Here is a 57671-nt window from a genome sequence, read left to right as displayed (position 1 = left end):
AATGAACCGCTCGACGGGGCTGGGCGAACTCTTCGCCCGCGGCGACGAGGTCGGCGTGGGCGAGGTCGCGGCGCATATCGCCCAACTCGATGACGACGCACCGCCGGTCCCCGACATCCTCGCCTCCTTCGACGATCTCGTCGACGACGAGGTCAGCACCATCTCGCAGCTGATGACCCACGTGTTCGGCACGCTCGGCTTCCGCGGCAACACCGAGGCGTACTACGCCAAGTCCAACTCGTACCTCCACCGGGTACTGGATTCGAGGCTCGGCATCCCGATCTCTCTCAGCGTGGTCGCCATCGAGATCGGGGCCCGATGCGGGTTGGCCATCGAACCGATCGGGATGCCCGCCCACCTGCTGCTTGGGGCAGGGACGGGCGACAACCGTCGATGGTTCGACCCGATGGCCGGCGGCCGCGAACTCGACCTCGACGGTGTGCAGGCCCTGTTCCAGTCGCTCGTGCCCGACACACCGTTCGAGATGCGATTTCTCGATCCGATCGGCCCGCTCGATGTGGCGACCCGCATGCTCAACAACCTGCGTGGCATCGAGTTCCGCACGGGCGACCTTCGATCGCTCTCGAGCGTCGTCGCCGCCCAGATCGAGCTTCCCGACGTCGCCGTCGGCGCGCGGCTCGAGTTCGCCCAGCTCTTCGCCAGCCGCGGCCACTACGCCGCGGCAATCGATCAGCTCGAAGCGCTGACCAACCTCGATCCCGACCGACACTCCCAATACCGAGCGGCCATCACCCGGCTACGTGCCAACTTCAACTGACCCCGGCCGCCGCGGCCGCCGCCTGCACCTGAGCCCACGTCTCGTCGTCGACCGGAATGCGCTCCGCTCGGGCGATCCTGGCCCGCTGCTCGGGCTCGCCGGGCATCAGCACCTCGTCGACCCCCACTCGCGTTCGTCCTGAACGAAGCCACTCCACGGTCGCCTCGGTCTCGGCGAGCAGATGTTCGGCGCCACCGACGGCCTCGGGGTCGATGACGACCGTGACCATCGAGTTGTAGATCCGGCCAGGTCCGTCCTGCTCGCGCATCGTGAACCCGCCCAGCAGCGCAGCACCGACGAGTTCGCACATGATGGCGAGGCCTGACCCCTTGTGCTCGCCCATTGCCACGAGCGCGCCGCCGTGGTCGGGCCCGATGACCTCGCTCGGATCGTCACTCAGGTTGCCATTGGCATCGACCACCGTGTCGGCGGGAACACGCTCCCCCTTGTTGAGCGCCACCCGCGCCTTGCCGAGGGCGATGGTGCTGGTGGCCATGTCGAGCATCACGGCGGGACGCCCGTCGCGTCCAGGAATGCCGATACAGACCGGATTGGTGCCGAGTCGGGCCGAGGCGCCGCCGAAGGGGGCGACGATCGCGCCGTGGCCGGCGACGTTCACGAGGTGGAGCGACACCAGACCCGCCGCCGAGCACTGCTCGGCCCAGTGACCGATGCGGCCGATGTGGAACGAGTTGCGCAATCCGACGAGCGACACGCCGTGTTGCCTCGCCCGATCGATCCCGATCTCCATGGCCTCATAGCCCATCACCTGGCCGAACCCGGCACGTCCGTCGAGTGCAACGAGCGGGCCGGTGTCGTTGAGCACCTCGACGTGCTCGTTCACGTGGAGCTCTCCGGTCAGTGCGTGTGCGACGTAGAGCGGCAACATACCGATGCCGTGCGAGTCGTGGCCGGCGAGGTTGGCGCCGACCAGCTGGTCGGCCACGAGGGCGGCCTCGCGGTCGGCGCTCCCGAGCGCCGAGCAGGTCTGGGTGACGACGTCGTGGAGCTGGGCAGGAGTCAGATCGGGCATGCGCCGGACCCTAATTCACTCCGCAGTGTCGATCACGCGTGAGAAGAGCCGCTCGGCATGTGGCGGCACGCCGGAGAAGCGAAGGTCGAGGTCGGGACGCTTGCGAGCATCGGCTGCGAGTTCTGCCAGCTCGAACGCGGCGGTGAGGTCAAGCCGACCGATGCCGCCCAGTACGATCTCGACATCGTCGACGTCGGGGTGGTCGGCGATCACGGCGAGGATCTTCTCGCTGATCCGGTTGATCGAGCCGAACCACAGCACGCCGTGAGGCACGATACGGAGATGGTCGCCGGTTCGCTCGACCTCGATGTACACCTGTAGCTCGCGCCACAGGTGGATCCCCACCGACAGCGCGACGCCCACCAGGATCCCCCGCTCGATCCGGGGATCGAACGCCAGCGTGGCGACGAGGGTGACCGCCGCGGCCGCGGTCTGCGGGCGGCTCCACGACCACATGGCCGAGATGCGATCGAGGCGGAACAGGCTCATCACCGAGCTGATCACCACGGCGGCCAGCGCCGACTTCGGCATGCTCGACAAGACGTTCGAGAACGGCAGCAGCACGAGCATGGCGACACCGGTGATGAACCCCGACCAGCGGGTGGTCGCCCCCGCTCGGTAGTTCAACGACGATCGGCCGAACGAGCCGCCGACGGGATAGGAACCGATCGCCCCGGCGGCGAGGTTGGCGACACCTTGACTGACGAACTCGGCGTTGGCGCTCCAGCGCTGGCGCTGGGCGGCTGCGTACGTGCGAGCGATCGAGGATGGTTCCGCGAAGCCGATCAAGGCGATGACGATGGCCGGGACGATGAGATGGGCGGTCGAGTCGAACGGGAGCTCGTCGACGAGCGACACGCCAACGCTCGGGATGTCGCCGACGGTTGCGACGTCGAGGTCGAAGATCGCCGCGATGGCCCATGAGACCGCCACACCCAGCAACACGCTCGGGAAGATCTGATGCACCTTCCGCAGCGTGACGATGAGGACGAACGTGATCACCGCCAGCATGATCGAGGCCCAGTTCCAATCACCGGGGTGTGCCAACGTTGCGAGGGCCCGGCCGAGCACCCGCGACGAATCGCTCGAGTAGCCGGCCACGGTCGGCAGCTGTGAGCCCATGATCAAGAGGGCGGCGCCGGACGTGAAGCCCGTGAGCACCGGTTGGCTCACGAAGTAGGCGGCAATCCCCAGTCGGAGAGCGCCGAACACCACCCGGGCCACGCCGACCATCAACGCGAGCAGTGCACCGAGCAGCACGTAGTCGTCGGTCTGGGCGGCCGCGAGCGGCGTCAGTGCGCCGGCAACCAGGAGCGACGTGAGTGCCGTCGGTCCGGTCTGCAGGTAAGGCGACGACACGAAGAACGCGGCGAGAATTGCCGGCAGCGTGCCGGCGAGGAGGCCGATGTGGCCCGGCATTCCGGCAAGCTCGGCGTACGCCAAACCCTGCGGCACCAGTGCGAGCACGACGCTGAGGCCGGCAACGAGGTCACCGATCTGGGGTCGGGTGAGATCGAGTCGGCGCAGCACGTCACCGAGTGTGCCAGCCGACTGCCGCCGTTGCTGGCAACCTCCGGGCCACCGTCCAATCTCACCAAACCTCCGGGCCTCCGTACGCTCAGCAGCGCGGAACCCCGGAGCTTGCCTCAGAATGGACGCAGGCCCGGCAGTTCGGCCGCAGGTTGCCCGAGCGCTTGATGCCCGGTGGTCAGGGTTCGACGATGGCGAAGCCGGACTGGAAGACCTCGAGATGGCCGAAGACCGTGATCAGCGCCGCCGGGTCGCCGTCGAGCGTGGCCCGACCGGCGGTGACGGCGTCGACGAACGTCGTTTCGCCTCCCATGATCTCGGCCATCAGCGCCTTGGTGAGTGTGACGGTCACGGTGGCGTCAGGGCTATGGCGACCGGCGACGTAGTGCAGCGCCTGGTGTTCGAGTCCCAGCACCCAGTCCCGCTGCCCGCTGTCGGCGTCGATGTCGGTGAAGGTCCAGTTGATCTCCGCCCGCTCCCCTGCGACCAGCTCGTCCTGGAGCCGAATGGCGATGGCGTCGAACATCAGGTCGACGGTCAGGGCCTCGACCAGGCCGCGTCGCAGCGCCGGGCGAGCCGGCGGCGGACCGTTTCGGAGCTCTTGCGCTCCGGTCAGGTAAGCGTTGCGCCACGTGGCCGATTCTGATTGATAGCCGAGCTGCTCGAACGCATCAGCCTGCAGCTCCCGAGCCCGCTCGTTGGTCGGGTCGGCAAACACGAGGTGGTTGACCACCTCGGCCACCCATCGGTAGTCGCCCTCGTCGAACGCTCGCTGCGCATGATCGAGCAACGCATCGGCCCCTCCGGCCAACGCGACATAGCGGGTCCCCGCCGCCACCGGCGGGTGCTGCCACAGGTGCGTGGGGTTGCCGTCGTACCAACTCAGGTAGCGCTGGTAGACCGCCTTGACGTTGTGGACCAGCGAGCCGTAGTAGCCACGTGTGTGACCCTGAGCGACGAAGACCTCGGGCAGGGCAAGGTCTTCCGCGATCTCGAGCGGCGTCATGCCTCGATTGGCCCGTCGCATGGTCTGATCGTGGATCCAGCGGTACAGGTCGCGCTGCTTGCGGAGGAACCCATCGGTGTCGTCGTTGCCCCACCGGGGCCAGTGATGGCTGGCGAACATGAGCGTGGCCTCGCCGCCGAACAACTCGATCGCCTCGTTGATGTACTTCGACCAGGCCAGCGAATCACGGACCTGGGCACCCCGCAGCGGCACCAGGTTGTGCATGTTGTGCGAACAGTTCTCGGCCATGCACAGCCACCCCGCGTCGGGGAAGTAGAAGTTCATCTCGGCGGGCGCCTCGGACTCCGGAGTGTTCTGGAAGACGATCCGCACACCGTCGACCACGAGCTCCTGCCCAGTTTCGGTGATCTCCTCGGTCGGCGCGAGCAGTCCCGGGCTGGAAAGCGGCACGGCCTTGCCGAGGCCGGAGTCGACGTGTTGGCGGGGCCCGGCCGGCAGCGTCGCCCCGAACTGGTAGGCCGCCCGACGTGCCATCGCCGGACCGGCGACGACGTTCTCGAACACCGCCTCACGGAGAAAGTGCTGAGGGGCGATGATGCGAACCTCACCGTTCGCCACGGCGTCGGCACTGGTGACGCCGAGCACGCCGCCGAAGTGGTCGACGTGGCTGTGGGTGTAGATCACGGCGGTGACCGGCCGCTCGCCAAGCGTATCGTTCGCCAGCTGCAGGCACGCCCGAGCGGTGGCTTCGGTGGTCAGTGGATCGATCACGATCCACCCCACCTCTCCTGCGATGAACGAGATGTTGGACAGGTCGTAGCCACGGGCCTGCCACAGACCCGGCGCCACCTCGAACAAACCATGCGGAGCGTTGCGTTGAGCCTGGCGCCACAGGCTCGGATGGACGGAGTCGGGCACGTCGGAGGCCGTACGGATGAAGTCGTGGCGAGCGGTGTCCCACACGGTCTGGGTCGACCCACCGGGACCGGCCACCTCGATCGGGCCAGCGAGCTCGGCGATCAAGCCACGCACGGCGAGCTCGTCGTCGATCACCTCGAGATCGAGGGTTGCTGCCGCCTCGGCGAGCACCGCGAGCGTGGCGGCCGTCGGCTCCTTGGGGGCGGTGCGGCTGAAGGTTGGTGAGGTCGGGTTGCTGGTCACCTCAGCGAGTCTGGCGGCCGCCCCTTCGCTTGTCGAGCGAAACGGCGCCTCGCCGACCGGAAGGAGCCGAGCGTGTCACGACCGGCTGCCCCGCTCCCTCACGAGCGGCTGCCCCGCTCCCTCACGAGCGGCTGCCCCGCTCCCTCACGAGCGGCTGCTCCGCTGTGCCAGGTACGCCCGGCGAGCATCGGCGCACTCCGGGTCGCCGAACGCCGTCACCAGCCCATCAGCGTCGGACCAGCTGCGCATGGTGCCGACCATCTGGTCGGTCACGGCATTCACGTGGCGCTTGGTGCTGAACAGGGCATGCGACGCCTTGGAGGCGAGCTGGTCGGCGAGCGCCTCGACTTCGGCTTCGAGCTGATCGTCGGCCACCACTCGATTGAGGAAGCCAGCCGCCTTGGCTTCGGCCGGATCGAATGGCCGGCACGTGAGCACGAGCTCCTTGGTGAGCGCCGGTCCGATCTCTCGGACCAGGCGCGGGATGCCACCCCAAGCGAGCGGGATCCCGAGATCGACCTCGGGAATCGAGAACATCGCCGATTCCCCAGCAACGCGCAGATCACAGGCCGCCGCGAGCACGAGGCCTCCGCCGACACACCATCCCTGGATCGAGGCGATCGCCAGTGCCTGCATCGACTCGAGTGCCTCGGCCATCTTGCGCCCGTAGTCGGCAGCTTCTCGGGTGGTGATCTCCATCCGGCTGGAAAAGGTCGACAGGTCAGCTCCCGCAGAGAAGGCGCGCCCAGCGCCGCTGACGACCACCACCTTCACCTGTGACTGGCGATCGAACCACCGCGCCGCGATGGCGATCTCGTCGAGTGTGCGCCAACCGAGGGGGTTGAGCTTGTCCGGCACATCGAGCGTGAGCCGCCCGATGGCGCCGTCGACGCTCACCTTCACCGTGGACAGTTCGGGAGTGTCGGGTGTTGGTGCAGGTGAAGGGGCGTTGTCGGACACGGGGAAACCTTCCTCAGGGGTAATGTACGTACATTCGGATGATGTGGTGTAGAGTGGCAGACATGTGTAGACGAACCATGTGCAACAACTGCAAGAAGCCATCCTGGGCCGGATGCGGTGCCCATGTCGAGCAGGTGCTCGGCGATGTCGCCCCCGCCGACCGCTGCCAGTGCGACGCCGGTACCGGCGGACCGAAGTGGCTCCGCAAGATTCTCGGCGGCTGACCCAGCCTGCTCACCGGTGATGGGACCTGGTCGATACCGACCGGGACCCATCACCACCGCCAGTCGGCGAGTGTCAGTCGTCGTGGTCGGCCGACGCCGCCGGCAGGTCGTCCCACGCCGCCTTCGCGCCGCTGTGGCCGACCTCGATCACGAAGAAGATGGCACCGACGGCAGCCAGGACGCTCAGAGCCACCAGGGCTGAGGCCGCAGCCTTCGAGCGAGCCGCTGGCACTCGTTTCGAGAGTGGCTCGATCGCAACGGTGGCCGCCGACAGGGCGAACACGGCGAACGCCCAGGGAATCACGCTCTCACCCTCGTCGGTGTGCTCCTCGACGAGCCGGGTCTCCTCGACCCGCTCCTCAAGCTGTTCGCCGGACCCCTGCGCCAACCCAACCGACACCAGCGCCGTGAGGGCGAAGACCACGACCAGCGGACCATAGGGGCGTCGCCACGCCGGTCGCAGCGCGATCAGCACGAGCCCGAGCGCCGCAATCGGCAGCAGCACTACTGCGGCATGCACGAGCAGCGGATGTGCGGGAAGTCCAAAGATCTCGTTCAGTTCCATGTCGAGGGTCGCTTTCGTTGCGGGTGCGAGTGCAGGTCGGCCGATCGGCGACGTCAGTCGTCGTCGTCTCGTCCGTCGTGGTCATCGTGGTCGTCGGATTCGTCCTCCGACTCGTGGTCGGACGACTCCTGGTCGGTCGAGTCGTGGTCGGACGACGCATCTTGCGACCCCGCATCGTCGTGACTCGTGGCGGTCGCCTGGTGCTCGGCGGGAGCTAGCGAGGTCGTGGGCTGCGCAGTTGCTGACGGCTGCGTCGACGACGGGGCGGCACCGGTGCTCGAGCTCGGCGTGTTCGTCGCAGGCGTCGTGACTGGCCGATCGGCCGAGGAGTTGCTCGTCGACGGCGGCGGTGTGGTCACCGTCGAGGGCGAGGTGGATGACCGGAGCGGCTGCCCCTCGGGAGCGGCCACGGTGATCGACACCGGATCGGGACGAGGCGTGAGATCGGCGATGGTCAGCTGGCCGACCGGACCGCTGTCGGCGGAGCGCAAGATGCCGAGGTTCAGACCCACGGCGCTGCCGGCGGTTGCCACGATGCCGATGAGCGATGCCACCGCAACGACGACCGCTCGGATCTGCATGGACCGGCACCCTTCTCCGTTGCGGCTGAGACGCCACCCGGGCACGAACCTGCACGGTGGCCACGTGTCCCGACCGGCGGGCCACGCTCCTTCGGACTCTAGTGAGCAACCTCGAAACACCGGGCCAGCGAATGGCAAGGAATTGGTAAACAACCCCCACCCAGCTGCGACGCTGTCGCAGTGAAACTCCTCGTCGTGGAAGATGACCCCTCGATCGCCCAGCCACTCGGCGTGGCCCTTCGACGCGAGGGATTCGAGGTGCAACACGCCGCGACGGCGCGAGCCGCACTCGACGCCGGCGACGTCGACCTGGTGCTCCTCGATCTCGGACTGCCCGATCTCGACGGCCACGTTGTGTGTCGTGAACTGCGGAGTCGATCGAGCGTTCCGATCATCGTGGTCAGCGCTCGGGGCGACGAGATCGATCGGGTCACCCTTCTCGAACTCGGTGCCGACGACTACGTCGTGAAGCCCTTCGGTGCGCGTGAGCTCGTCGCGCGAATCCGGGCGGTCCTGCGTCGATCGGCTGCCGAGACAACACCGTCGCTCGAACCGGTCGACATCGGCGACCTACGCATCGATCGTCGCAGCCACCAGGTCACGCTCGACGGTGAGGCCGTTGCGCTCACACCGAAGGAGTACGACCTCCTCGACTGTCTGGCGGCCGATCCCGGCGCCGTCGTGACGCGTGAACAGATCATGGAACAGGTCTGGGACGAGAACTGGTGGGGGTCCACCAAGACCCTCGATGTCCACATCGCCTCGTTGCGCAAGAAGATCGGCGCCGAACGAGTGGTGACGATCCGTGGCGTCGGCTTCGCACTCGGGGTAGACCTCGTGGCGTGACCCGTCGTCTTCTTGCCAGCTATCTGTTGATCACGGCGCTGGTACTGGTCGTCTTGGAGGTCCCGCTGGGGCTCTTCTTCCAGCAGCGCCAGCTCGACCGGCTCACCGCCGACACCGAGCGCGACGCCACCGTGCTCATGACGGCATACGAGGACGACCTCGAACGTGATCAGCCGCTCGACCCCTTCCAGGCCCAGGTCTACGCGGAACGAACCGGTGTCCGTGTGGTGATCGTCGACGCCGAGGGCATCGCCGTGGTCGACACCGGCAACGAGATCGGCCGGGACTTCTCGACCCGCACCGAGTTCATTGCTGCGCTCCAGGGGGAACGAGCCACTGGCACCCGGCGGTCCGAGACGCTCGGCGCCGAGTTGCTCTACGTGGCGGTGCCCGTGGCGTCGGGCGGTGTGGTCCACGGCGCCCTGCGACTCACCATCGACACCCACGAGGTGACCGAGCAGATCCGCAAGTTCTGGTGGGGACTCTGCGGTATCGCCGCGTTGGTGCTGCTGATGGTCGTCGCCGTCGGGTGGGCCACCGCCCGCTCGATCAGTCGTCCGATCCTTCAGCTCCACGCGACCGCCGTCCGCTTCTCCAGCGGCGACTTGGCCCCTGCGCCACCGGTCCTTGGGGCACCACCCGAGATCGAACAGCTCGACGAGGCGATGTCGACCATGGCTCGGCGCCTCGATCGGCTGCTGCAGCAACAACGCTCGTTCGTTGCCGACGCCTCACACCAGCTGCGGACGCCGCTCACCGGGCTACGCCTTCGACTCGAGAACCTCGAGGCCACCACCTCCGACCCGGGCATGGCCGAGGAGCTCAACGCCACCATTGCCGAGACGGATCGCCTGAGCGCGCTCGTCAGCGACCTCCTGCAGTTGGCCACCGCCGAGCGTCCCTCCACGCCCGTCGACACCCCGCTCGGCGCACTGGCTGCCGAACGTGTCGACACCTGGACCGCGCTCGCCGAGCAATCGAACGTGACGCTGTCGCTCGTCGAGCCAGTCGGGCTGTCGAGCGCCGTCGCCTCACCCCATGTGCTCGCTGTTCCGGGAGCGGTGGAGCAGATCCTCGACAATCTCATCGACAACGCCATCCACGCCCTCGAAGCGCAGGACATCCCCGGCGCACAGATCGAGGTCTCCCTGACGGTGGACCCGACAACGGTCGCGTTGAGCGTGGCCGACAATGGGCCTGGCCTCGACGCCGACCAGCGCGACCATGCGGTGGAACGCTTCTGGCGCGGCGGCGACTCGGCGGACTCGAAGGGCAGCGGCCTCGGACTTGCCATCGTGAAGGGTCTCACGGATGCCTCTGGCGCCCACCTCCGGTTGGCGTCGAACGACGCCGGAGGCCTCACCGTGACCGTCGGCTTCCGGCGGACGACGCCGGAGCAGGAGCACCGGGTGCCGAACCTGGCCCGAGGTCCTCGGCGAGACGCCTCGAAGCGCTAGCCTCGGCGTCGTGAACGACTCTTCGAAGATCATCTATACCTACACCGACGAAGCCCCGGCGCTGGCCACCTACTCGCTGCTGCCGATCATCGAGGCCTTCGCCTCGGCTGCCGGCGTCGGCGTCGAAACCCGAGACATCTCGCTCGCCGGACGAGTCATCAGCTCGTTCCCCGAGCGCCTGACCGCCGACCAACAGCTTCCCGACGCGCTGGCCGAACTCGGCGAACTTGCGCTCACCCCCGAGGCCAACATCATCAAGTTGCCGAACATCTCGGCTTCCGACCCGCAGCTGAAGGCCACCATCGCCGAACTGCAGGCCAAGGGGTACGACCTACCCGACTATCCCGACGATCCGTCCACCGATGACGAACGCGACGCGAAGGCCCGCTACGACAAGGTCAAGGGCTCGGCGGTCAACCCGGTTCTTCGCCAGGGCAACTCCGACCGCCGGGCACCCAAGGCGGTCAAGGAGTACGCCCGCAAGAATCCGCACTCGATGGGCGCCTGGAGCGCCGACTCCGCCACCAACGTGGCCACCATGAGCAGCGGCGACTTCTTCTCGAACGAGCAGTCCGTCACCGTGCCCGCCGACGACACGTTCACGATCCGCCACATCGACACCGAGGGCAACGCCACCGTGCTCAAGGAGCAGCCGGTGATCGCCGGTGAGGTGGTCGATGCCACCGTCATGTCGAAGCAGGCACTCGTCGACTTCCTCGCGGTGCAGATCGACAGCGCCCGGGATGCCGGGGTGCTGTTCTCGCTGCACATGAAGGCCACGATGATGAAGGTCTCCGACCCGATCATCTTCGGCCACGCCGTGCGGGTGTTCTTCTCCGACGTCTTCGCCAAGCACGGCGAGGCCCTCGACTCGGTCGGGGCGAATCCGAACAACGGCCTCGGCAACGTACTGAAAGCCATCGAGGCGCTGCCGGCCGATCAGCGGGCCGCCATCGAGGCCGACATCGCCACGACCTACGAACGAGGCCCGGCCATTGCCATGGTCGATTCCGACCGTGGCATCACGAACCTCCATGTCCCATCCGACGTGATCATCGATGCGTCGATGCCGGCCATGATCCGCACGTCGGGGCAGATGTGGAACGCCGAGGGCAACCAGCAGGACACCTTGGCCGTCATCCCCGATTCGAGCTACGCCGGTGTCTACGCCGCCACCATCGCGTTCTGCAAGGAGCACGGTGCGTTCGATCCGTCCACGATGGGCTCGGTGCCGAACGTCGGCCTGATGGCGCAGAAGGCCGAGGAATACGGCTCGCACGACAAGACCTTCGAGATCGAATCGGCCGGAACCGTCGAGGTGGTCAACGCTGCCGGCGACGTCCTCATGACCCATCACGTCGATACCGGCGACATCTGGCGGATGTGTCAGGTGAAGGACGAACCGATCCGCGATTGGGTCCGCCTCGCCGTGTCGCGAGCCCGGGCCACCGGTGCGCCTGCGGTGTTCTGGCTCGACTCGGCGCGTGCCCACGACGCCCAGCTCATCGCCAAGGTCAACACCTACCTCGCCGACCACGACACGAGCGGCCTCCAGATCGAGATCATGGCGCCCGCCGATGCCACCACCTTCTCGCTCGAACGGATCCGTCAGGGCGAGGACACCATCTCGGTCACCGGCAACGTCTTGCGGGACTACCTCACCGACCTGTTCCCGATTCTCGAACTCGGCACGAGCGCCAAGATGCTGTCGATCGTCCCGCTGCTCGACGGCGGCGGCCTCTTCGAGACCGGCGCCGGTGGTTCGGCCCCGAAGCACGTTCAGCAGTTCGAGAAGGAGAACCACCTGCGCTGGGATTCGCTCGGTGAGTTCTTGGCCCTGGCGGTGTCGTTCGAGCACCTGGCGCAGACCACCGACAACGCTCGGGCCCAGATCCTTGCCGACACCCTCGACGCTGCAACTGGCACCCTGCTCGATACCGGCAAGTCGCCGTCTCGTCGGGTGAACGAGCTCGACAATCGCGGCAGCCACTTCTATATCGCCCTCTACTGGGCGCAGGAACTGGCCAAGCAAACCGCTGACCCGGCGTTGGCCGACGCATTCGCGCCGCTGGCCGAGGCGCTCGCCGGCAACGAAGACACCATTGTTGCCGAGCTCAACGAGGTCCAGGGCAAGCCCATGGACATCGGTGGTTACTACGCACCCGACCCGGCCTTGGCCGAGGCGGCGATGCGTCCGAGTGCCACGTTCAACTCGGCTCTGGAACTCCTCGGTTCCTGAGCAGCGGGCGTCAGCTCACCGAACGAGCGAGTGGTGGCTTCGGTCGATGTCGGCAAGCCAGCCGTAGACCGAAGCCACGGCCGCTCGGTTGCCGACGCCGTTGTGCAATGAGCACTGCCAGCCGAGTCCCTCGATGTAGCGGAGTCGGATGCCAAGTTCGGCGTCGGGTGACCATGCTGCGGCAAAGCGGCGCGCATTGCGGTGATCGAACACGGTGAGTCGCAGCGTCCCGCCGTCAGGCAGATCCACGAGACACAGATCTCGGGGGCCCTGGCTGGCGGTGCGGACGGCGAGCGGCTCCACGAAGTCGGAGCGACTGGTCATCACCAGGTGGCGAAGATCGAGCGATGCAAAAGACGTCGCCTCGCCCGGTAGCCGTTCGACGAGCGACCGCAGCGACTTGCGCTCCTGCCAGTTGGTGCTGCGCCAGAACGAATCCTCGGCGTCGCTCCTCGACCGTGACGGAAGCGGCGGTGCCACCTTCAGATAGGTGCCGCCAAGAGCCAACATCACGAAGAGCGCTACCCACATACGAGTTCTCCCAACCGTTGCACGGCGGTCTGCCGCCGCCTGTCCCTCGACGACGAGTGTTGCACGTCTCGCGACGCTTGTGTCGTCTCCCACATGATCGGCAGTTGGCGGCCGTCGATGACCTTTCATCTTTCTGGCACACCGGTGTGGCGCTCACCAGGCCCGAAGCACGACGAGCTGGCTACCTGCCCTCCGCGTTCGACCTGCGGTTGTGGCGTTCGCTCGCTACGGTGTCGGCGTGAGCGGAGAAGAGCGACCCTACGGATCCACCCCTGACACCAACGCGGCACTCAAACGAGTCCGAACCCGGCACTTCCAGCGGGCCAAGGAGCAGGGCATCAAGATCAGCGGACTGACCAGCTACGACTTCATGTCGGCGCAGATCTTCGACGCCGCCGGCATCGACTTCCTCCTCGTCGGCGACTCGGCCGGCAACACGGTCTTCGGCTACGACTCCACGATCCCCGTCACCATCGACGAGCTCATCCCGCTGTGCGCCGCCGTCGTGCGCGCCGTGAAGCGGGCGCTCGTCGTTGCCGACCTTCCGTTCGGTTCCTATGAGAACGGACCCGAAGAGGCGTTGCATTCGGCCATCCGCTTCATGAAGGAGACCGGATCCCACGCGGTGAAGCTCGAGGGCGGCCAGCGCAGTGCGAAGCAGATCAAGCGCATCGTCCGGGCCGGCATTCCCGTCATGGCCCACATCGGTTTCACGCCCCAGAGTGAGCACGGTCTCGGCGGCCACTTGATCCAGGGCCGCGGCGATGCCGCCGAGGCACTCCTCGCCGACGCCCACGCCGTCGAGGATGCCGGTGCGTTCGCCGTGGTTCTCGAAATGGTGCCATCGTCGGTGGCGGCCCAGGTCACCGCCGAACTCACGATCCCCACCATCAGCGTCGGCGCCGGACCCGAATGCGACGGCCAGCTGCTCGTCTGGACCGACTGGGCGGGATTCACTCAGGGCCGCATTCCGAAGTTCGTCAAGCAATACGCCCAGATCGGTGAGACCCTGCTCGAGGCAGCGAAGACCTACAAGGAAGAGGTCGAGGCCGGAATCTACCCCGCACCTGAACACGAGTACGCCGACAGCTGAGCTGCCACTCCCAGCGCGAAGGAGCCACCACCCGCATGACCATGTCCTCTCCCGGAGCCACCGACCTCCCCGCGCCGCAGTTCCGCAAGACCAAGCAGGGCAAGTGGGCCGTGATGGGGCCTGTCGCCACGCTGCAGGCCGCGCTCGACACCGACGGCAAGGTGAAGGTGCTGAAGAAATCAGGTGACTGGTCCGATTTCACCGTGGTGTCACTCGGTCGCCCGTTCGACGTCGACGGCGTGGCCATGGTCTACGGCTACGACGACGCCGGTGATCCCACTGCCGGAGGCGAGAACGCAGGCGGAACGACGACCACCGCCACCGCGGCGCCTCGTCGTGCCCCCCGGCAGGCCAACACGCCTCCGCCTCCTCCCCGCGACGAATACGAGCCACTCCCCGAGTATCAGGGCGGGCCGGAAGACGAGTGGCAGGGCGAGTTCTAGCATCCGCACCGGTGTCGACTCCGATGCCGCCAACCCAAGCGAGACCAACATGACCGACTCGCCGACGACCTTCACCGAGCTGATGGCGTTGGAACGACACGGCCCCGACACCTGGATCGGCCTCAGCGCCGAGTACTCCTGGGGCCGCATCTACGGCGGGCAGGTCGTGGCCCAGGCCCTGTGGGCGGCCTATCAGACGGTCGAGCCGGACTTCGGTGTCCACTCGCTCCACGCCTACTTCATCCGCGGGGGCGTGCTCGACGAGCCCGTCCGTCTCGAGGTCGATCGCCTACGCAACGGACGCAGCTTCTGCACCCGCGCCGTGGTCGCCCGTCAGTCCGGGGGTGCCATCCTGCACCTGTCGGCGTCGTTCCACGTGGTCGAAGACGCCCCCGAGATCCAGACCGCACGGATGCCGCTCGCCCCCGACCCCGAAGACGTCCGCCCCAAACCCGACGACTGGCCGTGGATCATGGAGCGTCGTCCGCTCGACAGCTATCCAGGTGCTGGCGCCTCCATGGGCTGGGTCCGCCTCACCGACCCACTGGCCGACGATCCCCGACTCCACGAGTGCGGACTGGCGCTCAGCTCCGACGCCATCCAGTTCGGAGCGGTCCGCAGCATCCATCCCGCTCAGCTCACCGCCGTCGAAGGCGAGGACCCGTTCATGGGAGCGAGCCTCGACCACGCGATGTGGTTCCACCGTCCGCTACGGGCCGACCAGTGGCACCTCTACCATTGGGATTGCCACGGCCTCACCGGCGCCAGGGGTATGACCGTCGGCAATCTCTTCGCCAGCGACGGCACCCACGTCGCCACCGTGGCGCAAGAGGTCCTGCTACGTGAGCGCACCAAGCCGCGGTAGGGTCAGCGCCATGCGCGCCATCGTGATCACCAAAGACGACGAGTACCGAGCCGAGCTCACCGAGGTCGACGAGGCCGACCTGCCCGAGGGTGATGTCACCGTCGCCGTCGAGTACTCGACGATGAACTACAAGGACAGCCTCGCGATCACTGGTGCCTCACCGGTCGTTCGCTCGTTCCCGATGGTGCCCGGCATCGACCTCGCCGGCACCGTCGAAGCAAGCGATCACGCCGACTACGCCGTCGGCGACAAGGTCGTGCTGAACGGTTGGGGCGCGGGCGAGACCCACTGGGGTGCCTACGCCGAGCGGGCTCGCCTCTCCGGCGACTGGCTGGTGCCGCTGCCAGACGGTTTCACCACCCGTCAGGCCATGATCATCGGCACGGCCGGCTACACCGCCATGTTGTGCGTGATGGCGCTCGAGGACCACGGCGTCACACCCGACCAGGGCGAGGTGCTCGTCACCGGCGCCGCCGGCGGCGTCGGCAGCGTCGCCATCGCCATCCTGTCCAAGCTCGGCTACGAGGTCGTCGCCTCCACCGGTCGCCTCGACGAAGCCGACTACCTCACCTCACTCGGGGCGGCGTCGACCATCGATCGCAACGAGCTCAGCGAACCGGGGCGTCCGCTCGGGCGGGAGCGCTGGGCCGGTGTCGTCGACGCCGTCGGCAGCCACACGCTGGTCAACGCCTGCGCCACCACCAAGTACGGGGGCACTGTGGCGGCCTGCGGTCTCGCACAGCGTGCCGACCTCCCCGGCACCGTGCTGCCGTTCATCCTGCGTGGCGTCACGCTCGCCGGCGTCGACAGTGTCAACTGCCCGAAGCCTCGGCGCCTCGAGGCGTGGCAGCGTCTCGTCACCGACCTCGACACCGATCGCCTCGAGCTGATGGCCGTCGAGATCGGCCTGGGCGACGTCATCGGCATGGCCGCCGACCAGCTCGCCGGCAAGACCCGGGGCCGAGTCCTCGTCGACATCGCCCGCTGACCACGGCCCACCTCCCCCACCGAACAGGATTCATCATGACCAGCGAACACGCCATCAGCCGCTTTCCGGTGCCGACCCTCGCCGACATGCCCGACGACATCCGCGAACGCATCGAGTTGGTGCAGGAGAAGTCCGGGTTCATTCCGAACGTCTTCCTCGCCTTGGCCTACCGGCCAGACGAGTTCCGGGCGTTCTTCGCCTATCACGACGCGTTGATGGAGCGAGATTCCGGGCTCACCAAGGCCGAGCGCGAGATGATCGTCGTCGCCACCTCCGCCGCCAACAGCTGCCAGTACTGCGTCGTGGCCCACGGCGCCATCTTGCGAATCCGGGCCAAGAATCCCCTGATCGCCGACCAGGTGGCCATCAACTATCTCAAGGCCGACATCACCGAGCGCCAGCAGGCCATGCTCGACTTCGCCCTCCAGGTCAGCCTCGATCAGGGTTCGGTCGGCCCCGACGACTTCGCTGCGCTCGAACAACACGGGTTCACCACCGACGACATCTGGGACATCGCGGCTATCACGGCGTTCTTCGCCCTGTCGAACCGCATGGCCAACGTCACCGCCATGCGCCCCAACGACGAGTTCTTCGGAATGGCTCGCTGATCGCAGGCTGAACTCAGGAAGAGACGAGCGCAGCGAGGAACGGCGAGTTCTTCGGAATGGCTCGCTGACCGCAGGCTGAACTCAGTAAGAGACGAGCGCAGCGAGGAACGGCGAATTTCTTTGCGATGGCGCGCTAGCCCGACGCCTCACGTTCCGGCGAGCGACGCCGAGACTTCCCCCACTTATCTTCGTGGGGGAAGGAACTCCGATGGCGGCACATCGATCACTACGAACGACATTGATGGCGTCGTTCGTCGTCATGGGCTTGGTCCCGATGCTGGGCATCGGCTACCTCGCCTATCGCAACTCGACCGAATCGCTGAGCGAAGCCGCTGGCGCCAAGCTGCAGTCATCATCGATCTCGGCCAACCAGATGATCGATCGCAACCTGTTCGAACGGTACGGCGACGCCCAGGCTTTTGCGTTCAATCCCCTGGCGATGGGCGAACCAGCGCAGATCACCGAGGCCATCGATTTCTACATGGTTGCCTACGGCATCTACGACGCCATGGTCGTGGCCGATCTCGACACCGGCCGCATCATCGCCGTCAACTCGGTGGATCACAACGGTGCAGCCATCGACGCCATGGCGCCCTTCGTCGGTGACGACGTCAGCAACACCGAGTGGTTCCGAGCCATTGCCGACGGGACCATCGGCGCCGGCGCAACCTACTACGCCGATCTCGAGAGCAATCCCTACACCGCCGCCTCGACACCCGGCGACACCTACGCCCTCCCCTTCGCCAGCCCGGTGTTCGACACGACCGGACAAGCGCGACGTGTCTGGCTCAATGTGGCGAGCTTCGAGCGGGTTGTCGGCGACATCATGCAGTCGGTCGACGCCAACATGGCGACCATCGGGATCGAATCGGCACACGTCACGCTGCTCGACCGCAACGGTCTGGTGCTGTTCGATCAGGACCCGGATCGCATCCTCACGGCCAACCTCGTCGACGAGGGGGATCAGGCAGCGATCCGAGCATTGCAGGGCGAGATCGGCACCGAGGTCTACGGCGACGAGGTGCACGGCTTCGCCCCTTCTCAGGGTGCCTACAACTTCGAGGGCTACGGCTGGGCCGTGACCGTCGAGCAGAGCACGTCGGAGGCGCTGCACGCCGCTGCGAGTCTGCGTCGCACCACCTTCGTTTCTGCGGCCATCGCCGCGGTCCTGCTCACGTTGGCGAGCTCGATCATCGCCGGACGACTCGCCACGCGCCTGTCGGCATCGGTGCGTCGGATGGCCGATGCGTCCAGCGGGCTGGCCGGGCTGTCGAGCCGTCTCACGGACACCTCCAAGGACACCGCTGACCAGGCGGTCATGCTCTCCTCGGCCGCGGAGCAGGTGTCGGCCGGTGTGTCGACGGTGGCGGCCGCCGTCGAACAGCTCTCGGTCAGCGTCGCCGAGATCGCCTCCAACTCGACGGCAGCGTCGTTGATCGCCTCGGACGCCGTGATGTCGGCCGAATCGGTCAACGCCGCGGTGGACCGCCTCGGAACGTCATCGAGGGAGATCAGCCACGTTGTGGACCTCATCACGTCGATCGCCGAACAGACGAACATGCTGGCGCTCAATGCCACCATCGAAGCGGCGCGGGCCGGCGAGTCGGGCAAGGGCTTTGCGGTCGTGGCCAACGAGGTGAAGGAACTGGCGAAACAGACCTCGTCGGCCACCACCGAGATCGTTGCCCGGATCGATGCGATCCAGTCCGACACCACCAATGCCGTGGTGTCGATCAACCAGATCGGCGAGATCATCGATGAGATCGCCAGCCGTCAGCAGACGATCGCCGCTGCCGTCGAGGAGCAGCACGCCACCACGGGCGAGATCAGCCGCAGTGTCGGGGAAGTCGCCGGCGGCGCCTCGGAGATCGCCGAGAGCATCAGCGGCCTCGCCGGTGCGGCCGAGACGGCCACCGAAGCGGCCGATGACGTCGGTGGGGCCGCACAGACGATCGATGCCGTCGCCGCCGAATTGTCGTCCATCGTCGGTCGCTGATTGCAACGACCGGCGTTCCCGATCAGACGGCGACGACGCTGGTCAGCAGCCGACGCCGAGCCACACCGGGATCGCCCGGCTCGTCCCGGCCACGGTCACCCGTCCGCCTTCGTTGAACTCGACCGACGCACCACCGTCCATCTTGACGATGTCGGTGTAGCCCTGGTCCAGGAGCCAGTCACGCATCTGCGGTGCCGTCATGGAGGTGGTCGACCCGAAGGTCACGGTCGATGGCGCCTTGAAGGCCACGAACGAATGGCGCGTGGTCAACATGGTGTAGGCACTGGCGTTGATCACGGCATCGGTCACCGAGATCTGTCCCTTGATCGCCATCACGATGCCGCTGGCAGCCCAGCGATACCCATTGGGATCCGTCATGCCGTCACGCTGCCAGTCCCGTTCGACCTCGAGCATGAAGTTGCCCTTCTGCGCCAGATTGTGGGTCAAGTAGGCGTTGTCCCAGTCGTGAGTGAGTTCGGCGATCGGGCCGTTCGGCCGGTACCGCTCGCCGATGACGCCGCGATCCTGGCGATCGACACCACCGGGGACTTGCTTGCCGTCGATCACGCCGAGCCCGATGGGTTGGTTGTTGCTGAGTGTCAGCCAGTTGGCATTGATCGACGCCACGCTGCAACGGGAGGCGCTGGTCTTCAGATCGGCAACGAGATAGTTCACATCCGCAGCCCGGCCGCCCGGGATGTCACGCAAGGTGACGCCGTTCTGACGGCAGACCTCGGGTTCGACCACCGGATGGTTGGCAACGAGTTCTGGTTGTTGCACCCAGAAGCGGACCTGGTCCACCCGTCCGGCCTTGGCCAGGTCGTTCAACCAGAACTCGAAACCACCGGCATCGGGCTCGCGTTGGAGCAGGTTCTGGTAGAGCAGACGGCTCACGTAGTCGCGGTCGCTCGTGCCCACCCATGTCTGCTGGTATTCGGTCGACTGCGACATCCAATAGGCGACGTTGGCCATATCGGACATCAGGTACTGGTCGCTCCAGTACTGCAGCCCCGACTGATCCGGAACCCGTCCGAAGAAGGCTCGGTAGAGGCGGACGAGGTCGGCGCCGGGTTGGCCACACAACACCGAGGTGACGGGCGGGCTGGCAGCGGCCGCCGGTTCCGGGGGTGCAACCGTCAGCGACGTTGCCGCAAGACCCGCTGCCGCAGCGGCCATGACGACCAGGCGACGGAATCGGTTCGTTCGGTTGTGCCGACTCGTGTGGGGCGTCTCAGGGGACACGGCGACCTCCTCTCGAGCTGTATCGAGCGGAGACCCGGTCGTTCTTGACGGAATTGGGCCGAACGGCCCAGAGCGGTGACGATCGAAGGTGAGTCGCAAGTCGACGATTCAAGCACGATGTGCGCAGAAGTGGACCGCGGGAGGCCGACTGGTGATCCTCAGCACTCGATGACGTTGACGGCGAGGCCGCCGCGCGAGGTCTCCTTGTACTTGGTCTTCATGTCGGCACCGGTGTCGCGCATGGTCGTGATGACCCGATCGAGCGAGACGCGGTGGCTACCGTCGCCCCGCAAGGCCAGACGTGCAGCATTGATGGCTTTCACTGCCCCCATAGCGTTGCGTTCGATGCAGGGGATCTGCACCAATCCACCCACCGGATCGCAGGTGAGACCGAGGTTGTGCTCCATGCCGATCTCGGCAGCATTCTCGACCTGGGCCACCGTGCCACCCCGCACCGCGGCGAGCCCAGCAGCAGCCATCGAACAGGCAACCCCGACTTCGCCCTGACAACCCACCTCGGCGCCGGAGATCGAAGCGTTCTCCTTGAACAGGATGCCGATCGCGGCGGCCGTGAGCAGGAACTCGATCACCCCTTCGTCAGTGGCGCCGGGGATGAAGCGACGGTAGTAGTGCAGCACGGCGGGCACGACCCCAGCGGCACCGTTGGTCGGCGCCGTGACGACTCGTCCACCGGCAGCGTTCTCCTCGTTGACCGCGAGCGCGTAGAGGCTGACCCAGTCCAGCGTGGTGAGTGGATCGTGCATGGCGGCCTCCACTTTGGTGCGGAGCTCCACGGCCATGGCGGGTGCTCGGCGTCGGACCCCGAGTGCGCCCGGCAGGAACCCGTCGTTGCTGATTCCCCGTTCGACGCAGGCCTGCATCGCCGACCAGATCTCGAGGAGGCCGTCGACGGTCTCGGCCCGAGGGCGCCACGCATCCTCGTTGCGCATCATCAGCTCGGCAATGGTCAACCCGTGCTCCTCACACAACCGGAGCAGCTCGTCGCCGCTGCGGAAGTGAAGCGGCAGCGGTGTGGCATCGGCAACGATCTGGTCACCTGCCGCCTGGTCGGCGTTGACCACAAAGCCCCCACCGACCGAGTAGTAGTCCTTCGACACCTGCTCGACACCATCGGCGTCGAGCAGCGTGAAGCGCATGCCGTTGGAGTGATGGGGCAACCGGCTCCGCTTGTGGAACACCAGATCCGAGTCGGGACGCAGCCCGACCACGGTGCCGGTGGCGAGTGTGACCTGTTCATCACGACGTACCGCAGCAACCAGACCTTTGGCCGAGTCGGGATCGAGCGTGGCCGGCTCGAAGCCCAACAGACCGAGGACCACGGCACCATCGGTGCCGTGCCCCCGGCCGGTGTGGCCCAGGGCTGCCGAACAACTCGACCCGGACTCGGCTCCCTGCTGCGGCCTGGCCCGCGATCGCCTCGGCGAATCGCTTGGCTGCGATCATCGGTCCGACGGTGTGAGAACTCGACGGACCGATGCCGATCTTGAACAGATCGAAGACGCTCAGGGACATGAGCGCCGAAGTTACACCGACTGGGTCTCCGAAGGAGCCGCTTCGCGTCGTCGGGCAGCCGGGGCGTGGTCGAGCGACATGACCGATGAGGCGCCGCTGAACGAACCGAAGCCTTCGCCGTAGCCGGGCGAACCGTGCTCCACCACGTCGAGTCCGGCGATCTCTTCCTCGGCCGGGACCCGCAAGCCGCCGAAGGCCTTGAGCGTCGCAAAGAGCACGAACGCGGTGATCGATACCCAGGCGGCAATGGCCAGGACGCCGAGCACCTGAGCGACGAGCTGATCGGTGCCGCCACCGTAGAACAGGCCCTGCTTCCATACGCCGTCGACGTTCTCTCGGGCGAAGAGCCCGACCGAGATCGTCCCGAACGCCCCGCACACGCCGTGGACGCTGATGGCACCGACCGGATCGTCGACCCGGACCACTTCGTCGAAGAAGGCGATGGCGAAGACCACGATGATGCCGCAGAGCCCGCCGATGATCAGCGCACCCTGTGGTGTGACCGCCGCGCAGCCTGCCGTCACGCCGACCAACCCGGCGAGGAGGCCGTTGCCGGTCATGCCGACGTCGGGCTTGCCCGTCTTGAGCCAGATCGTGATCATGGCCGTGATGGCGCCCATCGCACCGGCGGCAGTGGTGGTAACGGCAATCCCACCAATGGCGGAATCCGCGGCCAGTTCCGAGCCGGGATTGAAGCCGTACCAGCCAACGAGGAGCACGAAGCAGCCGAGGATGGCGTAGGGGATGCTGTGGCCGGGGATCGCCCGGACCTTGCCATTGGCGTCGTACTTGCCGATCCGTGGGCCGAGGGCACGAGCGCCCCAGAAGGAGGCGACACCGCCGACCATGTGGACGATGCTCGAGCCGGCGAAGTCGTGGTACCCGGTGGGCAGGCCGACCCCCTGGTAGAGCCAACCGCCGCCCCACTGCCAGCGAACGACGATCGGGTAGATCACGAGGCTGATCACAAAGCTGTAGATCAGGTAGGCCCGGAACTTCGTGCGCTCGGCCATGGCACCCGACACGATGGTCGCCGCCGTGGCGGCGAACGCCACCTGGAACATGAAGAAGACCGGCACGGTCAAGGTGCCGTACGTTGCCGCACCATCGCCGAGGAAGAAGCCCTTGGCACCGAAGAACTTGCCGAAGCCGTCCATCGATCCACCGAAGGCGATGGCGTAGCCGATGGCCAGGAAGGCAACCGCACCGACGCAGAAGTCCATCAGGTTCTTCATGAAGATGTTGGCGACGCTCTTGGCCCGGGTCATGCCGGCTTCGACGAGGGCGAAACCGGCCTGCATGAGGATCACGAGCACGGCGGCGACGAGCACCCACACGTTGTCGAGATCGGCACGTAGCAGATCCACAGGCTCGGCCTGTGCGAACAGATGGAACATGTGAGGTTGTCTCCTGCTTCTGAGCACCGAAGTGCGCCGATACCCGACCCAACGTCGGGCACCTTCGTGCGGAACCAGCCCCGCTACACGAAGTGGTGTCAGTGAAGCGTTGGATTGTGTCGGCGGTGTTTCGCGCCGGTCAACACTCGAGACACGCCAGACGCTGGACATCGACTCCTACATCGTGAACAGTGCGGCCATGGCCGCCACCAACGACGCACATCCAACCTTCCCCCAGGCCGACGCCTGGCTCGCCGAACTGACCATCGACGAGAAGGTCGCGCTGGTCAGCGGTGCCTCCACGTGGCGAACGGCGCCAGTGGCTCGGCTCGGCATTCCCGAGGTCAAGATGTCCGACGGCCCCAACGGAGTGCGGGGTGAGCACGTCGGTGTGCAGCGAACTGCGGCCTACGCCCTACCGACCGGGATGTCGATGGGGGCAACCTGGGATCCCGAGCTGATCGGACGGGTCGGCGATCTGCTCGGCAAGGAGACACTCCGCCGCTCCGCCCATGTCGTGTTGGCGCCGGCAGTGAACTTGCACCGAACACCGATCGGCGGCCGGACCTTCGAGTACTTCTCCGAGGACCCGGAGCTGACCGCAGCGCTGGCCGTTGCGACCGTGCGGGCGGTCCAGGCCCACGACGTCGCCGTCACCGTCAAGCACTTCGTCGGCAACGACACCGAGATCGACCGCCACACCGTTGACGTCGTGATCGACGAACGTGTCCGCCGTGAGCTCTACCTGCGACCGTTCGAGGCTTGTGTGACCGAGGCCGGCGCCTGGGGTGTCATGTCGGCGTACAACCAGATCGATGGCGAGTTCTGCGCCGCCAACCGCCGCCTGCTGACCGACGTACTCCGCAACGAATGGGGCTTCGACGGGTTCGTGGTGTCGGATTGGTTCGGTGCCCACGACAGCGCGCCATCGATCAAGGCCGGTCTGAACCTGGAGATGCCCGGTCCGGCCCGGGTGCACGGACCGAATCTCATCGCCGCCCTGGCCGATGGGTCGGTTGGAGAGTCCGACCTCGATGCCGTCGTTCGCGATCTCCTCGTCCTCGCGCTGCGCACCAAGGCCGGCGAACGGTCGGCAGCGGCCCCCGAGGTCAGCGTCGACGATCCTTCCGGACGCCGGCTGGCACGAGAGGTGGCGATCGCCGGCACGGTCTTGGCGAGGAACAACGGCGTGCTCCCCCTCGACCCGGACTCGAACCCACGCATCGCCGTGATCGGCCCCAACGCCAAGCTGACCCGGATCATGGGCGGTGGTAGTTCGGCAGTGAAGCCACTCGCTCACACCTCGATCCTTGATGCCCTCACCGATCGCTTCGGCAGCGTGACGTACGAGACGGGCTGGAACATCGACAAGTACACCCCGCTCCCCCGGGCCGACCAACTCATCGGTCCCGACGGCGAGCCCGGTGTGTCTTTCCGATTCGTCAACGGTCCCGATCTGTCGGCAGCGCCCGTGTACACGGGGCGGAGCGACACCACGTCGCTGCGCTACCTCGGCTCATTCCCCGATGGCGTCGATCCCATGAGCGCCACCATGATCCTGGAGGGCAGCTTCGTTCCCGACATCGACGGCCCGCACGAGATCGGCGTGGTGGTGACCGGTTCGGCCCACGTCGCCATCGGTGGCCGGTCGGTGATCGAACTCGAAGACTTCCTCCCCAAGAGCCAGGCGTTCTACGGCTACGGATCCACCGAGCAGCGTGTCTCGCTCGAGCTGCGCGCAGGCGAACCCGTCTCGATCGAGGTCGAATTGCCGCTGGTTCGAGCGTTCTGCGGTGTCAGGATCGGGTTCGCCGAACCGATCCCGGCCAACCAGTTCGAGCGAGCGGTCGCTGCCGCAGGCGACGCCGACATCGCCATCATCGTGGCCGGCACCAATGACGACCACGAGACCGAGGGCAACGACCGCACCTCCATGTCGCTCCCCGGGCGCCAGGACGAGCTGATCGCCGCCGCTGCCGCCGTCAGCAAGCGCGTCGCGGTCGTGGTCAATGCCGGCTCACCGGTGTCGATGCCCTGGCTCGACCAGGTCGACGCCGTGCTCCTCCCGTTCTTCGGAGGAATGGAAGTGGGCGAAGCAGTGGCCGACATCATCACCGGTCGAGCCGATCCGGGAGGGCGCCTGCCGATCACGTTCCCGAAGCAGCTCGAGGACTGCCCGGCGTGGCCGCACTACGCGCCGGTCGACGGAGTGCAGACCTACGGCGAGGGCTTCGGCATGGGCTACCGGGGTCACGACCGCTCCGGTGTCGAGCCCCTCCTGCCGTTCGGACACGGACTGTCCTATGGCTCGGTCGAGTGGGGCGACGCCAGGGTGACGGGAACGACACCGGGGGTCGGTGGCGATGGCGGCGTGATCACGGTCGTCCAGACGCTCACCGGGACCGGCGAGCGACCAGCCACGGTGGTCGTCCAGGGCTACGTGGCGCCGGTGGACCCGCCCGTCGACCGGGAGCCCAAAGCGCTCAAGGTCTGGCGCAAGCTCGTGGTGGCGCCGGGCGAGCGCGTCGAGGTCGAGTTGTCGTTCGGTGGCGACGCGTTCCGACGCTGGAGCATCGAGAACAATGACTGGACCATCGACCCCGGCCGCTATCAGATCCTCCTCGCCGAATCGGCCAACGCCATCCACTCCACCCTCGACGTCGACATCAATCCTCCGGCGCTGTGAGAGGACGGAGGTCGAGGCCCGGCATCGTGCCCTCGGCCCGCCAGTCGGCGAGGAGCTGGAAGAAGGCGATGGAACCGGCGCCATAGCTACCGTTCCGCCCCGACAGCTCGGCCGGCCGCCCTTCGTTGTTGTAGTAGCCGGGCGTGCACGACTCGAGGAACTCCTGCGTGTTGCGAGCCAGACCGATGATGGTCTGCACCCAGTCGTCCTCGGCAGCCTGCTGGGCCTCGATGATCGGCGTGCCGGCATCGATGGCCGTTCGCAGGATGTGGGCGAGGTGTTGACTCTGCTCGTTCAACAGGTGGGGATAGTTCACGGTGAACCCGGACTGGAGGTGGCCCATGATGAAGCAGTTCGGGAACCCCCGAGAGAACAGTCCATGAAAGGTCGAGACGCCGTCTTCCCACTTCTCGGTGAGCGTGAGCCCGTTGCGACCGACCAACTCGTAGCCCGACCGACGGGTGTAGTCGGTGCCGACCTCGAACCCCGTGGCGTAGATGATGCAGTCCACCTCGTACTCGACACCGTCGAACACCACGCCACGTTCGGTGATCTCGTTGACGCCCTGGCCCCGGGTGTCGACCAGCGTGACGTTGTCGCGGTTGTAGGTGTCGAGGTACTCGTCGTGGAAGCACGGCCGCTTGCAGAACTGGCGATACCACGGCTTGAGCGCCTCGGCGGTGGCGACGTCCTTCACGATCTCGTCGACGCGGGCCCGGATCTGGTTCATCTTCTCGAAGTCGGCCAGCTCCATCGTGGCGGCGAGACCTTCGGGCGAGAGATCGGCGTCGGCGTCGTTCGCCACCCGGAACAGGAGCTTGCCGATGATGTCGGTCCAGCCGTCGTTGACCAGATCTTCCTCGGCGAACCCACCGGACACGAGGGTGTTGAAGTTGTCCATCCGCCGTTGCTGCCAGCCCGGTTCGAGCGAGTCGGCCCAGTCGGTCGCCGTCGGCCGGTTGTTGCGGACATCGATCGACGACGGGGTTCGCTGGAATACGAACAGTTGCTTCGCTCCCTCGCCCAGATGCGGGATGCACTGCACCGCCGTTGCGCCGCTGCCGATGATCGCCACCCGCTTGTCGGCCAAACCCGTGAGCCCGCCCGTCGGGTCGCCGCCGGTGTAGGCGTAGTCCCATCGACTCGTGTGAAACGAATGACCGCCGAAGCTGGTGACGCCGGGGATCCCGGGGAGCTTCGGTCGATGCAGCGGCCCGTTCGACATGATGAGGTATCGGGCCCGCATCCGGTCTCCACGGTTGGTGGTGATGATCCAGCGCTCGGATTCGTCGTCCCAGGCCGCCTCGGTGACCTCGGTGCCGAAGCAGGCGTTGCGATAGAGGTCGAAGTGCCGAGCGATGGCTTGGCTGTGCGCCAGGATCTCGGGCGCCTTGGCGTACTTCTCACTCGGCACCGCACCCATCTCCTCGAGCAGGGGGAGATAGACGTACGACTCGACGTCGCACATGGCGCCGGGGTAGCGGTTCCAGTACCAGGTGCCTCCGACATCACCGCCCTTCTCGATCAGGCGGAGGTCGTCGAAGCCGGCCTCTCGGAGCCGGGCACCGGCGAGGAGCCCGCCGAAACCGCCCCCGACGATGACGACTTCGACGTCGTCACGTAGCGGCGGACGCTCGGCGTCATCTTCGACATAGGGGTCGGTCAGGTAGTGAGCGAGTTCGCCGACCACGTTGACGTACTGGTCGTTGCCGTCGGGGCGGCGCCGCTTGTCGCGCTCGGCTCGGTAGCGGTCACGCAGCGCGTCGGGATCGAAGTCGAGGGTGGCGGTGCTGGTTGGAGCGGTCGTGCGGTCGTTCGTGGCCATGGCAGTTCCTAGCGCGCTCGGCGATGCCGTTCCACATTCGGGCTCAGCCACGTCGTAGCATCGGCGGCCATGACCCACCGCGCCGATTCGACTCCGGGTGTGCCGACCGCCATCCGCCGTATTCGGCTGGCCGGCGTCGACGACCTCGAGCCGTTGGTCGCGCTTGCGCTCGGCACCGAGGGACACATGACCACGATGCCGCGCGATCCCGAGCACATGGCGGAGCGCATCGACGAAGCAGTGGCCAGCGTCGATCCGCAGCGGACGGTCGACGGACGTGAGGTGTATTTCTTCGTGCTCGACGAGGGGACACCGGCGGCGCCCGAGGTGGTCGGCACGTCGGCGATCTACGCCGCGGTGGGCCTCGACCGTCCCTTCTACAACTACAAGGTCACTCGCCTGAGCAAGTACTCGCCCGAGATCGATCGCCGCTTCGACTACACCATCCTCCAGCCGTCCAACGACTACGCCGGATGCACCGAGGTCGGCACCCTTTATCTCCCGGAAGACCGACGCGGCGGAGGGCGAGGGCGGCTGCTCTCGTTCGCCCGTTTCATGTTCCTCGCCGTGCATCGTGAGCGGTTCGGCGACGTCGTCGTCGCCGAGTTGCGGGGCTGGATCGACGACGACGGCCACTCCCCGTTCTGGGACGCCGTCGGCAGCAAGTTCTTCGACCTCGATCTGGGCGAAGCCGATCGACTGAGTGGGCGAGACTTCCGCTTCATGCAAGACCTGCTCCCGGGCACGCCGATCCATGTCGACCTGTTGCCCGACGAGGCGCAGGTGGTGATCGGCCGGCCGCACGCCGGCTCCGAGCCGGCCGCCGGGATGCTCACGGCCATCGGGTTCCGCAACCACGGCTACATCGACATCTTCGACGCCGGCCTGTGCCTCGACGCCTTCATCGACGACGTCGACGTGGTCCGTCGAGCCACTCATCGGACCGTTCGTCTCGCTGAGGAACCAGTGGCCGGTGATCGCGGCATCATCGCCAACACGGCACTGGCCGACTTCACGATGATCGAAGGCGCCGTCGTGCATGACGCAGAACAGCCGCTCACTGCATTCCAGGCCGAGGCGCTCGGCGTCACCGATGGCGACACCGTCGTCACCTACAGCTTCGAGGCACCACGTGACTGACAACGCGGTCGAGGTCAACTTCGATGGGCTCGTCGGCCCGACCCACAACTTCGCCGGTCTGTCACCGGGCAACGTTGCGTCACAGCGGCACGCTCAGCAAGCGTCGCACCCAAAGGCGGCGGCGCTGCAAGGTATCGACAAGATGCGACTCCTGCTCCGTCTCGGTCTGACCCAGGGCGTCCTCCCGCCCCACGAACGACCCAGTCCGATCGGCCTTGCTGCACTCGGCTTTCCCCGCGACACCGAAACGGCTGCGGCACTGCGCTCCCTTGCCGACGCTCGCCCCTGGCTGCTGAGCGCCGTCATGTCGTCGTCGGCGATGTGGGCAGCCAACGCTGCCACCGTGTCGCCGTCGGCCGACACCGGCGACGCACGGGTGCACTTCACCCCGGCCAACCTCATCTCGACGCTGCACCGATCGTTCGAGGGGCCGGCGACGGCTCGAGTGCTCCGCCGAATCTTCGCCGACGACCGACACTTCGTCGTGCACGACCCCCTCCCCTCCCACGAGTCGTTCGCCGACGAGGGCGCCGCCAACCACGGCCGATTCGCGGCCGAGCACGGCCAGCCTGGCATGCACCTGTTCGTGTACGGGCGCGACAACGAGATCGTCGTCCCTCCCGGCGCCTTTCCCCGTCGGCAGACGCTGCTTGCGTCCCAGACGATCGCCGCCAGTCACGGGCTCGATCCCGACCGAACTGTCTTCGTGCAGCAGGCGTCGGCTGCGATCGATGCCGGAGCCTTCCACAACGATGTCGTCTCGGTCACCAACGGACGGGCCCTGTTCTTCCATCAGCACGCCTTCGAGGAGTCCATCGCCGACCAGCTCGCTGCGGTGGATGGGCTGCAGTTGATCGAGGTGCCGGGCGAACAGCTGAGCCTCGACGACGCCGTGTCGTCGTACCTCTTCAACTCCCAGCTGGTCACGCTGCCCGATGCCTCGGTGGTACTGATCGCCCCGAGCGACGTGCTCGAGCTGGAATCGACCCGTGAGTATCTGGCGTCGAAGCCGGGGGGCATCGACGCCGTTCACACCGTGTCGATCCGCGAATCGATGAGCAACGGCGGCGGGCCGGCCTGCCTGCGCCTGCGGGTCGTGCTCACCCCGTCGGAACGCTCGGCACTCGGCGCGCGGGTGCTGGTCGACGAACCGATGCTCGACCAGCTCGCCGCCTGGGTCGAGCGCCACTACCGAGACGAGCTGCGCCCAGCCGACCTTGCCGATCCTCAGCTCGTGGACGAGGTCCGCACGGCGCTCGACGAGCTCACGCAACTGCTCGCACTCGGCGACCTGTACGACTTCCAGCAGTAGGACCTGGTGATGACCGACCGATCCGGCTCATCGAACAGATGGGGTGGCGCGTTCCTGCAGACCACGATCGATCACGCCGCCGACACCGTCGTCACCGGCGGGATCGAGCCGATGTCGTGGACGCTCGGCCGACACCGCTGGTCGCTGCTCGACAACGGGGTGCTGACGATCGAGCCACTCGAAGGAGCGGCCTCGGTGCACACCTCGCTGGTGCTCTCGGCCGCCATCCACGGCAACGAGACCGCACCGGCCGAGATGCTCGATCGGATCGTTCACGACCTCGCGACGGCTTCGCTCGTCCCAGGGGTTCGACTGCTGGCGATTCTCGGTAACCCGCAGGCGATCGTGGCCGGCACGCGTTTCGTCGAGGAGAACCTCAACCGCCTCTTCAGCGGTGTGCACGAACAACGCAACCATGCCGAGGCTCGGCGAGCGGCCTTGCTGGAACATGCGGTCGGCGAGTTCTTCGCTGCTGCGCCGCCACAACACCGACGTCTCCACTACGAGCTGCACACCGCCATCCGAGCGTCCCAGCTCGAGCGTTTCGCGGTCTTCCCCTTTGGTCAGCCGGTCGATGACGAGCAGCTCGACTTCCTCCGGCGGGCCGACATCCACGGCATCCTTCTTGACAACGGCCCGAGCACGACGTTCTCGTACTTCTCGTCGAACCGGTGGGGTGCCGAGTCGATGACGCTCGAACTCGGCCGGGTCTCGCCGCTCGGCGCAAACGATCCGTCGCGCCTGGCCGCCATCGATGCGTGCCTTCGAGCGGTGGTGCGCGACGGTTGGCCGTCGCCGTCGCTCCCTCCGATCGTCTCCGACCCGCAGGTCTTCGAGGTCGAGCACGAGCTGCTGCGAACCCACGCCTCCGACTTCTTGCTGCACGTGGCCGATGACGCGCCCAACTTCTCGCTGATTGAACCGGGTCATCGAATCACGAGCGACCCCGACGGTGGCATCATCATCGACGGTCCGGGCCGACGCATCGTCTTCCCGAACCCGCAGGTGCCGGTCGGACAGCGAGTCGGCCTCGTGATCGCTCCTCGCTGATCGCCTGGGCGGATCAACGCCGAACGGGGCGGCGACGGCTCAGTCGACGGTCGAGTAGGTGGTCGAGCGATCGTCGGTGGTCGTACCTCGGACCTCGGCCACGCATGCAGCGAGGTCATCGAGGTAGCGGTCGATCACCCCGGTGTTGGAGTTGGAGATGGTGGCGTGGAGCGAGTCCGGAGGTCCCTGACGGTCGAGGTGCCAGCCACGAGCCAGCAATGCGTCGCCGAGGGCGAAGATGTCGATCGGATCGGCGTCGTCGGGCTCGTTGCTCATGGCGACGAGATGGAACTGACCGTCGCCCAACACCCGGATCCCGTCGATGGCCGCGATGCCGGCCCGAACCTGGTCGGCGTTCGCCAGGTTCTGGCGGGTGAGTTCGAGATAGCCGTCGATGCCGAGGTGCGTCATCACCGCCCACGCCGCAGCCATCGGGAGCCCCGAGCGGGAACCCTGCAGATTGGGTGAGCCGTAGAAGCCGCCGAGCCAATCGTCGAAGAGGAAGGTCTGGTAGCTCCGCAACTTCTTGCTCCGATGGAGGATCACCGAGGCGCCCTTGGGTGCGTAGCCCAGCTTGTGGATGTCGGCCGAAATCGAGGTGACCCCGTCGACCCGGAAGTCCCACGGCGCGACCTCGCGACCGAGCCGTTCGACGAAGGGCAGCACGAACCCGCCCATGCAGGCATCGACATGGCAGTTCGCATCGACGCCGGCGGCGAGTGCGGCAATTGCCGGGATGTCGTCGATCACTCCCTGCGGGTACTGCGGGGCAGAGCCCACGATGAGGACGGTGTTCTCGTTGACCTGCTCGGCCATCGCATCGACGTCGGCGGTCCAGTCATCGAGCACCTTGGTCTTGTGCAGCTTCACGCCGAAGAGGTGGGCCGCTTTGTGGAACGCCGCATGTGCGCTCTCGGCGACGACCATCTCGGGTTCCATGACTCCCCGCTCGATCCGGCCCCGCTCGCGGGCCGCCTTCACGCCGCAGAGGATCGACTCGGTGCCACCGCTCGTGAGGAACCCCGATGCGAAGTCGTTGCCGTGGAGCAGGTCGGCGGTCCAGCCGACCACCTCGGATTGGATCGCGCCGAGCGATGGGAAGGCCTTGGTGTTCAGGGCGTTCTCGTGCAGGTAGAGCGCAGCGGCCCGTTCGGCCACCTCATGCACCGACGGCCCTCCGTCGTAGACCATGCCGAAGGTCTTGCCATCCTGCCACCGAGCGTCGTCGGCCCGTTTCTCCTCGAGGGCGGCCATGACCTCGTCGACCGAACGACCGTGCTGTGCGAACGCCATGGAACGAGTCTTGCCGTTCCTGCCCCGCCGTGCACAGCGGCGAAGCGCTTCATGGGGACAGCGGTGGAATATGGGCCAGACGCTCAGCCGCTACGACGTGTGTTGGTCTCGACGAGGTCTTCCACGAAGGTGCGACCGTCTCGCACGTCGTGTTTGCTGCGATCGATCACCACGTAGCACACCGAGCCGATCGGGATTGGCAACCAAAACGCAATGACGCGATAGGCGACGACGCCGACCGACACCCCGCTGGCCGCACCCCCGAATCCGATGAGGGTGGGGATGAGCACGGCTTCGATCACGCCCAGTCCACCCGGAGTGATCGGTAGCGCAGCGAGCACGTTGGCCAGCCCGTAGGAAACGAGCAGACCGTCGACACCCATTTCGACCCCGAAGGCTCGCAGTGCCACCCACAGTGCTGCGGCATCGAGCAGCCAGTTCGCGGCGGCCAGCATGACCATCTTCGCCAGGCGACGTGGGTCCTCCCGCATCGAGACGAACTGGTCGCCCGCCGTCTCCAGCGCCGATGCGACGCCGTCGGGGTGGGCCCCCGGGATGCGTGAGGCGATGCGTCGGCCCCAGCCGATGGCGGTGACCCGACCGCGGGTGAGTCCCACGACGGCCGAGGCGAACAAGGAGAAGAGGACGACGCCGAGGATGGCAGCGGTCGTGTAGAGGGGGTTGAGACCTCGAGTCGGAATGGCCACGAGCAGGGCCAGCCAGAGAAGGACGTTGAGCACGACCGCCGAACCGAGTCCCTGGATCGTCAACGCGACCCCGAGCTCGGAGCGGGCAACACCGGTTCCGGCCAGGAGGCGATAGTTGACGGCGGCCGTCGTCGCCGCACCTCCCGGAATGACGTGGTTGAGGCCCGTGCTCGCAAGCACGACGCCGAACAGGCGGCCGAATCCGGGGCGCATGTCGTCGGGCAGCAGGATCTCCAGCAGGAGGGCATAGACGAGCAATGAGCCGGCATAGAGGCCGAGCGCAGCAACCAGCCACTCCGGCCGAACGGAGCGGATCGTCTCGACGGCGTCGGTGAACCCACCGATCTGGGGAACGACGAACAGGTGGATGACGAGCGCGACCGCGAGGAGCTGGAGCAGGTGGACCAGTCGCTTGGATCGACGCGGCCGCTCCTCGTCGACCGGATCGGCGAGGTCAGACACCGGCGGCTACGACCGTGAGGGGCGAGGAAAGGTGGTCCACGCATCGACTGTAGGCCGCCAACCGAGCGTGACGATCGATCTGCGGTGGGGCATCGCCGACGTCTAGCGTGGTCATCCTCACGTCGAAACGAGGTTCCGCCCATGGCAACGCCGACTGCTCCCCCGCCGTCCGACCCGTCCTACGACATCGAGTTCTTCTGGGACCCGGTCTGCCCCTTCGCCTGGATCACCTCGCGTTGGGTGGTGAAGGTTGCAGCGCAGCGCAACTTCGCCGTCGACTGGCGCTTCATCTCGCTTCGTCTCCTCAACAAGCACAAGGACTACGCCACCGAGTTCCCACCGGAGTACGAGCAAGGGCACACCGCCGGGCTTCGCATGCTGCGCGTGGCTGCCGCCGTCCGTCACGACCAGGGCCGGGATCCACTCGGTGCCCTGGTCACGGCGTATGGCGAGAGCTACTGGGACAAGCCCAAGGGCTCCGGCATGCGCACCCATCTGAGCACGACCGAACACGCCGTCGAGGTGCTCACCGCCGCCGGGCTCGCCACCGACTACGCCGACGCGCTCGACGACACGTCGTGGGACACGATGCTCGACGCCGAGACCGAGCTCGCCCTCAGCCGAACGGGCCGCGATGTCGGCACGCCGATCATCACGTTCCGACCGCCAGACGGCCTGTCGTTCTTCGGCCCCGTCATTTCGCGTGTTCCATCCGATGCCGACGCCCTGCCGTTGTGGGACGCCGTCACTGCGCTTGCAGCGTTCCCCGGCTTCGCCGAGATGAAGCGGTCGATGCGGGAGACACCACAACTCAACATCCTCGGCGGCACCAGCGATACACCAACGTCGGAAGACTGGACCGGGGGTCACCGAGTCGGACATCTCGCCTCCGATCGGGCATCGAACGACTGACACCGAGCCGATCGTCGCTCCGCAACGGCCGGTCGCAAATCTGACGCTCCGCCACCAGAAACGACGCACAGTGGCTACGGTGGCGGAGCGATATGCGACGAGTTCGGTGTACGGGGTGGCGATGACGATGAATCCATATCTGAGAAACGTGCCGCAACAGGCGCGGAGTACCGAGCGTCTGCACCGGATCTACGACGCCACCGGGCGTGTGCTTGCCGATGGAGGTATCGAGGCGCTGAGTATCACGGCCGTCGCCACCGAGGCCGGGATCCCGCCCGCGAGCGTCTATGACTACGTCGCCGACAGTCGTGCGCTGTTGGCGGCGTTCGTCACACAACGCTTCGACGACAGTGGACACGAGATGGCCGAGGTCCTCGTTCCGGCCGCCACGCTCGATGAAGCCCTGGCGAACGTCCGCAAGGTCTTCAGGGTCTACTTCGACCTGATGCGTCGAGACCGGGGCTTTCGCATCGCCATCGCCGCCAGCCAGGCCGACGACGAGTTGGTACGCATCAGCTTCGAGGACTCGCAACGCAACGCCGGCCATCTCCGGGCGATGTTGGTGCCGTTCCTCGGCGCCGAGTCCGAACAGGAAGTCCTCGATCGCTGCCTGTTGGCGGTGCACCTCTCCGGGGCAGCGGCGCGAATGCTGCTTATGATCGACGACGCCGATATCGACCGGCTGATCGCGACCTACATCGATGTCTTCGTTGCCAACATCGCAAGCGGCTGATTCCTGCTCCGAGGGCCGATGACTCGACGCGTCGTCGCCCGCCCGCCGCTGGTGTTGCTCGTGCCCGCCGCCGCCGGCGCGTTGTTGTTCTTGGTCCCGCTGGCCGGGCTGGTGTCCAGGACTCCCTGGGGGTCACTCCCCGACCTGTTGACGAGCAGCATCGTCGTCGACGCGTTGCGGGTTTCCCTGGTCACGTCGCTCGGCGCCGCCGCCCTGTCCCTGGTCCTCGGGCTGCCACTGGCGTGGGTGCTCGCACGCACCGAGTTCCCCGGCCGTCGACTCTTGCGGGCGATCGTGACGCTACCCATGGTGCTTCCGCCCGTCGTGGGTGGCGCCGCACTGCTCTTCGCGCTGGGCCGGCGAGGCCTGATCGGTGAGCCGCTCTATGACGCCAGCGGGTTCCTCTTCCCGTTCTCGGTGTGGGGTGTGATCCTCGCCAACACGTTCGTCGCCATGCCCTTCCTCGTGATCACGCTGGAGGCTGCCTTCCGCACGCTCGATCCGCAGTTCGAAGCAGCAGCCGCCACCCTCGGAGCCGGACGATTCACGGTCTTTCGCCGGGTCACGCTCCCGCTCGTTGCCCCCTCGCTGGCTGCCGGTGTGGTGTTGGCGTGGGCACGTGCGCTCGGCGAGTTCGGCGCAACGATCACCTTTGCCGGCAACCTCCAGGGCCGCACCCAGACGCTGCCGCTCGCGGTCTACCTCGCCCTGCAGTCCGATGTCGAGGCGGCCGTCGCGACCAGTCTGGTGCTCGTCGCCGTTTCGCTCATCGTCCTGTTGGTCCTGAAGGACCGATGGTGGCAACGGGCATGACCGACCGACCGGTTCCTCCGCCCGCACCAGCGGTGTCGGGTCTTCGGGCTCAGCTCGGTGTCGACCGAGGCGAATTCTCACTCGACCTCCCGCTCAGCATCGAAGCGGGCACGACGCTGGCGCTCCTCGGACCCAACGGCGCCGGCAAGTCCACCACGGTCTCCGCGCTCGCCGGACTCCGTGCGCTCGATCGCGGCTTCATCGAACTCGCCGGTCGCACCCTCGATCGGGCTGAAGGTCCGGGCCACCTCCACCAGTTCGTGCCGTCCGAGCACCGTCGCATCGGCGTGGTCTTCCAGCACTACGCCTTGTTCCCCCATCTGAGCGTGATCGACAACGTCGCCTTCGGCTTGCGCCACGGCGTGGCTGACGGTCGGGTCAATCGGCAGCATGCCCGCGCTATCGCTGCGGGATGGCTCGAGACGCTCGGCATCGCCGACGTCGGCGATGCTCGACCTGCGGCGATCTCCGGAGGGCAGGCTCAGCGAGCGGCCCTCGCTCGTGCGCTGGCCATCGAGCCGGACCTGCTGCTGCTCGACGAGCCGCTCAGCGCCCTCGACGTCAGCACCCGAGCCGGGCTGCGACGCACGCTCCGCCAGGTGCTCGCCGATTTCGAGGGGCCGTGTCTCCTCATCACCCACGACCCGACCGACGCCTTCATGCTGGCCGACCAGGTCTGCATCCTCGAGCGGGGAAGGATCGTACAAACCGGCACGCCCGAGGAAATTCGGGCCCATCCGGCGACCTCGTACGTCGCCGATCTGGCGGGTCTGAACCTGCTCGAAGGCACCAGCGACGGCGAGCGCCTCACCACCGACGCCGGTGCACAACTCCAGTCGGCCACGTCACTGCACGGGCCCGTATTGATCGCCATCCGACCTGCTGCCGTCTCGCTCCACCGATCGGCGCCGAGCGGCAGCCCGCGCAACGCCTGGTCGACCACCATCACCGGCGTCGAGCCGCTCGGAGAGATCGTGCGAGTTCAGCTCGGCGGACCGGTGCCCCTCATGGTCGACATCACGCCGGCGGCCGCGCACGAACTCGAGCTCGGCATCGGGTCGACTATCTGGGCGGCGGTGAAAGCCACCGAGATCACCGTCACGCCGAACTGACGAGGGTGCTAAGACGGGTGGATGATCACCACCGACATCATCGCCTCGCTTGACGGCAGCTCCGGCGCCGTGCTCGTCGTCACCATCGACCGTCCCGAACGACGCAACGCCGTCGACCGCGAGACGGCCGCGCTGCTGGCCGACGCCTTCCGGACCTTCGACACCGACGATCAACTTGCCGTTGCCGTGCTCACCGGCGCCGGTGGCACGTTCTGCGCCGGTGCCGACCTCAAGGCGGTGGCGACCTCGGCCGGCAACCGCGTCGACCCCGACATCGGCGTCGACGGCCCCATGGGGCCGACCCGGATGCTGCTGTCGAAACCGGTCATCGCTGCCGTCGAAGGCCACGCCGTGGCCGGCGGACTCGAACTCGCTGCGTGGTGCGATCTGCGAGTGGCGGCAACCGACGCCGTCTTCGGTGTCTATTGCCGTCGCTGGGGCGTACCGCTCGTCGACGGTGGGACCGTGCGACTCTCGCGGTTGCTGGGCCACTCGCACGCACTCGACCTCATCCTCACCGGCCGTGGGGTGAGCGGCGACGAGGCTCGAGCCATGGGATTGGCGAACCGCCTGACCGAGCCTGGCGGGGCGCTGACAGCCGCAATCGAGCTGGCCCACCAACTCGCCGCGTTCCCGCAGAACTGTCTGCGATCGGATCGACGGTCGAGCTACGACCAATGGGGCCTGGCGCTCGACGACGCCATGTCGCACGAGACCAACCTCGGTCTGGCCACGATCCGATCCGGCGAAACCGCCGAAGGTGCGGCTCGCTTCGCCGGCGGCGCCGGCCGGCACGGCGAATTCGCCTGAGCGAACTCGTCCGCCCGTATTGCCGCAGCACACCCGTTCTCGAGCCGTTGCTCAAGAAAGTGTCACGACACTCCGAAGCAACGAGAGCTGCCCGGCGGGCGGCGCAATCGGAAACACTGCGGCACCGAGCGTGCCCAGGCGAAGGAGCAACATGGCGGTTCGGCAATTGGCGGGTGCAGCGGTGATCGGTGGCGTTGCCATCTTCGGCGGAGTGACCGCCATGGGTGACGACACGGTGCGTGACGACAGTGGCGCGATCGTCGAGGCCGGCGGTGTCGGCGTCTTCGCCATCAAGTACGGCGATTGCCTCGTTGCTCCGCTCGAGGGCGAGGTCCAGTCGGTCGAAGGTGTGCCCTGTGATCAGCCCCACGACAGCCAGGCCTACGACACGTTCGACCTGACCGGCTTCGATGCGTTTCCGGGCGATGCCCTCGATGAGCCCGCGTACAACGGTTGTCTCGATCGCTTCGAGTCGTTCGTCGGGATCCCGTTCGAGGAGTCGATTCTCTGGGTGACCTTCATGAGCCCGACCGCCGACGGCTGGGCCCAGGGCGACCGCGAGATCCAGTGCCTGATCATTCCCGAGTCCGGCACGATCACCTTCGATGCGAAGAACTCTCGCACCTGACTGCGGCTGCCGTCCCGCAGCCCACCCATTCTGTGCGTCAAACCCACCGCCCCTGACCGTTCTGTGCGTCAGACTTCCCGCAGACGAGAAGTCCGACGCACAGTTCGGATGACGCGAGGAGTCTGACGCACAGAACGCGCTAGGTTCGCTCGATGAGCGACTTCTACACGGCGGACCAGCGGCAGCTGCAGGACGACTTCGAGACACGCCCGCTGGCCGACACCCTCGTGGCGGTCATGGTGAAGCACGAGCTGGCCGACGTGCCGGCGGCGTTCATCGAGTCTCGGGACTTCTTCTTCCTGAGCACGGTCACGCCCGAGGGTGAGCCGACCGTCTCCTACAAGGGCGGCGCCCCCGGCTTCGTGCGAGTGATCGACGAGCACACGCTTGCCTTCCCGAGCTACGACGGCAACGGGATGTTCCTCTCGCTCGGCAATATCATCTCGACGGCCAAGATCGGGATGCTGTTCATCGACTTCGAGACCCCGCACCGCCTCCGAGTGCAGGCGACCGCGCAGGTCGCAGCAAAGGACGACCCGATCGTCGAACAGTTCCCGGGCGCCGACCTGGTGGTCGTGGCGACGGTCGACGCAGCGTTCGTCAACTGCGGTCGTTACATCCACAAACACACTCGCACCGAAGACTCACCCTACGTCCCGGCCGATGACGGCTCGGCGCCGCTCCCGGCATGGAAGCGCATCGATGCGCTCCAGGACGCGCTGCCGCCTCGGGATCAGGGGCGAGCCGAGCTCGACGGCGGCACGATCGACGGCGCCGAGTACGCCGAGCGGATCCGCGAGGGGCGGCCTTGACGCTCGGGGCCATACCACCGGTCCTGGCCGAGCAGCTCACGAAGACCTTCCAGGGTTCGGGAAACGCCGACCCGTTCACGGCGGTCGCCGGCATCGACTTCCACGTCGACCGGGGCGAGACCTTCTCCCTGCTCGGCCCGAACGGTGCCGGCAAGAGTTCGACCATGAAGATGGTGAGCACGGTCAGTCCGATCACCTCCGGCACGCTGCAGGTCCTCGGGCGTGACCCGGTGGCTGAAGGAGCCGAGATCCGCCGCCGGATGGGTGTCGTTCCCCAGGAGGACCTCCTCGACGCCGAGCTGACGGTGGAGGAGAACCTGGTCATCTACGCCCGCTACTTCGGGCTGAGCTGGAGCGCGGCGAGGGCCAAGGCCGAAGAACTGCTCACGTTCGCCCAACTCACCGATCGTCGCAACGACAAGGTCGACCCGCTCTCGGGCGGCATGAAACGACGACTCACCATCGCCCGTGCCCTTGTGAACGAGCCCGAGCTCGTCCTCCTCGACGAGCCGACGACTGGACTCGATCCGCAAGCCCGACATCTGCTGTGGGAGCGGCTGTACCGGCTCAAGGAGCAGGGCGTCACGCTGCTGCTGACGACGCACTACATGGACGAGGCCGAGCAGCTCGCCGACCGGCTCGTCATCATGGACGGTGGACGAATCGTGGGCGAAGGATCGCCGAGCGAGCTGATCGCTCGTCACGTCACGAAGGAGGTCCTGGAGCTGCGGTTCGCCACCAACGACGATGGCACTCGGCAACGGCCGGCGAGCCTGGATCAGCACGGTCTTCGCATCGAGCCATTGCCTGACCGAGTGCTGGTCTATGCCGACGATGGCGAGGCCGCGCTCGCCCATCTCGTCGCCCAGGGCGTACATCCCACCGGCAGCCTCATCCGCCGATCGACGCTGGAAGATGTCTTCCTTGCCGTGACCGGTCGGACACTGAACGAATGACGACGCAGCGACCGCTTGCGCTCCACCCGCCGACGGCCGGAGGGATCCGGCACTTCCTCGAGCACCAGTTCGTTCGTTATCGGGCCACGTGGACGAGCACCCTCGTCTCCAGCGTGTTGTTTCCGGTGTTCTTCCTCCTCGCGGTCGGGTTCGGTCTCGGGTCGCAGATCGACGACACGTCGTCCCTCGGCACCAGCGACTACGCCTCGTTCATCGGCCCCGGTGTCTTGGCCGGCGTGGCGGCACTCCAGGCCGGTGGGCTGTCGCTGTGGCCGACCTTGGGCGCCATCAAGTGGCAGGGTGACTACCAGGCCGCACTCGCCACCCCGCTGACTCCCCCGGAGCTCGTGATCGGCCACATCGTGTGGATCGGTTTCCGGATCCTCGTGAGCGCGAGCGTCTACCTGGCGGTCCTGGCGGTATTCGGCGTCGTTGGGTCGTGGTGGGCCGTCCTCGCTCCGCTCGCCGCGTTCCTCGTGGCGATCGCCGTTGCCGGTCCGCTCTCGGCGTGGTCGGCTGCCCAGGATGGCGACGACACCTTCGGCCCGATCAATCGCCTCGGGCTCACACCGCTGTTCCTGTTCTCCGGCGCCTTCTTCCCGCTCGACCAGCTGCCGACGGTGCTGGCCTGGGTGGCCCGCATCTTCCCGGTGTGGCACGGGGTCGAGCTGACCCGTGGCACCATCAACGGATCGATCGGCCTCGACTCGGCCGCAATCCATGTCGGTGTGCTGCTCGTGTGGGCCGGGTGTGGTGCGGTGCTCTCGCTGCGAAGCTTCGTTCGACGATTGGCGGCGTGATGGTCTCCCTCGTCTTCCACCCTGCTCGTGCGGTCGTCGAGCGCAACATCCTCAGCTATCGCCGGCTGTGGTTCGTCATCGCCAGTGGGTTCGTCGACCCGGTGTTCTACCTGTTCGGCCTGGGTGTCGGCCTCGGCGCACTGATCGGCGATGTCGAGTACGCCGGTCGCAGCGTGGACTACGCCACGTTCGTTGCGCCCGGGCTCGTTGCGTCGTCGGCCATGAACGGCGCCGTGTTCGATGCCACCTTCAACTTCTACTACAAGCTCAAGTACGCCAAGACCTTCGACGCCATGCTCGCCACTCCCCTCCGTCTCGGCGACATCGTTCTCGGAGAGATCGGCTGGTCGATGGTTCGCGCCAGCGTCTATGCGGTGGCGTTCCTGCTGATCACGGTGGTTGCCGGCCTGGTCGAGAGCTGGTGGGCCCTCGCCGTCCTGCCCGTCTCGCTGCTGATCGGCGTCGCGTTCGCCGCCATCGGCACCGCGCTCACGACCTTCATGAGGAGTTGGCACGACTTCGACTACATCCAACTCGTGTTGCAGCCGCTCTTCCTCGCCTCCACCACGTTCTACGCACTCGACGTCTATCCCAACTGGTCGCACCCGCTCGTCCGGCTGACGCCGCTCTACCACGGCGTCACGCTGTGCCGGTCGTTGATGCTCGGCGACGTCGGCCCGAGTGCGCTCGGCCACATCGCGTATCTGTTCGCGATGTTGGCGCTCGGCATCGTCGTCGTGCGCCGGCGGCTCGAACGCCTCCTGCTGAGCTGAATCCGGGTCTCTGCCGAATCAGGCAGCCGCCAGCTCGGCAGGCAGAACGAAGGCGACCTCGCCGCCCACGGTCGAAGCCGCCGGATCCTCGATCCAGATTCGCCCCTGATGGGCCTCGACGAGTCCTCGAGCGATCGCCAGTCCGAGACCGGCGCCGCCGGTCGCCCGAGTGCGACTGGCGTCGGCACGGGTGAAGTGGTCGAAAGCACGGGCAACGAAGGTGGCATCGAAGCCTGGGCCCTCGTCGGCAACACGAACCGTGACGCCGTCCGAGCCCGTGGCGACCGAGACGATCACGGTCGATCCTTCCGGGGCGTGGCGGACCGCGTTCTCGATCAGGTTGCGAATCACTCGCCCGATTGCCCGAGCGTTGCCGCTCACCGGACTCGCTCCCGACACATCGGCCACCAACTCGACACCATGCTGGGCTGCGGTGGGCGTCAGCGCCTCGACGGCGCCATCCGCGATCTCGGCGACATCGATCGGCTCGAAGATCAACTCGTGGCGACCCGCATCGAGACTCGAGAGCAGCACGAGGTCGTCGATCAGCGAACCCAGCGCCTCGACGTCATGGCTCATCGATGCCAGATAGCGCTGCGGATCGGGCGCAACGCCGTCGGCCAACGCCTCCACCGCCGCCTGGAGCGCTGCCAACGGGGTGCGCAGATCATGACCGATTGCGGAGAGCATCGTCGTGCGGTCGGCGTCGAACTGGGCTCGCTCGCGTTCGAGCTGGTCGAGCCGCTCCGTCAGTTGATCAAGGGCGAGCGCCACATGGCCGAGCTCATCGGATCGCACGACACCGGTCCGCACGGAGCGATCACCGGCCTCGATGCGTCGCACTGTCGCCTCGACTTGCCGAGCGTCTCGAGCCAGCGGCATCGACGCGACCAGCGCCACCACCACGGCAAGGACGGCAGTGACCCCGATGATGCCGAGCGCAACGTCTCGTTCGGCCGGCTCGAACACCATGAGCTGCCCCAGGGCGAGCGCCGCAACCGCACCCACGCCGAGCGAGGTCAGGGTGATGGCAAGGACGAGATGGTGGAGCGAGCGAGTCCGACGGGTGATCGCACGCAGCCCCATGCCGGCCGCAACGGTCAACGACAGGACCACGAGCGCCGCCACGACGGCTCGCCACGGATCGGCAGCGATCACCTCGGTCCAGGGCTTCATGGCTCGAACCGGTAGCCGACGCCCCACGCGGTCACGATGTGGCGGGGTTGATCGGGTGAGGGCTCGAGCTTCTGCCGGAGACGCCCGACGTGCACCGTGACCGTGGCGGGATCCTGATAATCCGACGATGAGTCCCACACCATCTCGAGCAGTTGGCCACGGCTGAACACTTGGCGGGGTGACTGGGCCAGCACGACGAGCAGGTCGAACTCCTTCGGCGTCAGCATGACCGGTCGACCGTCGACCAGTACCTCACGAGCGCCGGGGTCGATGTGGAGTGATCCGAACGACATCGCCGATGTGGGCACGAGCGGCGGCGTGTTGGCCGAGCTACCGCCGCTGCTGCGCCGCAGCAGGTTTCGAACGCGAACGGCGAGCTCGCGAGGTGAGAACGGCTTGACGACATAGTCGTCGGCACCGAGTTCGAGACCGAGGATGCGATCGATCTCGTCGGCCCGAGCGGTCAACAACACGACCGGGATGTCGCCGGTTGCTCGGAGATGACGAAGAATCGTGAGGCCGTCCGAGCCGGGCAGCATGATGTCGAGCACCACGAGGTCGGGTTCGTGTTCACCCAGCCAGGCGAGCGCCTCGTTGCCGTTGCCGACCTCGTGGACCGAAAGCCCGTCGAGCGTGAGATAGCGGGCAACGACCTCGCGCACCATCGGCTCGTCGTCTACGACCAGCACCTCGAGCGTGCGTGTACTCGGCACCGGCGCCGTGGTCACTGCCATGCCGCCAGGGTACGGGAGCCCGGCGTCCACGGGGAAGGGCCGCCGACCAACGTTTCGCACTTGTTGAGAACTTCGACAGGGCGTTGTGAGATCCGCCGTCGAGCATCGGTGGCATCCCAACTGTGAACAGGAGCAATCCGATGCAACACCGACGTTTGAGCCCCCTTGCCATGATCTGCGCCCTTGCCCTGACGGCCGCGGCGTGTGGTAGCGACGGCGGATCGACCGACGCCGCCGCCGACGCGGCAACCGACACCACCGTGGCGGCTGCGGGCGACGACGCCATGGTCGACGACGAGATGAGCGACGACGAAATGTCCGACGACGAGATGGCCGACGACGAGATGTCCGACGACGAAATGTCCGACGACGAGATGAGCGATGGCGAGATGTCGGATGACGAGATGTCCGACGACGAAATGTCCGACGACGAGATGAGCGACAGCATGGCCGAGGAAGGGATGGCGGAAGCGTCCGGCGATCTCCTCGCGGTTGCTGCCGGCCGTGACGACCTCTCCACCCTCGTGGCTGCGGTCGAGGCAGCCGGCCTCGGTTCCGCCTTGGCCGGGGACGGCCCCTTCACCATCTTTGCGCCCAACGACGACGCGTTCCTCGACTATCTCGGCGAGATGGGCATGAGCGTCGACGACGCGCTGGCCGACACCACGTTCCTGTCCACCCTGCTCCAGGGACATGTGGTCGAAGCGGGCGACGATGCCGCCATGGTCGCCGGAATGGTCGACAACCCCTTCGTCAGCCTCGCCGGCACCGAACTCCCCGTCACCGTCGACGGTGGCACGATCACGATCGGCGGCGCCGAGATCCTCGAGACCGACATCTTCGCCACCAACGGGGTCATCCACGTGATCGACACCGTCCTGGCACCAGCAGGATGAGCGCTCCGTCCGAGCCCGTCGCCCGCCTGGTGCATCCCCGCGCCGTGCGGTGGCTCCACTGGATCAACTTCCCGCTCCTCGCAGTGATGATCTGGAGCGGGCTCCGCATCTACTGGGCCGAGGACGTCTACGCCTTCGGCGTTGGCAGCTGGCAATGGTTCGCCTTCTTCCCCGACTCGGTCTACGAGACCCTCGGCCTCGAGCGACGCTTGGCCCGGGGCATGGCGTTCCACTTCGCCTTCGGGTGGCTGTTCGTGATCAACGGTGCGCTGTACGCCGTCTATCTCGCATCGACGGGAGCGTGGCGTGATGTCCTCCCCGATCGCCACAGTGGTCGAGAGGCGAAGGGCGTCGTGCTCCACGACCTGCACCTCGCGAAGATCGCTCCTGCCCAGGGCCTCTACAACGCCGCTCAGCGGCTGGCCTACACCATCGTCTTGGCCTTGGCTGCAGTGGCGGTCCTCAGCGGGTTCGCCATCTACAAGCCGACTCGGTTGTGGCCCCTTCCCCTACTGTTCGGTGGCTATCAGGGCGCCCGCCTCGTGCACTTCACGGTCACGATCGCGATGCTCGTGTTCTTCGCCGTTCACGTCCTCCAGGTCCTTCGGTCGGGTTGGGGCAACTTCCGGTCGATGGTGACCGGCTATGCGATCGAAAAGGGTGAAGCACCGTGACCGAGACCATTCCGCTGCTCGGCGATCGTGAGCAGCAGCTCCGGCGACGCATCGAAGCGGCGCCGACCATCCCTCTCGCCGAACACGGCCACCGATCCCGCCGGTCGTTCCTGGTCGGTGCGGCAGGCGTCGGAGCGGCCGTCCTCGGCTGGCGCGCACTCCAGGGTGCGCCGGTCGACGACGGGATCCCCCGACCACTCCGAGCGACGCTCGAGGCCAACGAGTCACTGTGGCGACGCCTCGCCCCGGGACGGAACGCTCCCGAGTACCCCGCCTCGGCGGCGACGCCGATCCAGGTCAACGGCCAGATCGGCATCCGGAACGAGATCGATCTCGCCGACTGGACCGTGCGGGTGGAGGGACCCGATGGCGAGCTACTCGACGAGCTCGACATCGGTGTGTTCGAGCAGCTCCCCCAGCGAGACATGGTGATCGAGCTCAAGTGCATCGAAGGGTGGTCGAGCATCGTCCACTGGGGCGGTGCCCGCTTCGCCGACTTCCATGCGCGGTACGCCGACCGGGTCGGTGAGGTCCCCTACGTCGGCTTCGAGACTCCCGATGGCCTGTACTACGTCGGCTGGGACCTGGCGTCAGCCCTGCACCCGCAGACGATGCTGGCTCTTCGTCAGGGCGCCGAGCCGCTCACGCAAGCGCACGGCGCCCCACTGCGACTGGCCACGCCGAACAAGTACGGCATCAAGTGCCTCAAGCGCATCGGTGTCATCCGCTACGCCCGAGAGCGCCCGGCCGACTACTGGGCCGAGCGCAGCTACGACTGGTACGCCGCCCTCTGACCGGCCTCGCTCGTCACCCCGTTCTGTGCGTCATTCCCACCGCCACTCCCCGTTCTGTGCGTCAACGTTCCCGCAGCCGGGAAGTTTGACGCACAGTTCGGAGATTGCGAGGAGTTTGACGCACAGAACGGTCAGGACTCGAGCTGGGCGTTGAGGCCCTGGACGGCCTCGATGAACTCGTCGATCATCTCGAACACCACCTGGGCGGCCGGCTTCGAGGTGTTCATGGAGCCCACGATCTGCCCGACGAAATAGTTGGCCAGCTTTGCTGCACCCGACCCCTCACGGTGGGCGGCCCGGTCGATGCGAGCGATGGCCTGGTTGATGAGCAACGGCTGCGCCGGCATGCCGAGCGGCATCGGGGTCTCGGGGTTCTCCCACTCGTCGGTCCACGCCGACTTCAGCTGCCGAGCGTGCTTGCCGGTGCGTGACCGCGACCGGATCGTGTCGGCCGACGATGCAGCCAACATCTTCTCCTTCACCACCGGGTGCGTTTCGGCTTCTTCGGTGGTCAACCACACGGATCCGCACCAGACGCCCTGCGCGCCGAGCGCCATGGCGGCGGCCATCTGGCGGCCCCGTCCGATACCACCCGCACCGAGAACGGGAACGTCGCCGACGGCATCGACGATCTCGGGAATCAGGACCATCGTGCCGATTTCCCCGGTGTGACCACCGGCTTCGGACCCCTGCGCGATGAGCAGATCGACACCGGCGTTGACATGGCGTGCGGCGTGCTGGGCCTTGCCCGCCAGCGCACCGACCTTGCGGCCAGCGCCCTTCACCTGGTCGACCATGAACGCCGGAGGCGGACCGAGAGCGTTGACGAGCAGCACCGGGTTGTGGGCGAGGGCGATTTCGAGCTGGGGACCCACCTGGTCGGCCGAGAACGGGGCGGGCCGATCGGCTCGCGACTCGAACTGGCCACGGGTGTCGTCGTCGGCGAGCGCCGGCACGTCGTAACGAGCAAGGATGTCATCGACGAACGCCTTGTGCTCGGGTGGGATGGTGTCCATGATGTCCTTCACCGTGAGCCCGCCCCCGGTGTCGGAACCTGCGTATTTGGCGGGGACGATGACGTCGACGCCATACGGACGCCCGCCGAGTTCCTCCTCGATCCAGGCGAGGTCGATCTCGAGCTGCTTCTCGGAGTGGCCGGCGGCGCCGAGGACGCCGAGGCCGCCGGCCTTGGTGACGGCGACGACGACGTCGCGACAGTGCGTGAATGCGAGGATCGGGACGTCGATCCCGAACATGTCGGTGACCTGGTTCTTCACTGGCTGACCTTCTCTCTGGCGGCTTGTGCGGCGGCGTTTGCGGATTCGACGACGGTGGTGGGAACGGTGACGACCCGCGAGCGCAACCATTCGCCAAGGGCCTTGGCTTGTGCGTCTTGGCGGGTCGAGGCGGCGACACCCTCTTCGAGAATGCCGTGGATCAAGAAGTTGAGCGCCCGCACGTTGGGCAGACGATGGCGCTCGATGGTGAGCTCGGCGGCCTCGGGCAGGAGCTCACGCAGCCGGTCGGTGGTGAGCTCGTTGTCGAGCCACGCCCATGCCGCGTCACTGCGCACGAAGACGCCGATGTTCGCGTTGCCACCCTTGTCGCCCGAGCGGGTGCCGACGATCTCGCCCAGCACGACGTCGACCGTGGGCCCGGTCGGCATGGGCGCCACCGGCTCGTCGGCGAGCTCGAGCGGGGGGCCAACGGGAGCGACCGAGTCGATCTGGACCGTATCGCCATGCTGCTTGCCGTCGGGTCCGAGCACCCGGACGTACTGCGGGACGAGATCGGAGGGGACGGTGGCCGGCCGATAGACACCGAACGAACTGGCTGCCGACGGGCCGCCGCCCAAGCCGTACATCCCGGGGATGCCGGCCAGCGCCGTGTGGATCATGGCGTCGTTGAAGGCTCGGCCGACCTTGCGTTCGTCGTGGTCCTTGACCGTGACCCGCCAGATGGCCGTGGCCTCCTCCTGGGTTGAAGGGTCGGGCTTGTTCGTGTGGATGACCTTGTCGGTGATCGACTCGAAATCGTCGGGCCCGTACGGACAAGCGTCCCAGAACGTGGCCTGTGCGAACGCCGCCTTCTCGTCGATGTCGAGTCCGGTGAGTGCCACGGTGAACGAGTTGCGGAAGCCACCCATCTCGTTCATTGCCACCTTCAGCGTGTTCGGCGGTGCCTCGCCTCGAACGCCTGAGACCCGCACTCGATCGGGGGCGACCTGTTCGAGTTGCACGGTGTCGAAGCGCGACGTGACGTCGGGTCCGTAATAGGCGGGTCCGCCGATCTCGTACAACAACTGCGAGGTGACGGTGCCGACGCTGACCGCCCCTCCGGTGCCGTCGTGCTTGCCGATCACACACGAGCCGTCGGCGGCGACATCGGCCCACGGGAACCCGAATCGGGGATTCGTGAGGTGATCGGGGATCTCGGAGAAGAACGAGTAGTTGCCGCCGGTGACCTGAGCGCTGCATTCGATGAGGTGACCGGCAACCACGCCCCCCGCCAGCTGGTCGAAGTCGGTCCGCTGCCAGCCATGGTGCCAAGCGGCCGGACCACACACCACGGCGGCATCGGTGACTCGCCCGGTGATCACGATGTCGGCTCCCTTGGCCAGGGCGTCGACGATGCCGAAGCAACCGAGGTAGGCGTTGGCGGTGAGGTAGTCGTTGGGGTCGCCGAGCGAGCCTCCGTTGCCGAACGGCTGCAGCGCTCCGCTCTCGACGAGCTCACCGACCCGACTCATGAGATCGTCGCCGCTCACGTACGCGATGGTGGGAGCGAGACCGAGCTTCGCGGCAACCTCGGCCACGGCGTCGGCGCAACCATCGGGATCGAGTCCGCCGGCGTTCGACACCACCTTGATGCCACGGTCGAGGCAGGTGCCCATCACCTGTTCCATCTGCTTCACGAACGTGCCGGCGAACCCGCCTGCCGGTCGCTTGGAGCGGATTCGGCTCAGGATGAGCATGGTGAGCTCGGCGAGCCAGTCACCGGTGAGCACGTCGATCGGGCCGCCCTCGACCATCTCGACCGCGCCCGACGGCCGGTCGCCGAAGAAGCCCGAACAGTTGGCGATCCTGATGGGATCGGTCATGGTGAGTCCTCCCCGTTGTCGCTCGCATCGAGCTGCACCAGCAGATCGCCCTGATCGACCCGGTCACCGACGGCGAAGCGCACCTCGCCGACCACCGCGTCGCTCGTGGCGATGATCTTGTGCTCCATCTTCATGGCCTCGACCACCATCAGCAGCGTGCCGTCGGTGACCCGCTGCCCCGGCTCGACATGCACGGCGATGACCGTGCCAGGGAGCGGGCAGATCGGGCCTCCGCCGCCGGCGGCTGCCCCCTCGTGATCGACGAACCGTGGCGCCGACGACCAGCGGAGCGAGCCGGCCCGACTCGTGGTGGCGACGTCGTAGCCGGCCACCGGGTTCGCGCCCGGCACCACGCTGGTGGCGATCGCCTGGCGACGACCGTCGATCTCGAGGATCTGGTGGCCGGATGATCGATCGAACATCCGCACCGTGACCACGCGCCGATCGTCGTCGGACAGCACGCCGTCAGGACCCGGCTCGGGCCACGGGCCGACGAGGACTCGGGCATCGTTGCGGCCGCATATGACCACCTCGACCTGTTGGGGTTCGCCGGGTCTACTCTCGGCGACCCAGGTGGAGCGCTCGCCCTGGGTGCGCAGATTGCGCCAACCGGACGGAGCGAACGGCGTGACGGTGTCGGTGGTCCGAGCGAACGAGTCGGCGGCGAACACCGCCCCGAGCAACAGGGCCAGCCGGTCCTCGCCATCGGGACCACTCGCCTCGACCACGGCGGGGTGCTGATCGAGATACGACGTCGTCGTCTTGGCGGCAAGGAAGTCGGCCTCGCCGAGCATGGCCACCGACGACACGAGGTTGGTGGCGATACCGGTGACCTGTGACAACCGCAGGCCGCGAGCCAGCGTACGGGCCGCATCGCTGCGAGTCGGCCCGTAGCCGATCACCTTGGCCAACAAGGAGTCGTAGTCGGGAGTCACCTCGGCTCCGGCTCGGAAGCCGGTGTCGACCCGGAGGTGGCCCTCGGGGTCGAGATCGAAGGCCGTGATCACACCGGTCGATGGCAACCAGCCTGCCGCCGGATCTTCGGCAACGAGCCGGACCTCGATGGCGTGTCCGGTGATGGTGACGTCGTCCTGGGTGATCGGCAACGGCTCACCGGCCGCCACCCGCAGCTGGAGTTCGACCAGATCGAGTCCGGTGACCGCTTCGGTGACCGGATGTTCGACCTGGAGGCGGGTGTTGACCTCGAGGAAGTTGATGAGCGGCGTGCCGTCGGGATCGTCGGCGACGAGGAACTCGACGGTGCCTGCGTTCTCGTAACCGATGTGGCGGGCGAGCGCGAGCGCCCCATCGCAGATGGCCTGCCGGGTGGCCTCGCTGATGCCGGCCGATGGCGACTCCTCGAGCACCTTCTGATTGCGGCGTTGGATGCTGCACTCGCGTTCGCCGAGGTGCACGACGTTGCCGTGCGAGTCGCCCATGATCTGGACCTCGACGTGGCGTCCGTTCTCGATGTAGGGCTCGATGAAGACGGTGCCGTCGCCGAAGGCCGACAGCGCCTCGCGGGAGGCGGCTTCGACTGCCTCGGCCAGGTCGTCGGCCGAGCGGACGATGCGCATGCCCCGGCCGCCCCCACCGGCGGCCGCCTTGACGAGCGCCGGCATGGCGACGCCGTCGGGCACGTTGCCCGGCGAGGCGTCGGTGGTGCCCGCTGTCGGGACCCCGGCGTCGATCGCCGCCTTCTTCGCCGCCACCTTGTCACCAAGCAGCGCGATCTGCTCGGGCGTCGGCCCGACCCAGATGAGTCCGGCGTCGATCACCTGCTGGGCGAACGCAGCGTTCTCGGCCAAGAACCCGTAGCCGGGGTGGATGGCGTCGCAGCCAGTGTCGAGTGCCGCCGCCAGCACGGCATCAGCCCGGAGATACGAGGCCGAGGGGGCAGCACCGCCGAGGGACACGGCGAGGTCGACCGCGTCGACGTGAAGGGCGTTGGTGTCGGCGTCGGAGTAGACCCCGACCGTGTCGATGCCGAGCCGGTGAGCGGTGCGGGCGATCCGCACAGCGATCTCGCCTCGGTTGGCGATGAGGAGCCGGTTGATGGTTCGGGTCATGTCAGTGCCTCCACACGCCGTACTCGGTGGCGCCGACGACCTCGTTGCTGTGGGCGGCGGAGATCGCCATGCCCAGCACCGTGCGGGTGTCGGCGGGATGGATGATGCCGTCGTCCCACACACGGCCGGTGGCGTAGAGCGCCGTTGATTCGGTCTCGATCTGGCCTTCGAGTGCGGCGGACTGGGCGGCGAGCGCCTCTTCGTCGACCTCGATCCCGCGACCCGCAGCGGCGTTGCGGGCGACGATCTCCATCACGCCCGCCAACTGCTTGGGACCCATCACGGCGATGCGGTGATTGGGCCAGGTGAAAATGAACCGGGGGTTGTAGGCCTTGCCGGCCATGCCGTAGTTGCCGGCGCCGTAGCTGGCGCCGACCATCAGGTTGAAATGCGGGACGGTCGAGTTCGACACGGCATTGATCATCTTGGCACCGTTGCGGATGATGCCGCCCTGCTCCGCCGCCGAGCCCACCATGAACCCGGTGATGTTGTGCATGAAGACCAGTGGCGTGTTGGTCTTGTTGCAGAGCTGGATGAACTGCGCGCCCTTGGCCGCCTCTTCGGAGAAGAGGATGCCGTTGTTGCCGAGCACGCCGACGGGGAACCCGTGGATCGAACCCCAGCCGCACACCAGCGTCGACCCATAGAGCGGCTTGAACTCCTCGAAGCGGCTGCCATCGAGCACCCGGGCGTAGATCTCGCGGATCTCGAACGGGATGCGCACGTCGGCCGAGGCACAGCCCAGCAACTCCATCTGGTCGTAGAGGGGTTCGTCGGCGGCGAGCGACGGGCCGGGACCGAGCTTCTTCCACCCGAGGTGCCGAATGATCTGGCGAGCCAATCGGAGGCCGTCGAGCTCGTCGACGGCGAGGTAGTCGGACAGCCCCGAGGTGCGGGAGTGCATCTCGGCGCCACCGAGCGACTCCTCGTCGATGATCTCGTCGATCGCCATCTTCACGAGCGGAGGGCCGCCGAGGTAGGCCGTGCCCCGGTCCTTGACGAAGACCGTGTAGTCACTCATGCCGGGGACGTAGGCGCCGCCGGCGGTATTCGGTCCGAAGGCGACCGTGATGGTGGGGATCCCCGCCTTCGACAGTCGGGTGAGGTCTCGGAACTGCTCGCCGCCTCGAACGAAGATGTCGGCCTGGCGGGGAAGATCGGCGCCCGCCGACTCGTTGAGGACGATGACCGGTAGCCGGTTCTCTCGAGCGATCTCGTAGAAGCGGGCCGACTTGAGCCACGAGTTCGGATTGGCCGACCCGCCCCGGTACGTCATGTCGGTGCCGAGGATCGCGCATTCGACCCCCTCGACCACGCCGAGCCCGGCGCAGATGCCGACACCGATCGGATCCTGCGTGCCCCAGCCCGCCAGCGGACTCAGTTCGAGGAACGGTGTGCCGGGATCGACGAGCGCCTCGACCCGCTCACGAACCAGCATCTTGCCCCGGTGGCGGTGGCGGTCGACGTAGCGCTGGCCACCGATCGTCGGCACCTTGACCAACTCATCGGCGACCAGATCCCACAGGTCGGACATCGCCGCGAGGTTCGCCTGATACTCCGGCAAGCGGGTGTCGAGCCGGGTCCGCATCGGGGTGCCGATACGGGGCTTCTGACGCTGCGGCCCGCCGCTCGGGCTGGTCGGAAGGGTCTGCAGGGAAGGCATTGGCGGACGGTACCAGGCTTGCTGTCGCGGTACCCAAAATGGCAGGATGCCGCCATGTCGCAGCTTGCAGTCCTGGTCGATGGTGTCGATTTCGGCGAGGGTCCACGCTGGCACGACGGGCGACTCTGGTACTCCGACTTCTATCACCAGACCGTCTACGCCGTGACGCCCGACGGCGAGCAGGAGGCCATCGTCCGAGTCGAGCAGCAGCCGTCGGGGCTCGGCTGGCTGCCCGATGGCCAGCTCTTGATCGTGTCGATGAAGGACCGCCGCCTGCTTCGCTACGACGGCACCGACCTCCACCTCCACGCCGACCTCAGCGACGTCGCCGCCTTCTGGTGCAACGACATGGTCGTCGACGAGCGGGGCAACGCCTACGTCGGCAACTTCGGTTTCGACCTCTTCACCGCCGGACGCGACGCCGCAACCACCGCCACGCTCGCCCTGGTTCGGCCCGACGGCACCGTCGAGGCCGCCGCGCCCGACCTTGGCTTCCCCAACGGATCCGTGATCACATCTGACGGTCGCACCTTGATCGTCGGCGAGTCGATGGCGAGCCGCTTCACGGCGTTCGACATCAACGACGACGCCACCCTCACCAACCGACGGGTCTGGGCCGAGACCCCCGGCTGTGTCCCCGACGGCTGCACACTCGACGCCGAGGGTGGGATCTGGGTGGCCGACGCCCGGGGTCAGCGTGTGGTCCGCTACGTCGAGGGTGGCGAGCTGACCGATGAGATCGCCACCGACCAACCGGCGTTTGCCTGCATGCTCGGCGGCGACGACGGCACCACGCTGTTCATCCTGACAGCGCCGAGTTCGAGCCCCGAGTTGGTGGCTGGTCAAGGCAAGGGCGCCATCGTGAACGCCACGGTGGCCCACCCCCGAGCCGGCCGCCCGTGAGCGCAACTCCTCGCGACTGCAGCTCGGTGGCGATGCCCCAGGTGCTGCGACGTCCATGCGCTCGTGATGTCGTTCCGGCGGCGATGGCGGTGCGGCGATGACAACGGTGCGGCGATGACCCTGCATCGCTCATGACCGTGTCCAATACCGGACACCTGGATCGTGCCCGTGAGCTGAGCGCTGGTGCACCCCGGCCGTTGCTGTCGCGAACCGCCGAGAACCGGCTCGGCCAACGTCACCACGAGATCCTCGAACACATCGAGTCGCTGTTCATGGAACGGGGATTCGCCGACATCACGATCGGCGAGATCGCCGCTCGGGTCGGCTGCTCGCGCCGAACGCTCTACGAGATCGCTCCGTCGAAGGAGCAGCTCGTGCTGGTCGTGCTCGACCGGTTCCTCAACAAGAAGGGTCGCTCCGCGCTGCTCGCCATCGACCACGACGATCCGGTCATCACCCAGTTGCGGAGCTATCTGACCGGCGGCCTCGAGTTCCAACTCAAGGCGACACTGTCGGAAGACCTCGCCGACGACGCCCCGGCCCGCCGCCTCGTCGACCGGCACTACCGCTTCGCCATGACCGTCGTCGAGCGGCTCGTGCGCCTTGGCGTCGACCGTGGCGAATTCCGGCAGGTCGACGCGGCCGTGGTTGCCGCCACCGTCGCCGGAGCGTCGCTCTACCTCGGTCAACCGGAGATCGTCGCCGACATCGGCCTCCCGGTCGGTGAACTCGTCGACCAGATGCTCGACTTCGTCCTCGCCTCGTTGCTCCACCGAACGGAACCGTGAATGCTCGCCTCCGCCGCCGTCGCCCACGCCGACCTCCGAGTCCTGCTGATGAGCGTGTACCACCTCACCGGTGACCAGCGCTGGCTCAGTGACCCCTACCGACCATCACCGCTGGTCGGCGACCAGCGGGAGGGATCATCGTCCGACCAAGCAGGCTCGAGCGTCCGAGCGGGTTCGGGCGACCAGGCGGCGTCATTCGACCAGGCAGGGCTGTCCCACGACGCGGCGCTTCGGCTCCGAGTGGTCGCCGCCGAGCTGATCGAGATGAACATCCAGCCGGTGATCAACGATCCAGGCACTGCCCTTCTCACCGAGATGCTGCGCTGGTGCGTGGGCGACGAGGTCGATTCCGACCGGGCCGCCGCCCTGCGCGCCGAGCTCGACTTCACCCAGCCGACCCCGTCCGACCTCGGTGCCGACGAGTTCGCATCGCTCTCCGACGCTCAGCGTCACCTGGCCGAGCGGCTTCCCCACTACGCCACCTGGACCCGAGTCGTCGCCCGCCACCGCTGACCCCCTCGCCTGCGTGCCGCCAACCCGTTCTGTGCGTCAGAGTCACCGGCCATGACCGTTCTGTGCGTCAAAGTTCCCGCAGCCGGGAAGTTTGACGCACAGAACGGAAAATGCGACGTGTTTGACGCACAGAACGGACGGTTCGCGGGCGAATAGTTGGTCACCGGTGGCCGACGCTCAGGGCATGGACGAGGATCAGACGAACGCGGCCCTGTCGTTCACGCTGCGTCGTGACACCGTCTCCGCCGTCCTCGCCGTCGAGGGACCGATCACCGAGATTCTCGGCTACGAGCCCCATGAACTGATCGGCGTCACGTCGGTCGACCTGCTGCACCCCGCCGACAGCGACGCCGGTGTGACCAGCTGGGTACAGATGCTGCTTGGTCCCACGCTAGAGGGTCGCTTCCGTGGTCGCTATCGCCACCGTGATGGCTCGTGGATCTGGGTCGACACGCACAATGTCAACAAGCTCGATGATCCCGACTTCGCGTGCGTGATGTCGATCATCACCGTCACCGATGAGGCCGACGTCTCCATCCACGAACAGCTGCGGGCCCAACGGGAAGTGCTCGCCCGCCTCAACGAGCTCCTTCCGGTCGGCCTGCTCCACGTCTCGATCGACGGTCGTGTGATCGAGTCCAACCAGTTGCTGCGCGACCTGGTCGGCGTGGAGGATCCTCGTCGCCTCGACGACCTGATCGCCGCTGTCGCTCCCGCCGATCGGGGTCTGATCGACGATCTCATCTCGGTGCTCCTCGCAGGCGGCGAACCACACTCGGTCGAGTTGTCGTTCGTCTCCGGTCGCAACTGCCTCATCGACGTGCGCCACCTCACCGGGCCGGACGGCGCCGTGAGCGGGGCGCTGGCGGTGCTGAGCGACATCACCTCGCAAGCTGCCGAACGCGACGAGTACGCGGCCGCCGCAGCCACCGACACGCTCACCGGCCTCTGCAGCCGTCGTTCCCTCCTGCGCTCGCTCGAGGAACTGCTCGAGGCTGGACGCACGTTGACCCTGGCGTTCGTCGACCTCGATGGATTCAAGGCGATCAACGACGAATACGGCCACCACATCGGTGACCTGACACTGATCGAGACGGGACGTCGGCTTGCGGCGGTCGTTCGCGATGGCGACGTGGTCGGCCGGATGGGAGGCGACGAGTTCGTCGTCATCATGCCGGCGAGCTCGGCGACGGCGAGTAGTGAGACGATTCGACAACGGCTCGAGTCGGCATTCCGCAGGGTCGCCGTGGTCGAGGGGGTCGAGCTCCAGCTTCGTGCATCGATCGGTGTCGTGAAGACCAGCGAACTTGCTGATGTGAGCGACGCCGTGACGCTTCTCGGCCGGGCTGACGAGGCCATGTACGCAGTCAAGCGCTCCCGCCAGCGCGCCGCAGCGCACCGTCGTTCTGTGCGTCAGAGTCACCGGCCATGACCGTTCTGTGCGTCAACGTTCCCGCAGCCGGGAAGTTTGACGCACAGATCGGGAATCGCGACGTGTTTGACGCACAGAACGAGAGACGGGGCGAGCGGGAGTTGGGCGGGGGCGTATGATCTGGCGCCATGGCTGACCTTCTCGATGTGCTCGGTGGTGCGCTCGACGACCGAGCGGTCTCGGCGCTCGCCTCATCGCTGGGCATCGACGCCGACGATGCCGGCAAGCTCGTCGCTGCTGCTCTCCCGGTGCTGATCGAACGGCTGGGGGCGAACGCGAAGAGCGGCGACGCCGGCAACATCGCCTCGGCCGTCGCGAAGGATCACGATGGCGCGCTCCTCGCCAACGCCGCCGGCTTCCTCGGCGGGGGCTTCAAGGGTGGTCCGGGCGTTGCCATCTTGAACCATGTGTTCGGCGACCAGATCGACGACGCCCTCGTCACGGTCTCGACCGCTACCGGCCTGCCGACACCGGTGGTCCGCCTCGGCTTCACCGCACTCGCCCCCATGGTGTTGGGAGCGATCACGCAGGCCGCCATCGGTGCCGTCACCGCCGTGGTCGTGATCAAGCTGCTCGACGTCGCGGTCGACCAAGTCCGGTCCGGCCGAGCCCAGGCCCTGATCGGCCGCGTCAATGCATCGCTCGACGACGACGGCGACGGCAACGCTCTCGACGACGTCGGCCGCAGCGCCGTCGACGTCACGAAGAAGGTCGGCGTCGGCCTCGCCACGACCACCGCCAAGGTGGCCCGGTCCGATCGCACCAAGTCGGCAGCCAAGACCGGCGCCAAGGTGGCCATCAAGGGCGGCACGGTCCTGGCCAAGACGGGCGGCAAGCTCCTCAAGAAGGGCCTCGGCCGCTTCCGGAAGCGCAAGTAGCAACTGGGCGTTCAGCTGACCGCCGACTCGATGACGAGGGTGCCGGGATCGGCATCGATGGTCGCCGTCGTGCCGAGTGGAACGGCGACGGGATTCGAGCCGTGGCCGATCGGCAACCCGCCGAGGATCGGGACGCCGAGGCGCTCGAGACGGTCCCGCAACACCTCGACCGCCTCCCAGCCGTCGGGAA

At 67.0% G+C, this 57671-nt stretch carries 55 protein-coding genes (2 of these 55 only partly in view); 34 read left to right on the top strand and 21 right to left on the bottom strand.

The features are described 5' to 3' along the window. Together R2733_22575 and R2733_22570 are read left to right on the top strand one after the other, a co-directional pair. Window positions 1-5, top strand: partial view of an alkyl sulfatase dimerization domain-containing protein gene (locus R2733_22575; protein ID MEZ5379302.1) — the 3' end only. 1324 nt of this gene lie to the left of the window's left edge; 5 of the gene's 1329 nt are visible here — the last part of the coding sequence; the start codon falls outside the window, past its left edge; it ends in the stop codon at window positions 3-5. Then, on the top strand, window positions 2-778 hold the full coding sequence (locus tag R2733_22570; protein MEZ5379301.1) for a transglutaminase-like domain-containing protein: 777 nt from the start codon (window positions 2-4) through the stop codon (window positions 776-778). The genes R2733_22575 and R2733_22570 overlap by 4 nt, the downstream gene beginning before the upstream one ends. On the opposite strand, the gene R2733_22565 is transcribed toward R2733_22570, so the two are convergent. From R2733_22565 to R2733_22550, 4 genes are all read right to left on the bottom strand, one after another. Continuing rightward, entirely contained in the window at window positions 771-1811 is a 1041-nt protein-coding gene (locus tag R2733_22565) for a malate/lactate/ureidoglycolate dehydrogenase (protein ID MEZ5379300.1), read from the bottom strand. The two genes, R2733_22570 and R2733_22565, sit on opposite strands and share 8 nt — an antisense overlap. Window positions 1812-1826: 15 nt before the next feature. Next, on the bottom strand, window positions 1827-3341 hold the full coding sequence (locus R2733_22560; GenBank protein MEZ5379299.1) for a SulP family inorganic anion transporter: 1515 nt from the start codon (window positions 3339-3341) through the stop codon (window positions 1827-1829). A gap of 178 nt (window positions 3342-3519) precedes the next feature. Then, window positions 3520-5469: an alkyl sulfatase dimerization domain-containing protein gene (locus R2733_22555; protein MEZ5379298.1), complete on the bottom strand. Its 1950-nt coding sequence runs from the start codon at window positions 5467-5469 to the stop codon at window positions 3520-3522. Window positions 5470-5613: 144 nt separating this feature from the next. Continuing rightward, a complete protein-coding gene (locus tag R2733_22550; protein ID MEZ5379297.1) occupies window positions 5614-6429 on the bottom strand; it encodes an enoyl-CoA hydratase/isomerase family protein in 816 nt (271 codons plus the stop codon). A 62-nt stretch (window positions 6430-6491) separates the two neighbouring features. Here R2733_22550 and R2733_22545 point away from each other — a divergent pair, with 62 nt between their 5' ends. Next, a complete protein-coding gene (locus R2733_22545) occupies window positions 6492-6653 on the top strand; it encodes a hypothetical protein (GenBank protein MEZ5379296.1) in 162 nt (53 codons plus the stop codon). Window positions 6654-6726: 73 nt separating this feature from the next. Here the strand turns inward: R2733_22545 and R2733_22540 are convergent, their stop codons facing one another. Together R2733_22540 and R2733_22535 are read right to left on the bottom strand one after the other, a co-directional pair. Beyond that, window positions 6727-7218: a DUF2231 domain-containing protein gene (locus R2733_22540; GenBank protein ID MEZ5379295.1), complete on the bottom strand. Its 492-nt coding sequence runs from the start codon at window positions 7216-7218 to the stop codon at window positions 6727-6729. A 53-nt stretch (window positions 7219-7271) separates the two neighbouring features. Then, on the bottom strand, window positions 7272-7799 hold the full coding sequence (locus tag R2733_22535; protein MEZ5379294.1) for a hypothetical protein: 528 nt from the start codon (window positions 7797-7799) through the stop codon (window positions 7272-7274). Window positions 7800-7979: 180 nt separating this feature from the next. On the opposite strand from R2733_22535, the gene R2733_22530 reads away from it, so the two are divergent. The 3 genes from R2733_22530 to R2733_22520 are packed head-to-tail and all read left to right on the top strand — an operon-like array spanning window position 7980 to window position 12341. Further along, complete coding sequence (locus R2733_22530; GenBank protein MEZ5379293.1) at window positions 7980-8645, top strand: response regulator transcription factor; 666 nt, start codon at window positions 7980-7982, stop codon at window positions 8643-8645. Beyond that, window positions 8642-10102, top strand: coding sequence for an ATP-binding protein (locus R2733_22525; GenBank protein MEZ5379292.1), 1461 nt, complete (start codon window positions 8642-8644; stop codon window positions 10100-10102). Before R2733_22530 ends, R2733_22525 begins: the two co-directional genes overlap by 4 nt. Window positions 10103-10112: 10 nt before the next feature. Continuing rightward, window positions 10113-12341 carry an NADP-dependent isocitrate dehydrogenase gene (locus R2733_22520; protein ID MEZ5379291.1) on the top strand — a complete coding sequence of 743 codons (2229 nt, stop codon included), beginning with the start codon at window positions 10113-10115 and terminating at the stop codon, window positions 12339-12341. A gap of 15 nt (window positions 12342-12356) precedes the next feature. Here R2733_22520 and R2733_22515 read toward each other — a convergent pair whose 3' ends face one another. Next, on the bottom strand, window positions 12357-12854 hold the full coding sequence (locus R2733_22515; protein MEZ5379290.1) for a hypothetical protein: 498 nt from the start codon (window positions 12852-12854) through the stop codon (window positions 12357-12359). 256 nt (window positions 12855-13110) lie between these two features. Here R2733_22515 and panB point away from each other — a divergent pair, with 256 nt between their 5' ends. The 6 genes from panB to R2733_22485 all read left to right on the top strand — a co-directional run bounded on the left by panB (window position 13111) and on the right by R2733_22485 (window position 18865). Continuing rightward, window positions 13111-13965, top strand: coding sequence for a 3-methyl-2-oxobutanoate hydroxymethyltransferase (gene panB / locus R2733_22510; GenBank protein ID MEZ5379289.1), 855 nt, complete (start codon window positions 13111-13113; stop codon window positions 13963-13965). A gap of 35 nt (window positions 13966-14000) precedes the next feature. Beyond that, window positions 14001-14408, top strand: coding sequence for a hypothetical protein (locus R2733_22505; GenBank protein MEZ5379288.1), 408 nt, complete (start codon window positions 14001-14003; stop codon window positions 14406-14408). Between the two features lie 49 nt (window positions 14409-14457). Continuing rightward, the gene (locus tag R2733_22500) at window positions 14458-15273 is read left to right on the top strand and encodes a thioesterase family protein (protein MEZ5379287.1); all 816 of its coding nucleotides are present in this window, start codon (window positions 14458-14460) and stop codon (window positions 15271-15273) included. 10 nt (window positions 15274-15283) lie between these two features. After that, entirely contained in the window at window positions 15284-16261 is a 978-nt protein-coding gene (locus R2733_22495) for an MDR family oxidoreductase (GenBank protein ID MEZ5379286.1), read from the top strand. A 35-nt stretch (window positions 16262-16296) separates the two neighbouring features. Further along, the gene (locus R2733_22490; GenBank protein ID MEZ5379285.1) at window positions 16297-16869 is read left to right on the top strand and encodes a peroxidase-related enzyme; all 573 of its coding nucleotides are present in this window, start codon (window positions 16297-16299) and stop codon (window positions 16867-16869) included. Between the two features lie 208 nt (window positions 16870-17077). Then, window positions 17078-18865 (top strand): methyl-accepting chemotaxis protein, encoded by a 1788-nt coding sequence (locus R2733_22485; protein ID MEZ5379284.1) that lies wholly within the window; start codon window positions 17078-17080, stop codon window positions 18863-18865. 42 nt (window positions 18866-18907) lie between these two features. Here R2733_22485 and R2733_22480 read toward each other — a convergent pair whose 3' ends face one another. The 4 genes from R2733_22480 to R2733_22465 form a co-directional block, all read right to left on the bottom strand. Next, window positions 18908-20107, bottom strand: a complete 1200-nt coding sequence (locus R2733_22480) for a DUF4214 domain-containing protein (GenBank protein ID MEZ5379283.1) — start codon at window positions 20105-20107, stop codon at window positions 18908-18910. A 158-nt stretch (window positions 20108-20265) separates the two neighbouring features. Beyond that, window positions 20266-21447, bottom strand: coding sequence for an L-serine ammonia-lyase (locus R2733_22475; protein ID MEZ5379282.1), 1182 nt, complete (start codon window positions 21445-21447; stop codon window positions 20266-20268). Continuing rightward, window positions 21365-21571 (bottom strand): hypothetical protein, encoded by a 207-nt coding sequence (locus R2733_22470; protein MEZ5379281.1) that lies wholly within the window; start codon window positions 21569-21571, stop codon window positions 21365-21367. The genes R2733_22475 and R2733_22470 overlap by 83 nt, the downstream gene beginning before the upstream one ends. 80 nt (window positions 21572-21651) lie before the next feature. Then, a complete protein-coding gene (locus R2733_22465) occupies window positions 21652-23037 on the bottom strand; it encodes an ammonium transporter (GenBank protein MEZ5379280.1) in 1386 nt (461 codons plus the stop codon). 199 nt (window positions 23038-23236) lie between these two features. On the opposite strand from R2733_22465, the gene R2733_22460 reads away from it, so the two are divergent. Further along, window positions 23237-25723, top strand: coding sequence for a glycoside hydrolase family 3 C-terminal domain-containing protein (locus R2733_22460; GenBank protein ID MEZ5379279.1), 2487 nt, complete (start codon window positions 23237-23239; stop codon window positions 25721-25723). Here the strand turns inward: R2733_22460 and R2733_22455 are convergent. Next, window positions 25704-27548, bottom strand: a complete 1845-nt coding sequence (locus tag R2733_22455; protein ID MEZ5379278.1) for an NAD(P)/FAD-dependent oxidoreductase — start codon at window positions 27546-27548, stop codon at window positions 25704-25706. The genes R2733_22460 and R2733_22455 overlap by 20 nt on opposite strands. Window positions 27549-27617: 69 nt before the next feature. Between R2733_22455 and R2733_22450 the strand changes: the two genes are divergently transcribed. The 3 genes from R2733_22450 to R2733_22440 are packed head-to-tail and all read left to right on the top strand — an operon-like array spanning window position 27618 to window position 31050. Beyond that, window positions 27618-28688, top strand: a complete 1071-nt coding sequence (locus R2733_22450) for an arginine N-succinyltransferase (protein MEZ5379277.1) — start codon at window positions 27618-27620, stop codon at window positions 28686-28688. Then, window positions 28681-30000 (top strand): N-succinylarginine dihydrolase, encoded by a 1320-nt coding sequence (astB, locus tag R2733_22445; GenBank protein ID MEZ5379276.1) that lies wholly within the window; start codon window positions 28681-28683, stop codon window positions 29998-30000. The genes R2733_22450 and astB overlap by 8 nt, the downstream gene beginning before the upstream one ends. A 9-nt stretch (window positions 30001-30009) precedes the next feature. Next, a complete protein-coding gene (locus R2733_22440; protein ID MEZ5379275.1) occupies window positions 30010-31050 on the top strand; it encodes a succinylglutamate desuccinylase in 1041 nt (346 codons plus the stop codon). A gap of 39 nt (window positions 31051-31089) precedes the next feature. Here the strand turns inward: R2733_22440 and R2733_22435 are convergent, their stop codons facing one another. Together R2733_22435 and R2733_22430 are read right to left on the bottom strand one after the other, a co-directional pair. Then, a complete protein-coding gene (locus tag R2733_22435; GenBank protein ID MEZ5379274.1) occupies window positions 31090-32343 on the bottom strand; it encodes an aminotransferase class V-fold PLP-dependent enzyme in 1254 nt (417 codons plus the stop codon). An 83-nt stretch (window positions 32344-32426) separates the two neighbouring features. After that, window positions 32427-33512 (bottom strand): lysylphosphatidylglycerol synthase transmembrane domain-containing protein, encoded by a 1086-nt coding sequence (locus R2733_22430; GenBank protein MEZ5379273.1) that lies wholly within the window; start codon window positions 33510-33512, stop codon window positions 32427-32429. A 141-nt stretch (window positions 33513-33653) separates the two neighbouring features. Here R2733_22430 and R2733_22425 point away from each other — a divergent pair, with 141 nt between their 5' ends. From R2733_22425 to R2733_22380, 10 genes are all read left to right on the top strand, one after another. Further along, complete coding sequence (locus tag R2733_22425; GenBank protein MEZ5379272.1) at window positions 33654-34424, top strand: hypothetical protein; 771 nt, start codon at window positions 33654-33656, stop codon at window positions 34422-34424. Between the two features lie 121 nt (window positions 34425-34545). Then, the gene (locus R2733_22420; protein MEZ5379271.1) at window positions 34546-35157 is read left to right on the top strand and encodes a TetR/AcrR family transcriptional regulator; all 612 of its coding nucleotides are present in this window, start codon (window positions 34546-34548) and stop codon (window positions 35155-35157) included. Window positions 35158-35175: 18 nt separating this feature from the next. Continuing rightward, on the top strand, window positions 35176-35970 hold the full coding sequence (locus R2733_22415; GenBank protein ID MEZ5379270.1) for an ABC transporter permease: 795 nt from the start codon (window positions 35176-35178) through the stop codon (window positions 35968-35970). Next, on the top strand, window positions 35967-37082 hold the full coding sequence (locus R2733_22410) for an ABC transporter ATP-binding protein (GenBank protein MEZ5379269.1): 1116 nt from the start codon (window positions 35967-35969) through the stop codon (window positions 37080-37082). Before R2733_22415 ends, R2733_22410 begins: the two co-directional genes overlap by 4 nt. Window positions 37083-37103: 21 nt before the next feature. Next, a complete protein-coding gene (locus tag R2733_22405) occupies window positions 37104-37892 on the top strand; it encodes a crotonase/enoyl-CoA hydratase family protein (GenBank protein ID MEZ5379268.1) in 789 nt (262 codons plus the stop codon). Window positions 37893-38043: 151 nt separating this feature from the next. Continuing rightward, entirely contained in the window at window positions 38044-38520 is a 477-nt protein-coding gene (locus tag R2733_22400; GenBank protein ID MEZ5379267.1) for a septum formation family protein, read from the top strand. Between the two features lie 152 nt (window positions 38521-38672). Further along, the gene (locus R2733_22395; GenBank protein MEZ5379266.1) at window positions 38673-39332 is read left to right on the top strand and encodes a pyridoxamine 5'-phosphate oxidase family protein; all 660 of its coding nucleotides are present in this window, start codon (window positions 38673-38675) and stop codon (window positions 39330-39332) included. Continuing rightward, entirely contained in the window at window positions 39329-40288 is a 960-nt protein-coding gene (locus R2733_22390; GenBank protein MEZ5379265.1) for an ABC transporter ATP-binding protein, read from the top strand. The genes R2733_22395 and R2733_22390 overlap by 4 nt, the downstream gene beginning before the upstream one ends. Further along, complete coding sequence (locus tag R2733_22385) at window positions 40285-41088, top strand: ABC transporter permease (protein MEZ5379264.1); 804 nt, start codon at window positions 40285-40287, stop codon at window positions 41086-41088. The genes R2733_22390 and R2733_22385 overlap by 4 nt, the downstream gene beginning before the upstream one ends. Then, window positions 41088-41861: an ABC transporter permease gene (locus R2733_22380; GenBank protein MEZ5379263.1), complete on the top strand. Its 774-nt coding sequence runs from the start codon at window positions 41088-41090 to the stop codon at window positions 41859-41861. Before R2733_22385 ends, R2733_22380 begins: the two co-directional genes overlap by 1 nt. Before the next feature lie 18 nt (window positions 41862-41879). Here the strand turns inward: R2733_22380 and R2733_22375 are convergent, their stop codons facing one another. Together R2733_22375 and R2733_22370 are read right to left on the bottom strand one after the other, a co-directional pair. Next, entirely contained in the window at window positions 41880-43037 is a 1158-nt protein-coding gene (locus R2733_22375) for a HAMP domain-containing sensor histidine kinase (protein ID MEZ5379262.1), read from the bottom strand. Then, entirely contained in the window at window positions 43034-43771 is a 738-nt protein-coding gene (locus R2733_22370; protein ID MEZ5379261.1) for a response regulator transcription factor, read from the bottom strand. The genes R2733_22375 and R2733_22370 overlap by 4 nt, the downstream gene beginning before the upstream one ends. Before the next feature lie 140 nt (window positions 43772-43911). Here R2733_22370 and R2733_22365 point away from each other — a divergent pair, with 140 nt between their 5' ends. From R2733_22365 to R2733_22355, 3 genes are read left to right on the top strand one after another with little or no spacing between them, the layout of a single operon-like run. Next, on the top strand, window positions 43912-44667 hold the full coding sequence (locus R2733_22365; GenBank protein MEZ5379260.1) for a fasciclin domain-containing protein: 756 nt from the start codon (window positions 43912-43914) through the stop codon (window positions 44665-44667). Then, window positions 44664-45341, top strand: a complete 678-nt coding sequence (locus R2733_22360; GenBank protein MEZ5379259.1) for a cytochrome b/b6 domain-containing protein — start codon at window positions 44664-44666, stop codon at window positions 45339-45341. The genes R2733_22365 and R2733_22360 overlap by 4 nt, the downstream gene beginning before the upstream one ends. Further along, window positions 45338-46135 carry a molybdopterin-dependent oxidoreductase gene (locus tag R2733_22355; protein MEZ5379258.1) on the top strand — a complete coding sequence of 266 codons (798 nt, stop codon included), beginning with the start codon at window positions 45338-45340 and terminating at the stop codon, window positions 46133-46135. Before R2733_22360 ends, R2733_22355 begins: the two co-directional genes overlap by 4 nt. A 131-nt stretch (window positions 46136-46266) precedes the next feature. Here R2733_22355 and R2733_22350 read toward each other — a convergent pair whose 3' ends face one another. Genes R2733_22350 through R2733_22335 form a run of 4 tightly spaced genes read right to left on the bottom strand, consistent with a single transcriptional unit; the run spans window position 46267 to window position 52967 of the window. Then, on the bottom strand, window positions 46267-47412 hold the full coding sequence (locus R2733_22350; protein MEZ5379257.1) for a nitronate monooxygenase family protein: 1146 nt from the start codon (window positions 47410-47412) through the stop codon (window positions 46267-46269). After that, window positions 47409-49235: an acyclic terpene utilization AtuA family protein gene (locus tag R2733_22345; protein ID MEZ5379256.1), complete on the bottom strand. Its 1827-nt coding sequence runs from the start codon at window positions 49233-49235 to the stop codon at window positions 47409-47411. The genes R2733_22350 and R2733_22345 overlap by 4 nt, the downstream gene beginning before the upstream one ends. Then, window positions 49232-51304: a biotin carboxylase N-terminal domain-containing protein gene (locus R2733_22340; protein ID MEZ5379255.1), complete on the bottom strand. Its 2073-nt coding sequence runs from the start codon at window positions 51302-51304 to the stop codon at window positions 49232-49234. The genes R2733_22345 and R2733_22340 overlap by 4 nt, the downstream gene beginning before the upstream one ends. A gap of 1 nt (window position 51305) precedes the next feature. Then, window positions 51306-52967, bottom strand: coding sequence for a carboxyl transferase domain-containing protein (locus tag R2733_22335; GenBank protein ID MEZ5379254.1), 1662 nt, complete (start codon window positions 52965-52967; stop codon window positions 51306-51308). Between the two features lie 54 nt (window positions 52968-53021). Here R2733_22335 and R2733_22330 point away from each other — a divergent pair, with 54 nt between their 5' ends. From R2733_22330 to R2733_22310, 5 genes are all read left to right on the top strand, one after another. Beyond that, a complete protein-coding gene (locus R2733_22330; GenBank protein ID MEZ5379253.1) occupies window positions 53022-53870 on the top strand; it encodes an SMP-30/gluconolactonase/LRE family protein in 849 nt (282 codons plus the stop codon). 131 nt (window positions 53871-54001) lie between these two features. After that, the gene (locus tag R2733_22325; GenBank protein MEZ5379252.1) at window positions 54002-54658 is read left to right on the top strand and encodes a TetR/AcrR family transcriptional regulator; all 657 of its coding nucleotides are present in this window, start codon (window positions 54002-54004) and stop codon (window positions 54656-54658) included. After that, window positions 54659-55171 carry a hypothetical protein gene (locus R2733_22320; protein MEZ5379251.1) on the top strand — a complete coding sequence of 171 codons (513 nt, stop codon included), beginning with the start codon at window positions 54659-54661 and terminating at the stop codon, window positions 55169-55171. It begins immediately after the preceding gene. Window positions 55172-55355: 184 nt separating this feature from the next. After that, the gene (locus R2733_22315; GenBank protein ID MEZ5379250.1) at window positions 55356-56603 is read left to right on the top strand and encodes a diguanylate cyclase; all 1248 of its coding nucleotides are present in this window, start codon (window positions 55356-55358) and stop codon (window positions 56601-56603) included. Between the two features lie 128 nt (window positions 56604-56731). After that, on the top strand, window positions 56732-57481 hold the full coding sequence (locus R2733_22310) for a DUF937 domain-containing protein (protein MEZ5379249.1): 750 nt from the start codon (window positions 56732-56734) through the stop codon (window positions 57479-57481). Window positions 57482-57492: 11 nt separating this feature from the next. Here R2733_22310 and R2733_22305 read toward each other — a convergent pair whose 3' ends face one another. Continuing rightward, window positions 57493-57671 carry the end of an LD-carboxypeptidase gene (locus tag R2733_22305; GenBank protein ID MEZ5379248.1) on the bottom strand. The gene runs 751 nt beyond the window's last position, so only the last 179 of its 930 coding nucleotides appear in the window; its start codon lies off the right edge, out of view — the gene reads right to left on this strand; it ends in the stop codon at window positions 57493-57495.

The organism is Acidimicrobiales bacterium, from assembly GCA_041394265.1.
Lineage (GTDB): Bacteria > Actinomycetota > Acidimicrobiia > Acidimicrobiales > SZUA-35 > JBBQUN01.
The sequence above is the reverse complement of the archived record's forward strand: the minus strand, read 5'-3'. Positions and strand labels throughout refer to the sequence as shown.

Bases quoted from the DNA above. Each gene is read 5' to 3' on its own strand.
- R2733_22570 (MEZ5379301.1), top strand. From the start codon at position 2: ATGAACCGCTCGACGGGGCTGGGCGAACTCTTCGCCCGCGGCGACGAG.
- R2733_22565 (MEZ5379300.1), bottom strand. From the start codon at position 1,811: ATGCCCGATCTGACTCCTGCCCAGCTCCACGACGTCGTCACCCAGACC.
- R2733_22545 (MEZ5379296.1), top strand. From the start codon at position 6,492: ATGTGTAGACGAACCATGTGCAACAACTGCAAGAAGCCATCCTGGGCC.
- R2733_22540 (MEZ5379295.1), bottom strand. From the start codon at position 7,218: ATGGAACTGAACGAGATCTTTGGACTTCCCGCACATCCGCTGCTCGTG.
- R2733_22535 (MEZ5379294.1), bottom strand. From the start codon at position 7,799: ATGCAGATCCGAGCGGTCGTCGTTGCGGTGGCATCGCTCATCGGCATC.
- R2733_22505 (MEZ5379288.1), top strand. From the start codon at position 14,001: ATGACCATGTCCTCTCCCGGAGCCACCGACCTCCCCGCGCCGCAGTTC.
- R2733_22500 (MEZ5379287.1), top strand. From the start codon at position 14,458: ATGACCGACTCGCCGACGACCTTCACCGAGCTGATGGCGTTGGAACGA.
- R2733_22495 (MEZ5379286.1), top strand. From the start codon at position 15,284: ATGCGCGCCATCGTGATCACCAAAGACGACGAGTACCGAGCCGAGCTC.
- R2733_22490 (MEZ5379285.1), top strand. From the start codon at position 16,297: ATGACCAGCGAACACGCCATCAGCCGCTTTCCGGTGCCGACCCTCGCC.
- R2733_22485 (MEZ5379284.1), top strand. From the start codon at position 17,078: ATGGCGGCACATCGATCACTACGAACGACATTGATGGCGTCGTTCGTC.
- R2733_22470 (MEZ5379281.1), bottom strand. From the start codon at position 21,571: ATGATCGCAGCCAAGCGATTCGCCGAGGCGATCGCGGGCCAGGCCGCA.
- R2733_22465 (MEZ5379280.1), bottom strand. From the start codon at position 23,037: ATGTTCCATCTGTTCGCACAGGCCGAGCCTGTGGATCTGCTACGTGCC.
- R2733_22460 (MEZ5379279.1), top strand. From the start codon at position 23,237: ATGGCCGCCACCAACGACGCACATCCAACCTTCCCCCAGGCCGACGCC.
- R2733_22455 (MEZ5379278.1), bottom strand. From the start codon at position 27,548: ATGGCCACGAACGACCGCACGACCGCTCCAACCAGCACCGCCACCCTC.
- R2733_22450 (MEZ5379277.1), top strand. From the start codon at position 27,618: ATGACCCACCGCGCCGATTCGACTCCGGGTGTGCCGACCGCCATCCGC.
- R2733_22440 (MEZ5379275.1), top strand. From the start codon at position 30,010: ATGACCGACCGATCCGGCTCATCGAACAGATGGGGTGGCGCGTTCCTG.
- R2733_22435 (MEZ5379274.1), bottom strand. From the start codon at position 32,343: ATGGCGTTCGCACAGCACGGTCGTTCGGTCGACGAGGTCATGGCCGCC.
- R2733_22425 (MEZ5379272.1), top strand. From the start codon at position 33,654: ATGGCAACGCCGACTGCTCCCCCGCCGTCCGACCCGTCCTACGACATC.
- R2733_22420 (MEZ5379271.1), top strand. From the start codon at position 34,546: ATGACGATGAATCCATATCTGAGAAACGTGCCGCAACAGGCGCGGAGT.
- R2733_22415 (MEZ5379270.1), top strand. From the start codon at position 35,176: ATGACTCGACGCGTCGTCGCCCGCCCGCCGCTGGTGTTGCTCGTGCCC.
- R2733_22410 (MEZ5379269.1), top strand. From the start codon at position 35,967: ATGACCGACCGACCGGTTCCTCCGCCCGCACCAGCGGTGTCGGGTCTT.
- R2733_22405 (MEZ5379268.1), top strand. From the start codon at position 37,104: ATGATCACCACCGACATCATCGCCTCGCTTGACGGCAGCTCCGGCGCC.
- R2733_22400 (MEZ5379267.1), top strand. From the start codon at position 38,044: ATGGCGGTTCGGCAATTGGCGGGTGCAGCGGTGATCGGTGGCGTTGCC.
- R2733_22395 (MEZ5379266.1), top strand. From the start codon at position 38,673: ATGAGCGACTTCTACACGGCGGACCAGCGGCAGCTGCAGGACGACTTC.
- R2733_22385 (MEZ5379264.1), top strand. From the start codon at position 40,285: ATGACGACGCAGCGACCGCTTGCGCTCCACCCGCCGACGGCCGGAGGG.
- R2733_22380 (MEZ5379263.1), top strand. From the start codon at position 41,088: ATGGTCTCCCTCGTCTTCCACCCTGCTCGTGCGGTCGTCGAGCGCAAC.
- R2733_22375 (MEZ5379262.1), bottom strand. From the start codon at position 43,037: ATGAAGCCCTGGACCGAGGTGATCGCTGCCGATCCGTGGCGAGCCGTC.
- R2733_22370 (MEZ5379261.1), bottom strand. From the start codon at position 43,771: ATGGCAGTGACCACGGCGCCGGTGCCGAGTACACGCACGCTCGAGGTG.
- R2733_22365 (MEZ5379260.1), top strand. From the start codon at position 43,912: ATGCAACACCGACGTTTGAGCCCCCTTGCCATGATCTGCGCCCTTGCC.
- R2733_22360 (MEZ5379259.1), top strand. From the start codon at position 44,664: ATGAGCGCTCCGTCCGAGCCCGTCGCCCGCCTGGTGCATCCCCGCGCC.
- R2733_22345 (MEZ5379256.1), bottom strand. From the start codon at position 49,235: ATGACCGATCCCATCAGGATCGCCAACTGTTCGGGCTTCTTCGGCGAC.
- R2733_22340 (MEZ5379255.1), bottom strand. From the start codon at position 51,304: ATGACCCGAACCATCAACCGGCTCCTCATCGCCAACCGAGGCGAGATC.
- R2733_22335 (MEZ5379254.1), bottom strand. From the start codon at position 52,967: ATGCCTTCCCTGCAGACCCTTCCGACCAGCCCGAGCGGCGGGCCGCAG.
- R2733_22330 (MEZ5379253.1), top strand. From the start codon at position 53,022: ATGTCGCAGCTTGCAGTCCTGGTCGATGGTGTCGATTTCGGCGAGGGT.
- R2733_22325 (MEZ5379252.1), top strand. From the start codon at position 54,002: ATGACCGTGTCCAATACCGGACACCTGGATCGTGCCCGTGAGCTGAGC.
- R2733_22320 (MEZ5379251.1), top strand. From the start codon at position 54,659: ATGCTCGCCTCCGCCGCCGTCGCCCACGCCGACCTCCGAGTCCTGCTG.
- R2733_22315 (MEZ5379250.1), top strand. From the start codon at position 55,356: ATGGACGAGGATCAGACGAACGCGGCCCTGTCGTTCACGCTGCGTCGT.
- R2733_22310 (MEZ5379249.1), top strand. From the start codon at position 56,732: ATGGCTGACCTTCTCGATGTGCTCGGTGGTGCGCTCGACGACCGAGCG.